The sequence below is a fragment of the Embleya sp. NPDC025285 genome, from assembly GCF_055558835.1.
Genome location: NZ_JBVHLU010000050.1, coordinates 1 through 55636, shown reverse-complemented (window position 1 = coordinate 55636; position 55636 = coordinate 1). Strand labels below are relative to the sequence as shown.

Genomic DNA, 55636 nt, shown 5'->3' with positions numbered 1-55636 from the left:
GCACGACCGGCATGGAGGCTGTGCGGACGTCGGACTTCAGGCGTTCGCACACCTCGAAACCGCTCGTGTCCGGCAGCCGCACATCGACGATGGCCACATCCACGGGATCGCCGTGGTCGGCCGCACCGAAGGCCACATCCAGCGCCTGGGCACCCGTCTCGGCTTCGAGGACACGGTGTCCGGCGCGCCGTAGCCAACTGCCGATGATGTAACGCTTGGTCTCGGTGTCGTCGACGACCAGGACGGTGGCGGGGCCGTCGTCGAGCATGGGGTCGTGCTCCGTCGCGGCGCCTGGTTCGAGGGCTCGGGTCACGTGCCGTCTCCGTCTCCGTCTCCGTCATCGGCCCGCGGCGCGGTGAGGGTGTCGGCGATTCGTTCGGCGGTCAGGTCACTCTTGGACAGGATGTTCGCGACGGCGGCCTGTGCCGGCAGTACCGACCGGTCGAGGGAGGTCACCACGACGACCGGTACCCGCGACAGCGTGTCGTGCGTCGCCAGTCGCCGCAGGACCTCGAATCCGTCCGGGTCGGGCATGTGGAGGTCGAGGAAGATCACGTCGGGCGGGTCCTCGGCGGCCAGCGCGAGTCCGCGGGTTCCGTCGGCCGCCTCGGTCAGTCGGGCGACAAGTCCCTGGGTCAAGCCGCGGAACAACTCCCGGAAGGCGGGGTCGTCGTCGATCAGGAGGGCATGTTCGGCTCGGGTCGGGGCGGTGGTGCCGTGCAGCGGAAGACGGATCACGGCGGTGGTTCCGACCTGCGGAGTGCTCTCCAGGGTCAGGGTGCCGCCGAGCAGGCGGGTGAGACTGCGGGCGTACGGCAGGCCGAGGCCGGTGCCGGCGGCCCGCGCCTGCAAGGGCCCGGGAATCTGGTAGAACTCCTCGAAGACTCGCGAGGCGTGCTCGGCGGTGATGCCGATGCCGGTGTCGCGGACGGTCAACACCAATCGGTTCGCAAGCGCGTCGTGCTCGGCGATGAGCACGACCTCGCCGCGCGGGGTGAACTTCAGGGCGTTGGACAGCAGATTGCGCAGGACACGTGTGAGGATGACCTCGTCGGTGACCACGGCGGGCGGTCGGCCGTCGGCGTCGACGCGGAACGTCACACCCGGCGCCGCCATCGGGCGCATCACGCCGTGCACGTGGGTGAGCAGTTCGACCAGGTCCACCGGGGCCAGTGAGGGCTCCATGCGACCCGACTCGGCCTTGGCGATGTCGAGCAGTTCGTTCACCAGGGTCAACAACGTGGCACCGGACGAGGCGATCAGCCGCGTCTGACGGTGTTGTTCCTCGGTGAGCGGGTCGCCGGCCGGATCCAGGAGCAGTCGGGCGAGGCCGATCACGGAGTTGACCGGGGTGCGCAGCTCGTGGCTGACGTTGGCCCAGAACCGGGTGCGGGTCTCCGCGATCTCGCGCAACTGGCGGGTCTTGTCCTCCAGTTCGGCGTACAGCGCGACCACGCCGGTATTGGTCTCCGCGAGTTCCTGGGACAGTTCCGCGTACAGCGCGAGCACGCCCTGGTTGGTCTCCTCCAGTTCGCCGTTGAGGCGCAGCAGGTCCTCCTGGCGGGCCTGGAGGTCGTCCAGCGCGCTCACCAATTCCTGGTTCTGCGAGCGCAGTTCCTCCAGCGCCCCGCGCGGACTCGCGGCGGCGACCGCAGCCCGTGCCCTCTCCACGTCACCGGGGCGGAAGTCGCCCAGGCGCTTGCGTACGACGATGCGACCGTCGAGGCGTTCGACGCGTTCCACCAGCCGTTCCGCGGCACCCGCCGTCGGCAACGGCGCGTTCGGGCTGTCGGGACTCGGCGTCTCCCAGGTGATCTCCACCACCAGCGAAGGGGCGACGCCGTCGAGTTCGACGCCGAAGTCCACAACGGCCGGACCGACGGCGTCGATGAGTTCGCGGCCGATCTCGCTGAGGGCGGTGGCCACCCGAACGCGATCCTGTCGCCCCAGGCCGACAGCCTCGGCGACATCGCGCGCGAGTTGGCGCACGACGAAGACGTCGTTGGCGTCGACGAGTGGACAGCGGATGAGCGTGGTCAACGTCGGCTGCCACTCGTACCGTGCGTCGTCCACCATCAGCCGGACCGGCGTGGTGCTCGCGCCACCACGACGCAGGCGTCGTCGGAACGGGTGCCCGCGTCCCGCAGGAGCGTCGCCGCCACCACGAGCGGGGTGTGCGACGTCAGGCCGGGGGCGTCGGGGACGCGTCCTCGGTCGGTCAGGCCGTCGGAGTGCAGGACGACCATCGCGCCGTCCGGCAGGTCGTACTCGAACACCCGCCGGGTGCGGGCGTGTTGGCCGGCGATGCCGGGCAGGGGCGTCATGCCTCTGCGGCCGAAGTCGCCGAGGATCGTGCCGGAGACGTTGCCGATGCCGCAGAAACGCACGACACCGGGTGCGAGTTGGGCGATCGAGACCGCGCCGCCTCGGGTGCCGGCCATCGCACGGTGCAGTCGATCGGCGTGCGCGTCCGGTCGCCCCGCGGGAGCGGCCACGAAGGCGTTCACCGCCACTTCCGAGGCACGCGCGGCCAGCGGACCGTGGCCCAGGCCGTCGCACAGCATGACGGTGGTCACCCCGTCGTCGACACGCACCGCGTACGCGTCGCCGCACACCGTCTCGCCGGCGATCGCCCGCGTCAGCCCGCTCACCTCGTCCAGCGGCACCCCGCGCGCCCCCTCGGCCCGAAACCGCAACGCCAGCGTGACTCCGCGACCGGGCACCGAGTACAGGTCGGCGTCGTCGGCCAGGCGCAGGATGCCGCCCAGGCCGATCCCCAGGGTTCCGCGGCTGGAGTTGCCGTCCAGGCTCGCCCACGCCACGTCGGAGATCCCGGGGCCGCTGTCGGCGGCCACCAACTCGACCGCGACGGACTCGCCCACGGATACCGACCGGAGCAGCAGCGCGCCGTCGTCGGCGTGTCTGTGCAGGTTCGTGGCGGTCTCCTGGGTGGCGATCCCGATCTCCTCGGAACGCACGGCTCCGAACCCCACTCGGAGCGCGAGCGCGACGGCGGCTCGCCGTACCGCCCCCGGCATGCTCGGCTCGCCGTGGCGGAACCAGGTCGGGTCCGTCGCGAACGCGGGCCTGAAGGACGCGGGGCCTTCGTTGCTCGTGGGTTCGCCGACGCCGGGCGTCATCGGGACCACTTGACGATCTCCACCTCGGTACCGGTCCCCACTTCGGTGTCGATCCGGAACTGGTCGACGAGGCGGCGTGAACCGCTGAGCCCCAGACCCATACCGTCACCACTGGTCCAGCCGTCCGTCAACGCCTGGTCGAGGTCGGGGATCCCGGGCCCCTCGTCGACGAAGCGCACGCGCACCCCGCGCCGCCGGCCCTCGGCCACGAGGTGCATGTGCGCTGTTCCTCCGCCGCCGTGGATGAGCGTGTTTCGGGCGATCTCACTGGCCGCCGTGACCAGTTTGGTCTGGTCGACCAGGGACAGGCCGATGCGTTGCGCCAAGTCCCGCACGGCCTGACGTGCCCGTACCACGTCGTCGTTGCCGCGGATGGGCAGGGACAGGACGTCCGAGTCCCCGCCCGCCGGGCCCGCGATCGGCGCGGTCATCCGCCGGACACGTCGAACGAGAGGTCACCGTGCCGGTCCGTCCGTCGACGGGCCAGGAGCGCCAAACCCTTCTCCAGGTCGAGCGCGGTGTGCACCCCGCCCATCGACAGCCCCAGTTCCACCAGCGTGATCGCGACCGCGGGTCGCATGCCCACCACCACGGTCTCCGCGTCGAGCATGCGCGAGACGGCCGCGATCGTGGCGAACATGCGGCCGATGAAGGAATCCACGATCTCGACGGCGGAGATGTCGATCGCCACTCCGTGCGCCCCGGTCCGCACGATGCGTTCCGAAAGGTCCTCCTGGAGCGCGAGCACGCTCTCGTCCTGCAGGTCGATCTGGATCGATACCAACAGGACGTCACCGATCTTCAGGATCGGCACACGTTCCATCACGACCTCCCCGCATGCGGCCGGGGCACCGCGATCCCGCTCCGGCGCAAGGCATGCGACAAAGCGTCCGCGAGGGTCGCCTTGGTCGTGATGTCCCCGAACTCGATACCGAGAGCGACGATGGTCTGCGCTATTTGCGGGCTGATGCCCGATATGGTGCATTCCGCGCCCATCAGGCGTGCGGCCACGATGGTCTTCAACAGGTGTTGGGCGACCTGGGTGTCGACGGCCGGAACACCGGTGATGTCGATGATCGCCTGTTCCGAACCGGTGTCCACCAGGGCCTGGAGCAGCTTCTCCATCACCACCTGGGTACGCGCGGAGTCGAGAGTGCCCACCAACGGCACCGCGACCACGCCGTCCCACAACTTCACGACCGGGGTGGACAGTTCCAACAATTGCTCGGTCTGATCGGCGATGACCTCCTCGCGCGCCCGCGAGTACGTCTCGAAGGTGTACAGGCCGAACCCGTCCAGCAGCCGCCCCAGCCGGTGCGCCGCCTGGTAGTTCGGCAGCGAGGCATCGTCCGTCGCGACGAGGTCGAAGACCACGTCCTTGAGCCCGAACACGCCGACGGCGGTCTCGGACGGCGTAAAGCCCTGCCGGGCCCGATTGCGGGACAACTCCGACAGCAGGGCCCGCAGTTCGCCGAACGACTCGCTCCCGGAGTCCTCCGGCTCGTCGTTGCGACCACCGGCCTCGAGTCCGGCGACCAGAGCCGAGAACAAGTCGCGCAACTCACCGGTCGCCTCGGTTGCGGAAACGCGTCCGCGCAGGGTTGCGACCACCTTCGCCGACCACCGCTCCGTCACGATGGCCTCGTTCGACTTCAACAACTCCAGAACCCGCAGGCGAACCCCGATGGCGCCGTCTTCCGCCACGCCGCGCTCCCATCACCGATTGATTGTCACAGGACAACAAAGACTAGGGCATCGGTCTCGCCCGCCCACAAGGCGCTCCCTCTTCCCCACCACGAATCGGGACCGGCCTCCCCCGACGGCCCACCCCACCGGTCGTGCACGAGGATTCGCGGCCCCGGCAGATCGCCGAAAGCCGGGGGACGACGTGCCCACCGCCCGGGCTTCCCTCGACGGATGACGATTGCCCCGAGAGTTGGGATACATACCTCGGGAGCCTGTCCCGCGCCGGGCGGGCGTCGGGACAGGCGGCGTGGGACGGGCCGGCGGAAACGGTGCCGGGTGCCGGAGAGGCCGGCGCGGGACGGGTGAGCGGCCAGGCGAGGGCCTGCGCCGGAGTGGCCGACGGGTTCGGTCCGTGTGCTCGCGGCGCCGGGTCCGTGTGCTCGCGGCGCCGGCGCCGGGACACAGCGCTGTCGGCTCGTGCGGGTGTGGCGAGGGCCGACCCGGCCGAGACGGTCGCAAGCCATCGAACCCGGCGGGCCGCCTCCCCGGTCCGGGGCCGACTCAGCGCCCCGTACAGGTCGGATCGTCGACGATCACCGCGTTCGCGGGGATGATCACCTCGTCCTCCCCGATCGACACGGACCCCTTCGTCGTCGCGTAGGCACGCTTGCCGGGCCCGACGCACTTGGTCGCGAGATTCCCGAAACCGTCGGGGAAGTTGAACACCTCCGCGGGGCCGTCCTCACCTCGACCGTCGAGCACCGGTCCGTCGGCCTTGCCGCGCTCGTCGTAGTACTCCTGCGAACAACCGGCGACGCCGCCGAGGGCCAGACACATCGCCACGATCAGCGCACACCGCATCGCGTTCAGCCCGCGCACGTGCCGTCGGGGACGATCTGCACATTGGAGGGACCGCTCGCGTTCGTGGTCACGTAGGCGCGAAACCCGTGGCCGACGCACTTGGTCGCGAGATTCCCGAAACCGTCGGGCATGTTGAACACCTGGGCCGGAGTGTCGTCACCGCGCTGGTTCGCCACCGGGGCGTCTCCCGTGCCGCGCTTGTCGTCCTCCTCGGCGCACCCCGACAACAGCAGTACGCCGGCCACCGCGAAAGGCACGACGCCCCATCCGACTCTTCCCATGATTTCCCCCGTCCCCCGCACCGCGCGTCCGAGGGATCAACGTCGCACCCGCACGGCCGGGCCACCACAGGGACTTCCCCACACACACCCGCGCAACGACAGGTGCTCGCGCCCGAGCTTCGGCCGCGGCGGTCGACGTCGTGGGTGGTACCGGGAGTCGACACGGGGTCGGCGGCGCGACGGAAACATCCACGATGCACTGGCGACACCGGCTCTACGCGAGTAGCGTTTCGGCGTTCGGTCGCGCATCCGGCCCGCCTGACGGGCCGTCAAGGAGGTTGTACGCCTGTGGACCGTCGTCGTTTCCTCGCCCGCGGCGCTGTGATCGCGGCCGGTACCGCCGTCGTCGGCGGCCCCTTCCAGGGTCTCGTCGCGGGCGCCGCGCACGCCGCCTCGGGAACCGCCTCGAACGCCGACCGGGGACGCCCCGGCTCCGGCGGATACGGTCCGCTGGGGCCGGTCCCCGACGAACGCGACGGCGCGGTACGGCTGCACCTGCCCGAGGGCTTTCACTACCGCTCCTTCACCCCGGCCGGGTCCCCGCTCACCGACGGCGGCCCGACCCCCGGCAAGCACGACGGCATGGCCGCCTTCCGCGGGCGCCGAGGCACGACCGTCCTCGTCCGCAACCACGAAGTCAACGGGCCGGTGGGCGCGTTCGGCGACGCGGCGCACGCCTACGACCCGGCGACGGGCGGCGGTACCACCACCGTGGTGGTGGACCGGTACGGCACCGTGCAGACGTCGTACGTCAGCCTCAACGGCACCCAGATGAACTGCTCGGGCGGTCCCATGCCGTGGGGGTCGTGGCTCTCCTGCGAGGAGACCGTCAACGGCCCCGATGTCGGCAACGACTTCACCGGCGCCGACAACAAGAAGCTCACGCAAAAGCACGGCTATCTGTTCGAGGTGCCGACCGACGGCGTCTCGACACGGGTGCCGATCCGCAGCGCCGGCCGGTTCGCCCACGAGTCGGCGGCATACGACCCGATCAGCGGCGCCGTGTACCTGACCGAGGACAATTTCGGCTTCGCGTCCGGCTTCTACCGCTACCTGCCGCCCGTCAGCCCCTGGGTCGGCGACCGGTTGCGCGACGGCGGCCGACTCCAGATGCTCGCGGTGCGCGGGCGTCCCGGGATCGACCTGTCGGCGGCGCAGCGTCCCGGCGCGGCGTACGACGTGACCTGGGTCGACATCGACGACCCCGACCCCGCATTCGCCCCGGGCACCACCAACGACCAGGCCATTCAGGCCGTCGGCAACCAGGGTCGGGCCCAGGGCGCGGCGCTCTTCTCGCGCCTCGAAGGCGCGTACCACCAGCGCGGCGTCGTCTATTTCGTGTCCACGCAGGGCGGCGCGACCGCGCCCGGCGAAGCGGCGCCGGACGGCTTCGGCGACGGGCGCGGCCAGGTGTGGGCGTACAACACCGTCACGCGGCGCCTTCGGCTCGTGTACGAATCGCCGTCCGCGACCAGGCTCGACCTCCCGGACAACGTCACCGTCAGCCCGCGCGGCACGCTCGTGCTGTGTGAGGACGGCGACGGGGACAACTTCCTGCGCGGCCTGACCGCGGACGGCCGCATCTTCGACCTGTCGAGGATGGAGCCGGTCACCGGCGACCCGGGCGCCGAGTTCGCGGGCGCGACCTTCGGTCCGGACGGGCACACCTTGTATGTCAACATCCAGTCGAAGCTGGGCATGAGCATCGCCATCTGGGGGCCCTGGCACCGGGGAGGCTTCTGAATCGCGAGAAGTCGAGCGGTTCGGCGGGGTTTTTGTCGGCGTGGCCCGCGACGCGGGGCGGCGGGGCGATCGGGATTGCCGCCGCCCCGCGCCCGCCCCACGAGGTGTTGCGCGGTCCTCGGGAGCGGGTCGGGTACCGGTGTTGCCCGTCTTCCCCAGCGCCCGCTCGTCGAATTCCACGACAGGGTCGTCGCGTTCGTGGGCGCCGGGGAATGACGGGACCGACACCCGAACGCGAAGCCGACCGTGCGGCGTTGATGTCCGGATCTCGCGGGATGCGGTGCGGCGACGCGGTGGGTTCTCCAATCCCTGTGCTGTGGGCGTCAAGCCCGGCGGCAGGCCGCGATCTTCGCAAGGATGGTGCCGCCGATCGGGGACAACATCTCCGGATCGAGGTCGGTTGTCGTGGAGGCGGGCGCTCCCAGGAATTCCCACGGGGCGGTCTGTTCGAAGACGTCGGCAGGCGGCCTCTTGCCCTTGGCCGCAACGACCCACGCGTCCGCGGCCATGGGCGTCGTCGGGCCGAGCAGCGGATCGATGACGAACGTACCCTCGGTACAGACGAGTTGCGGAGCCACGTGGTGCTTCCAGTTGTACGGCGGGTGCATGGTGCCGCCGGGCGCCACCACCCACCGCTTGCTCAGGTGCAACCGGGTCCAGTGCGGGTGCGTGCTCTCGATCCATTCACAGACGGCGTGCGCGAGGAACTCGCAACCGTCTTGCGACTGGCCCTTGGGCACGATCAACGCATCGGTGAGTTGCGTCCATACGCCGATCAGTTCGGCCGCACTCGGAGGCGGCTCGGCCGGCGACGCCAGATCGGCCTCCCGTTGATCACACATCACGATCAACTCGGGAACCAGATCGGCCTGCGTCGCGAGCCACGACCGAACCCGTCCGACACACCCGACACTCCTGGCCAAGGACAGGTTGGCGCACAGGCCGAGCGCGGACTGACGAAATATCAGGGCTCCCATATCCGGGGTCAGTCCGCCGAGGTTGTCATAGCGTTCCTCGATGGCGGCGGTGATCCGGTCGAGGGGCATGCCGGCGATCGAGGTTCGGCTCAGCTCTTCGAACTGCGCCGGCCCCTGCTCCTCATCGGATTCCTGGTCGACCCCGGTCCGTGTACCGGGGACCATCGACACCTTCGGCTCGGCCACGGCACCCGGACCACGGGGTTTGGCCGCGGCTGCGGCCTCCGCTTCGGCCTTGCGCCTCGCGCGCTCTTCCTCGGCCTTCTCGGCAGCGAGAAAGCCGGGGGCCCGTTGGAAGCGGTACGGCTGCGGCGCCGGCTGGGTTTCCGGCGTCGCGCCCGTCTGTCCGGTCTCCGGCGCGGGCGAGGTCGCCGGCACCGCCGTGTCGGTGTGCGCCGGTGTGTCGGCCGCTGCGGTCCCCGGCCCTGCCCCGGGCACGTGCGCCTGCTCGGGCACGATCACCGGTGCGTCCCCGACGGGTTCGGTGTCCGGCGCGGGATACGTGAGCTTCGCACGCTTGGTGTCGTCGTCCGGCCCCCGCTCGATCGGCTCCACGCCCTGGCTGCTCGGATTCTTGAGATCGCGATCGCGTTTCATGGATCCTCCCCTGGGAAGTCCCTCCACCCCGCAGCCCAGCCTACGGACCGAAATGCCCGCCGACGCGACAATCGCGATTTCGTGCGCGCCGCACATTCGGAACCAACTCGCTTGGAGTGCGAGACAGTTCGGAGCGGCACGGCTGCGTTCGGCCGACCCGGGTGGTGCGATGCCCCGGACATTCGACCTGCGCGAGCTACTTGCCCGCAACCATGTCCGCCGCGCGGTAGCCCGGTCCGACTCCCTCGACGATAGCCGCGCCGCCGTCCGAGTTGTTGATGCGGAAGTCGACGATCTCCTGGTAGCCGGCGGAGTGGTACCAGGCCTTGGCAGCTTCGGCGGAGGGGAACTCGATGAGGACCAACACGCCCTCGAACGAGCCGTCCATCACCTCGGGCACCTTGTTGTGCACGATGAACCGACCACCATGTGCGTCCAGGGTGGCGTCGATCTTCTCGACGTACTCGACGATCTCGGCGTTGAAGTCGACGGAGCGCAGGTGCGCGAACGCGTACGCGGTCATGAGGGCCTCCTCGGCCTTGTGTCGGCGGTGGGTTTCCTTACGGGTCGAAACGTTACGTGCCGACGGCGTACGCGGAATCTGTCACGTATAGGTATCGCTCTCGCCCGCTCCCCGCTCCGCATCGGCATGATCCGGCTCCGCCGACCGGCGCTGTGCTGCGGATCGATGCCGTGTGGCGGATCGAGACGACCTCATTCGGAGACCTCGACGTATCTCTTGCCGCCCCAGTCGTTCCGGGTGTCGGAGAGGTCCACGTCGACCCCCGCCAAGGCACTGCGCAGGCGCGATTGCGTTGCCTCGTCGAGGAAGTGGTGGCGTGCGTCGAGCCGGTCGAGGTGGGTGAGCGGCTGCCCGGCCATCAGCACCTCGGCGCCCGCGTTGCTCAACGTCCGCATGGAGAGGTCGAGTTCCTTGAGCCGCGCGACGATGGGGGCGCTCGCGAGGGCTGTTGCGATCTCGTCGGAGATCTCGCTGTCCATGAGGCCGAGGTGGTTGAGGGCGGGCAGCCCGGGATGCTCATGCCGGTTGCTCACCTGAGTAGGTCGGGCCGTGCCTGGGGGGCGCGGGGCATCGGGCTGGGAAGGGGCTGGGGAAGCGGGCCGGGGAAGCGGCGAGTACTACTCGGCCACCTCGACGTAACGTCCGGTCTCGCCGTCCGCCGATTCGTACGGTTCCTCTTCCTCGTCGAGATCGAGGCGGACCCCGGGCAGTGAGTCGCGCAGGCGCTGTTGCAGGGACTCGCTGATGAAGTGGTGACGCAGATTGAGGTGTGTGAGGTGGGCGTCCGGCAGCCCGACCAGCAGTGCTGCGGCACCCTCGTCGCCCAACGTGCCCATGGACAGGTCGAGTTCGGTAAGCCGGTCGAGGATGGGAGCCACCGCGACGGCAGCCGCGATCTCGTCCTGGATCTCGCTGTTCATCAGGCCCAGCCGGGTCAGCATCGGCAGACCCTCGCCGTTCAGGATGCCGGCGAGGTCTTCGATCGTGCTGTCGCCGTAGTAGCGCTCGACACCGAGCCACATGTCCAGTGCTCGGAGGGTCGGGAAGAGCGATGCGCCGACCGCGCGGACGAACTCGGCGGGCAGCCCCGCCGACAGGAACTCCAGGACACGCAGAGCGTCGTGACCGACGGGGTCCAGGTGCAGATCCTCGCCGCCGGCGACGATGAGTGTCTCCAGCGCCGGGAACGCGGTCAGGAGGGGCGTGATGTCGCTCTGCTGAATCCAGGAGAGCTCGTTCTCCTCGGCCACGATGTCGCCCAGGCACAGGTGCCGCAGCGCCGGAAGCCGATCCGCAGCCGCGGCAAGCAGTTCGATGGGCACGGCGGCCGACTCGTTGTGGTCACCCCACAGACCGATCACGATCGCGGAGACCTCGGTGGTGTCCACGGTTTCCAGGAAGCGCGCGAAGAGATCGGGAAAGGATTCGGTGATGCTGTGGCCGCGGTAGCTGTTGCCGACGCGCAGTGCCCACGCGGCGTCCCCGGCCCGAGGCCGCGGGTCCGGCGGCGTGGAGGGCGCGCTGTTCGCCTCCGTGGTCGTGGGACGCGGGATCTCGTGCAGTTCGGCGACGGGCAGCCCGCCGAATCGTTTCCGGTGGCCGTTCAAGGTCATGGTGGTGGTTCGTTCCTTCGCGGCGTCGGGAGCGCGGTGGGTACGGTGGCACGCGTGGATCGGTCGACTCACGGACGAGTCCTGCCTACCAGAGCACACCGACGCACGCGGCGCAGGGCGGTTCGCGCTTCCTCCGACGAAGTCGTCGTGTTCATGTCCTCGTTCCGTTCGTCGCGTGATCCGAGGGATCTCCACTCCCGCGTCGGGACTCCGTTCCCGCACCCTGAACAAGAGGGAGACCGACCACGGGAGGTGCGATGATCAGGCACGGGCGAGGCGACGCCGGGCAGGTATTCCTCGTGGGCCTGGCCTCCGTCGGGTTGGCATCGGCGACGGTCGGCATCGCGGTTGCCGCCGCGTTCCTCAACGCCTACGGACCCGCCACGTGGTGGCGGTCGGTGTGCGTCGTGGTGTTGGCGCTCGCCTCGATGGCGATGGTTCTCGCCACCACCACCGTGGTGTGGTCGTGTCCGTCGGGCGGCGCCGTCGTCGGTGGACTCGTCGTCTTCTTCGCCATGTTCGTCACGATCCAGCATGCGTCCAACGCGGTCGGCGACACCGCGCTGGCCAAGCGCGGCGTCTCCACGACCTGCCTGGTCCTCGACGTGCGCGCCCGGACCGAGACATCCACTTCCACCGACGCCAACGGCCACACCACGACCACGACGCGCACGTACAACGACCACCGACTGAACTGCCCCGAGGGCGGTCCGACCGACATGACCACGAGCCGCGCCGCCGCGAAGAAGGGCCAGTCGCTGCGTATCCGCTACGACCCGAAGGGCCGACTGGACACCGTGCCCGAGCGTGGAGTCGCCCGACCGGGCGCTTCGCTGCGGAAGGCCGAACGGTCCTTCACCGTGGTGGTGTTCGCGGCCCTGCTCATCCCTCAGATCGGCGCCCGGCACACCCGACCACGCCGCCCCTCCCCCCACTCGCAGTAACCCGGGCACCGGCTGCGACGGATCTCGACTACCGAAACCTGACGGACGGTCGGGTACCGGTCCGCGCGCGGCCGGACCGTCGGGTGCTCGGGTGCTCGGGTGCTCGGGTGTTCAGGGGCGGTACGCGGTCGTTGCGATTTCGACGAACGAGCGGATCAATGGATTGTTGTCGCCGGCGTTCCACACCGAGACCACTCGACTCGGTGCCATGTCGGCCAGCGGAACCACGGTCAGGTTCTCGGGCAGCAGGTTCTCCGGCAGGCCGTGTCCGAGCGGAGCCAGGCCGACCGTGCCGTTCCAGAGCACGGCCTGCAGGCATTCCTGGACGACGTGCACCACCGGGCCCTCGCGCGGCTCGCCGCCGTTCCAGTACGACTGCCAGATCGGGTCGGTTCCCCGCGGGAACTGGAACCAGCGGCGGTCGGCCAGATCGGCCAGGTCCAAGTGGTCGCGGCGGGCCAGCGGATCGTCGACGCGCAATACCGCACCGACCGGATCGGCGCGCAGTTCGCGCACCGTCAGGGCGGTCTCGTCGAACGGTGCACGCGTCAGGGCGACGTCGACCAGCCCGGCGCGCAGCCCACAGGTCGGGTCGGTCAGGTCCGCGTCGCGGATGCGGATGTCGACGCCGGGGTGGCTGCGGCGGAAGGCGGCGGCCAGCCTGGTGATGCCGGGATCGGTACTGTCGCCCAGGATGCCCACGGTGATGCCGGCCAGGCCGGCCGCCGCGGCCACGCGCGCGCGGAGGAGGTCGGCTTGGTCGAGCAGCGCACGCGCCTCGTCGAGCAGTATCGCCCCCACCGGAGTGAGCGTGACGCCGCCGGGCGAGCGGACGAACAGCACGGCACCGACCTCCGCCTCCAACTGCTTGATCGCCCGGCTCAGCGGCGGCTGGCTCATGTGCAGCCGGGCGGCGGCCCGGCCGAAGTGGAGTTCCTCGGCGACCGCCACGAAATAGCGCAGGGTACGTAGCTCCACGCTGCAACGATACCCGCGCGGTATCGGCGTGCCGGAATCGGTCTTGGACAGCGGCCGAGCCCCGGCGGTGCACTTGGAGCATGCCCGACAAGAGCACATCCGAGAGCGCACCCGATGAAGCGACAACCGGTGAATCGCCGGCCCTCCACCCCGGCGTATCGGTGGTCGGCCCCGACGACGGTGAGGTGATCGTCTTGGCCACCACGCGCATGCGAGTCCTCGAGGACGGCAGCCACACCGAGCACCGTCTCGGAGTCACCGAGTCCATCCTCGCCCCGCACACCTCCGGGCCGCCGCAACACCGCCATGCCCGGCACGACGAGGGTTTCTACATCGTCTCCGGCACGCTGCGGTTCACCATCGGGGACAGGGAGCACGACGCGACCGCGGGCACACTCGTGATGGTCCCGCGCGGAGCCCCGCACACCTTCGCCAACCGGAGCGACCAACCCGCCGTGATGCTCAGCATGTTCACCCCCGACCTCTACGTGCAGTACTTCCGAGACCTCCAAGGCATGACCGCGGACGGCCGACCGCCGACACCACGGGCCGGCCTCCACACGATGAGCCGCTACGCCACCGAGCCCGCCACCGACTTCGCCTGAAGCCTGCGGCGCCCGGCACCGCAGGGCTGCCCGGCGCCGCCCGGCCGCCCCGCACCCGGCAGCGTGCGGCACGACCCGGGCGCTGCCACCCCTCGGCCACCCTCGGCGTCCGGGTCACTCACACACGCCTATTGACACCTTCCGGGTCACCCCGGAACCGGCGGGTCATCCACGCTTGGTGACGCCGAACGGAGAGCATGAACATCGCCTATTGGATCGTTGCCGGACTGCTCGCCTCCTTCTACCTCTACGCGGGAGGGCTCAAGGTGGTCCGCAGCCCCGATCTGCTCCGGCCGATGATGGCTTGGGTGGACCGCATACCGCTGCCCGCCGTCAGGGCGCTGGGAACGGTCGAAGTGCTGGGCGCCGTCGGCCTGCTCCTGCCGCCGGCGACCGGCGTCGCCCTCTGGATGGCCCCGGCCGCGGCCATCGGGTTCACCCTGCTGCAGATCGGTGCGATCGCCGTCCACCTGACCGGCGAAGACCGCCGAGTCACGCTCAACATCGGGCTGATCACCGCTGGTGCGGCGACCATCTGGCTTGCCACCGCTTGGCTGTGATCGAGCAGAGCCCTCGACCGGTGGATGCGACCACCGAGAGCACGACCCGCCGGGTCCGACCGCCGGCCGGCCCGCGGCCTTCACGCCCTCCCGACCCGGCGCACGCCGGAGCCCGCACCACGAGGCATGGCCAGGATTTCGCGGCCGCGGGCCCCGGTGATCATCTCGGCCAGGACAGGTGCGGCGAACAGGGATATCGGGGCGATGTGGTCCTCGCACACCGGCCTCCACAGGCGCAGCGCCGCCCGGAGTTCGGGCCAGGCTTCGTCGCGCAGGGCCGCGCGGGCCGCCCGCGCCTTCATGGGATCGGCCCATGGGTCGACTTCGGGCGCCGGGTCGCCGCTCGCGTACGCAGTGATGACGATGGGGCCCGTACGCGGCGTCGGCTCGACAGGAACCTGGAAGGCCGGGTGTGCGGCAAGGAAGTCGGCGACGGCGTGCACGGCCGCGTCGAACTCGGGGCCGCCGCCGAAGGTGAGCCGGAAGCCCGGTGCATCGGCACGGGCCTCGTAGTCGGCGATGAGCTCCCGTATCGGTTCGGGCGCGTACTCCTTGAGCCGCGGCAGGGGCCGCAGGTCGTGAGCGTGGGCGAGCCGGTCGTGCCGGACCAGCAGCGGCAGGAGTTCCGCAGCGAACAGCGGGCCGGCAAGGAGATCGTCCTTGCTCGGGCCGTACCACAGCAGGCCGGCGAGGTGCCTGCGCCAATCGCCGAGCATCGCCTCCATCTGCGTGCTCAGCACATCGGCGCGCTCGCGTCCGTACTCGCGCGCCTGGGCGAACACCGCGAACGGCCCGCTCACCGCCCCGGCGAGCGCCTCACGGCGAGCCCGCTCGACCTCCGCGTCCCAGTGGTCCCGAGTGGCACCCGGCGGCTTGCGCAGGGCGTGGAAGGACACCCACTGCCGGTGCATGAGGTCGTGGAACGATTCGTACCGCTGGGGCCCTTCGCCGGACCAGGAGGCGAGCCAGTACCCCGCCCACTCGCCGTCCCCGTCCACGTCGTCCGGGTCGAGCAGCATGATCGCGGCGTCACCATCGAGGGACAGACGCAGCGAACGCGCGAGGACCTTCGCCTCCTGGACGCCGAACGCCTCCTCGTCGTCCTCGTCCTCGTCTTCCGCGAGTTCTTCCCAGACGTCGATCCAGCTACGGTCGTCGGTGTCCCTCAGCCATTCCAGTTCCGCGCTGCCCGCCAGCCGGTAGATGAAGTTCCCCGCATCCCGCCACCCGTCGGTGACGAGCAGGAACTCCCGTAGCGAAGGCGGTAGTCGGCGCCCGAGTCGGGCCTCGGCCTCGGCGACCTCGGCCTCGCTCGCCGGCGCGAACCCGAGCCAGGTGTCCCTTACCACTTCCTCCGCGAGCGGCCCGTCGCGCTCCGGATCGTGCCCCGCGACCCACTCCTCGCTCCACTGGTCCAAGAACGGCCGCCAGACCGTACGTTCACCCATCGTCCCCGCCCTCGCTGTCGACCGTCCGACAGCACCCCACCACAGGGGTGCGACAACGGCCCGCGCTCTCGGCCCGGGGCCCGCACGAAGCGGGCCCCGGAACCGTTCGGCGGCGCCCGGGCCTTGCGTCACGTCACCACCGGGGATGTTCGCGTCGACCATCCGCCGCCGGCTCCGCCGGTCCTCGGGACTCGCGTCGGGTGTCGATCAGGGCAGCATGCCTGGCCTGTCGACCACCGCGGTCTCCAATACCGCCGAGGTGTCGAGCACCTGCCCCGCCTCGATGCTGTCGGTCGCCTTCGTCGCGACACGGCGCGAACCGATGTACCGCAACGTGTCCTTGTCGAAGATCAGTTCGTCGCGGACACCGGGATTGTAGGAGTCGTATCGCACGATCGCGACGCCGTGTCGATCGGCGGCGGTGACGGCGTCCGGTACGACGAGCACGCCCGGGATCCTGGCGGCGGCCCGGTAGAGCGCGGCCCCCACCCTCGGCGGCATCAGGGATTCGCGGAGCAGGTCGCTCACCAGGACGAAGGCGTCCTGGTCCGGGTTCCGGTCGTCCGCCTCCTTGTCGCCTTGGGCCCGCAGCCAGCGGTACATCGCGTCCGGGTCGGTCGGCAGGGTCGAAAGGTGCCGGTAGTTGGTGGTCGACTCGTAGCCGAGTTCGCCGGGACGCGCCTCGGCCTCGAGCGGCTCCCCGTCGGCAAGGTGCGATTGACCCGGCTCTCGGACCAGTCCCGGGCGGGAGCCGTCCACGGCCCTCCATACCTCGCGCAGGTGCAAGGGGGTCATGGTGGTGGGGATGCCTTCGCCGACCGTCGCCGAGGCGACCCGGCTGCGCACGTAGACGTACTGGTCGTCCCGAATGCCCTCCGCCGCGTGCGACTCGGCCGCGACCATCGCGATGCGGTTGAGCAGGTCGGCGGCACCACCGGTGGTGTCGCCGTTGACCCGCGGGGCGAAGGCGGACGTCGCCGGCCCGGCCCGACCGATCGTCCTGCCGGGATTGTCCGTACCGTTCACGCTGACGCCCGCGAGGACCGCGAGGGCCAGGGCACCGGCCGCCGCCGGTCCGACGATGACGGGTCGCAGCCACGGGGTGCGTCGGGAAGGACTCCCGGTCGGAGCGTGGTCGTGCCGAATCTCGCGCATCAGATGCTCCTTGATCTGCTGATGGCGACCCGGCGGAAGGTCCTTCTCGGGGAGCGACGTCGTGGCGTTCATTCGTTTCCTTCCTGAATGGGCCTGCTCGCGCATGTGTGGGCACCTCTCACCTGTCCCGAGCGGCGAAGCGGTTCCCGTTTCTCCGCCGCGGCGGCGAGTTTGCGCCGGGCGCGGGAGAGCCGCGAGCGCACCGTGCCCACCGGAATGCCCAGCGTCCGGGCCGCCGTCGCGTAGTCGCAACCCGACCACACGCACAGCGCCAACACCTCCCGTTCGGTGCGGCGCAGCGTGTCCAGCGCGAGCCGTACCGCGTCCAGCAGTTCGGTGTCGTCGATCCGGCCCACGACCTCGTCGGAGAAGTCCGGCAGGACACCGCCCGGTGGCAACCGCGACATCGCGGCAGCGTGACGTCGGGCCGCGCGCCTGATGTTCCGCACGGTGTTGGTGGCGATCCCCAGCAGCCACGGCCGCAACGATCCGCCCTCGGTGTCCAACCGGCCACGCAGCCGCCACGCCTCGAAGAAGGTCAGGGACACGACGTCCTCGGCCGTCGACCAGTCCCCCGTCAATCGGAAGGCGTGGTTGTAGACGGACCGTGCGTACTGATCGAACAACTCCGCGAAAGCGTCGTCGTCCCCGTCGCGAATACGCGCGCGCAGTTTCGTCGTCATGTCCTTGGACCTGTCCGGCGGCATCGGCGGGTTCCTGTGACCGGCGCCACACACGATGCGACGCCGCGCAGGAACCGGGCCGCCGACGCGCGCCTGCGCGGGCGTCCTTGATCGGCACTGAAGCCGGTCGGGGCCACATCGTTCGCAAACGGCGTGGTACTTCTGCGCTACGAGATCGTGAAATAGCCGGATGGTCCGCAATCACGAAATATCGGCCACCGGCGAGGCCGCCCGCCTTGAACCACCGGGCTCCTCGCCATCCGGAGCCGGGACCCCGACGCGATCAGGGCCTCACCGCCGCTCCCGCCACGCACGGCTGTCACTCCCGCCACGCACGGTGGCACGCAAACCCTGACCGACCCACGCCCACCGCCGTGGATCGCGTACAGCCGCGAACCTCGGCGCACGGTTCGCGGCACGACGGTCACGTCGGGGCCGTGCCGTACATCATGCCGCTGCTCGGCACCAAGCACGACGCGGACTTCGTGGGCTCGATGCAGCAGTCACTACGGCATCAACGTCCCCCTCAACGAGGCACTCGCCGCCGCGGGCAACACCGGCCCGGCCAAGACCCGCGCCGTCCTCTCCACCGCCGCCGCGATGGCCGAGGCCATCCGCCGGCACCGCCGCAACCACGCCTGAAGGGTGGGGAGCGCAGAATCCACCGACCTCCGTCTCCCGGCGATCCGCAGCCCGGGAGCGGAGATCACCCGGTGCGGCGTGGCGGCGCTACTTTCCGGGCCAGTCGGCGCAGGGTACGACCTCGAATCCCCGGCTCGGGAAGACCGCGTCCATGAAGAAGTCGTGTATCGCCGCGTCACCGTCGGCGCAGCCGTCGCGGAGCACGGTCACTCCGTAGCCACGGTCCGCCGCGTCGTAGCACGTCGCGGCCACCATCGCGCTGGTCGCGACTCCGGCGATCGCGAGAGTGTCGACCCCCCTCGCGCGAAGCACCAGGTCGAGATCCGTACCGGCGAACGCGCTTGCGCGGCGTTTCACCACGACGACGTCCTCGTCGACCACCGGCAGCGCGATCTCGGTTCCGGCCGATCCCTCATGGAAGGTGTCCCCGGCTTCGTGGAACGTCCTGAACAGCTCGTTGCCCGGCGGCAGATCGGCCCCATTGCCCCGAACGGCGAAGTGCACGAACACCACGAGAGCACCGCTCTCGCGGGCACGGGGAAGCAGTTCGGTGAGCGTCGGCACGACACGCCCAGCGAACGGGTATCCGCTCGTGATGCCCTGCTGGATATCGCCGATGATCAGTGCGGAGGTCACGACAGCCCCACATCCAGTCTTGTATCCAACACCCGTGGCCGGCACGACAACCGCTCCGACCGCCACGATCATACGATCACCGACAGCCGGTAGCCGAGGCCGCCCTCCCGGCGAGCCCGAGGACGACGCTCGTCGCCCCGATGCCCCGACCCGCCCCCACCCATCGCCGGCGCACGTCCCAACGCGCCTACGCCATCGGGCCTTTCCGTCGAAGCTCGTGACCGTTCCGAGGTCGCCGAACGGCGCCATCGCCTCGACGTGAACACCGGACACCGCGAACCCGATGCCATGGCCCTCGCGCTCAACGAGATCGGCCGCGTCACCCCGCGCACCACCGCCCCGCTCGTCCACGACACCTACCGCCGCAACCGCGCGACCGGCAGCTTCATCCTCGTCGACGAGGCAACCGACAACACCGTCGCCGCCGGAATCCTCCCGGACGACGCGTGAACCGACACCGACCAACGCGGCGCCGTCACCCGACGTCCGCCGGCACACCGAAACACGCAGTGCGCGGCCGGCCCCCGACGACCCGGCAGCACGGCCCGCCGGGATTCGTGCGGCGGCTTCCATTGCACGGCGGCCCACATCCTCCGGCGATCGCCACTGAGCCAACCGGCCGCAAGGGACCCGGCTGCCGCGACGCGCCGGCTTCGGGAGTTCCGCGCCACACGACCCTGCGCGAACTCGTACCCGGTTCCTAGAGGGTGCGCGGGCGCAGCCGTTCACCCTGCGGCCCGAACATGATCAGGTATTCGACCGTTCCGTCAGCGGCGGCGTTGGCGACTCCGTGGGGTGTACGGGTGTCGAACTCGACGACTTCTCCGGCGGTGAGGACGAGGTCCTGTTCGCCGAGCGCCAGCCACAACCGCCCGTACAACACGCACAGCCATTCGTAGCCTTCGTGGGATACCTGTCGTGGGCGCAGCGGCGGCTCGCCGTCGGCGGGCAGGATGTGCTTGTGGGCGTGCAGGCCCCCGACGTATGGGGTCAGCGGCAACATCGTCTTGTCCTGCCCGGGGCGCCGCGGCCCGGCACTTCGCGGTCTCTCCGCCGTGGCGGACGCGGTGCCGGCGAGTTCGTCGAGCGTGACGCCGTACGTCTTGGCCAGGCTCAGCAGCGCCTCCAGGGTCGGCTTGCGCCGTCCGTTCTCGAAGCGCGACAGCGTGCTGAGGGAGATGCCGGTTGCTCGGCTCACGTCGGTGAGCGTGGCACCGTGCCGCTCGCGAACGGTCCGCAGCCGCGGGCCCATGGCCGCCAGTGCTTCGGCTGTGCCGTCGTCCGTCATTCTCGCCTCACCCCTTCCGGTCGGGCCGTGTCCACCGCCCTGGCCTCCCAGTTTGCCAGGATGGCAAGGGAAGTCGCGTCGGTCGACCGCGGCAGCGCATGATCGGTGCGTCGCCGCAGCCACCCGGGAACCCGAGGAGGGGCCATGTACCAGCCCGCACCAGCCGCAGACCTGCGCCACCGCACCATCGAGGCACCCGCCGGCCGGTTGCACCTGGTCGAACAGGGCACCGGGCCGCTGGTCCTGCTCGTCCACGGCTTCCCCGAGTCCTGGTTCTCCTGGCGGTACCAGCTCCCGGCACTCGCGGCGGCGGGATACCGGGCGGTCGCACTGGACGTACGCGGCTACGGCCGCTCCTCGAAGCCGGCCGCGACGCAGGACTACCGGATGCTCGCCCTGGTGGAGGACAACGTCGCCCTGGTGCACGCTCTGGGTGAGGACACGGCGGTGATCATCGGACACGACTGGGGCTCGAACATCGCGGCCGGGTCCGCCCTGCTCCACCCCGAGAGCTTCCGCGCGGTCGGACTGCTGAGCGTCCCCTACGCACCGCCCGGCGGCCCCCGCCCGACCGACGTGTTCACCCGGATGGGCGGGGAGGCGGAGTTCTACGTCTCCTACTTCCAAGAGCCCGGCCGCGCCGAGGCCGAGATGGAACCCGACGTCCGCGGCTGGCTCGCGGGCTTCTTCGCGGCCCTGTCCGCCGACACCATGCCGGCGCGGGGCGAACCCGACCCGCACTTCGTGAGCCGCGGCGGAGGGCTGCTGCGCGACCGCTTTCCGAGCGGTCGGCTGCCCTCCTGGCTGACCGAGGGCGACCTCGACGTGTACGCGGGAGAGTTCGAGCGCACCGGCATGACCGGGGCACTCAACCGCTATCGCAACATGGACCGCGACTGGGAGGACCTCGCCCCCTACGCCGGCGCGCCCATCAAGCAGCCGTCCCTGTTCATCGGCGGCGGCCTGGACGCCTCCACGACGTGGATGGCCGACGCGATCGACGCGTACCCGTCCACGCTGCCCGGCCTGGTCTCCTCGCACATCGTGGACGGCTGCGGCCACTGGATCCAGCAGGAACGCCCCGACGAAGTCAACCATCTCCTGACTGCCTGGCTCGACTCCCTGCCCCCGGCCGGATGACCGCTCCCTCGCCCAGGCGACCTCTCGACCCCACCGGCGACTTCCACCGCCGCGCGGTGCCCGGGGTCGAGGGCTCGACAACCTCGGGGCCCCACGGGGTCGAATCCCTGCTCCGGGAGGCGTTGTCGAAGCGGTCGAGGTCATCGCTCCACGCGGTGGCGCAGGTGCGTCACGCCGGGTGCCGGCGCTGCCCGACCGCGATCGGGATCGCCCGCGTGCCGGGCGGCCGACTGCACGCCGTGGTCGACGAGTTGCACGCACCCCTATCGGGACGCCGATCCCCCTGACGCCGCGTTTCCCGCAGCCAGGATCCGGCGGGCGTTGCGGACCACCGCCTCGTCGATCATCTTGCCGTCGTCGCCGACACAGACCGCCTGTCCTGCGGCAAGGCCGGCCTCGAAGCGGGCGACGAGTCGTCCGGCGCGCTCGACGGCCTCCGGCGAGGGAGTGAACACGTCGTGAACGACCCTCAGTTGATCGGGGTGGATGCATGCACGCGATCGGTAGCCGAGACGACGCAACCGTTCGGTGGAACGGCGCAGGGCGTCCAGGTCGCGGTAGTCGGTCGACACGGGGGCGACCGGAGGGGCGATGCCGGCAGCCGCCGAAGCGAGCACGATCCGGGACCGGATCGCGAGGAGTTCCGATTCGTCGTCACCGGGTTCGATGCCCAGGTCCGCACACAAGTCCGCCTCGCCGACCTGGAGTCGAGTCACGCGGGGCGCACGCGCGATGGCAGGTGCGGCGAGGATCGCCGCCGCGTCCTCCAGCAGCGGGGACACCTGGGTCCGGCCCGCGTCGATGCCCGTTTCGTGTTCCCGCTCGGTGAGGACGTCGTGCAGTGCGCGCAGTTCGTCGAGACCCGCGCACTTGGCCTGGACCAGACCGCGCAGGGCGGGCGCGACGACGGCACGGGCGTCGACGAGGCCCGGCGTACCGGAGTTGATGCGGACCCAGATCGCGCATTGTCCCTCGGGGTCCTGCCCGGTCAGCCACCGCGCGACCTCGGCGCGCACGGCGGACTTGGCCGAGGCGGGCACGGCGTCCTCGAGGTCGACGATGACGGCGTCCGCACCTCGGGACAGTGCCTTTTCGAGCATGGCGGGTCGGTCCCCGGGAACGTACAGCCATGAGCGGCCGGTCATCCGGTCCGCCTGTCCGCCTCGCGGTGGACTCGGCCACGCGGAGCGGGAGTCGGACCGGCGACCGGCTTCGGGGGGACGTGCTCGATGACGGTGATGATGTCTCCTCGCGGGCGCAAGGCACGGCTGTGGGCGAACTGCGCAGTCGTGCGGCGGGAGCGGGATGCTCCGCCACCCTAGGCGCGCTCGTTCCCAGGATCAAGGTTCCGTTTCGCTGCGTGTACCGATGCTCGATTCGATCGGATCGGCATCCGAGCCGACCGTGGTCGAAGGCGGCGGGAGCGAGGTGTCGGCGTCGGGTTCCCACGAGCGGCGCCGCGTGAGTCGGGGCCGCCGACGTACCGTGGGAGAACACCCGACGCCGTGGTTCCGGATCGAACGCGGCCGCCCGGGCGGGAAGGCCGCGTTCGATCCGATGCCGCCCGCGTGAGCGGCCGTCGTGCTCAGGGGCCGGTGTGGCCCACGGCCTCCGCGTAGAAGGAGCGGTCGACGAGCTTGTCCTCCGGCAACGCCGGTGCCTCGACCACCTTGCCCTCGATGTACATCTTCTGGACCCGGTCGGTCGTGCCGCCGCGGATCTCCCAGTCGACCACCTGCGCGGGCACGGACTTCAGCAGTTCGGGCTTGCTGCCCAGCGTCGTCGCCAATTCCTGGACGAACGCCGGGTCCTGCTTGTAGTCGCCCGCGAAGTACGTGTTCACGGTGCGGATCAGCGCGCGCAGGAACGCGACGCCGGCGTCCCGGTTCTTCGCCAGAAGGTTTTGCCCGTAGAGCATTCCGCCGAGCGGCTCACCGACCGGCTGACCGCCCAGGAATGTGTACTCGGGCTTGCCCTCGAAGTCCTTCCAGATCGGGTCGAGCAGCCAGGCCGCGTCGATGCCGCCGTTCTTGAACGCCTCAGGCACACCCGCGCCGTCCAGTTGCTGGAAGGAGACGTCGGTGGGCTTGGTCTTGTGCTGGGCGAGCACGCTCTCGATCGGGTACATGATCACCGACGTCTTGCCCACCAGCGTGCCGAAGCGCGCGTTCTTCAGGTCGACCGCGTCCCCGGTCTTGCCGTCCTTGACCCGGGCCCAGACCCCGGTCTTGGATTCGGGGGCCACCGAATAGTTGCCCGCGACCCACTTGATGTCGAAGCCCTGCTTGACCGCGTTGACCATGCCGGCCTCGGGCGCCGAATACAGCACGTCCACCTGGCCCTTGGCGAGCAGCGTGATCGCGTCGGTGGCCGGCATCTGCTTGAGCTCGACGTCCAGACCTTCCTTCGCGAACTCGCCCTTGGCGATCGCGGTGCGCAGCGGGCCGAGGTACTCGGCCGACAACGAGCCCGCCGTCACGGTGATCTTCGCCTTCTGCGCGAGCGGCTTGGCGGCGGGCGAACCCGCCGTGCAGCGCGCCGGCTTGCGGGTCGGGGCCAGGTCGGCCGGATCGGTCCAGGCGTGCTCGCATCCCGCGACCGCCTCGATCGGGCGCTTGGGCTGCGGGGTCTTGTCCCGGTCCGAACCGGAGTCGGCGGAACCGCCGCATCCGGCGAGCAGCGTGGTGCAGGCCAACAGTGCGGTGGTCGTCAGGAATCCGCGTCTCGCCATGATGTGCCTTTCGGGGTCGGTGCGCCGAGGTGTGGTCGGGAGGCCGCGCACGAGGCGGGCGGCCCGGCCGAGGTGGTGGCATCGCATCGGGCCTGCGCTGAGGTGGTGACGTCGCGTCGGGACCGCGTCGTGGTTGACGGCGCGTCAGGACTGCCCGGGACCGCGGTCGCGCGGTGCCCACGGAGTGCACAGTCGGCCCACGTGGCGGATCAACTCGGAGAAGAGCACGCCGACGATCGCGACCACGATGATCCCGACGAACATCGCGCGGTTGTCGAAGAGTTGGCGCGAATTGAAGATCACGTAGCCCAGGCCCTTGTTGTCGGGCGAGGCGATCCCCTCGGAGGCGATGATGACCAGGACCGCGACGCCCGCCGAGATCCGCAGGCCCACCATCACCTGCGGCAGCGACGCGGGCAGCAACACGTGTCGGAACATCTGCCACGGACCGGCGCCGAAGACCGCCCCGGCCTCGCGGTAGCCGTCGGGCACGGCGATGACCGCGGCCATTGTGGCGATCCAGACGAAGAAGAACACCGTCACCGCGACAAGCGCGATGTGCGGTGCCTCGCCGAGACCGAACATGGTCATGAAGATCGGCAGGAGCGCGAGCTTGGGCACCACGTACAGGGCGTCCAGGGTGGGTTCGAGCGCGGCCCGAACCAGCGCGTTGGTACCCATCAGGAGGCCGACGACGAATCCGCCGATGGCGCCGATCGCGTAGCCGGGCAGCACCCGGGCCAGCGTGGCCCACACGTCCGGCCACAGCTTGCCGTCGGTGGCGTCGGTCCAGCCGTCCGCGACGATGGTCGAGGGCGCGGGGTAGAGCCGGTCGTCGATCCACCCCTGGTTCGCGGCGAGTTGCCACCACAGCAGGAGGACCACGGGAACGGCGACGGCCAGGCCGATCTCCAGGAGTCGCCGTCGCGTCCGCGCCCGGCCGGGGTCGCGTTCGGCGGTGCCCGGTTCGCGGACCAGCACTCGGATCGACGCGTTGTCCTTCACGGTGACCGTCACGGCGCGACCTCCTCCTTGTCCTTCTCCTGCTCCCTCTTCGGGTCCTGCTTCTGCTTGCCGCCCTGCTTCGGGTCCCGGTCCTGCTCCCGGTCCGTCTCCTGCTCGCGGGTGGTCGTCGTCTCGACCTCCCCGCGCAGCAGTTCCCACAGTTCGGCCTGCATCGCGGCGAACTCCGGTGACCTGCGCACCTCTCCGGTCCGCGGGCGGGCGAACGGCGGTACCCGCTCGGCGATCAGTCGGCCGGGCCGTGCGGACATCACCAGGACGCGGTCGCCCAGCACCAGCGCCTCCTCCAGGCTGTGTGTGACGAACAGGACGGTGCGCTTGTCCGCTTGGCAGATCTCCAGGAGTTCGTCCTGCAGGATCGTCCGCAGCTGCGCGTCCAGGGCCGCGAACGGCTCGTCCATGAGCAGGATTTCCGGCTCGACCGCGAGCGCGCGGGCGATCGACACGCGCTGCTGCATCCCGCCGGACAGGGCCGCGGGGTAGCGGTCGGCGAAGTCCGCGAGGCCGAGTCGACCCAGCCAGTCGCGCGCTCGCGCGTTCGCCTCCTTGCGTGGCACCCGACGCAGGTCCAGGCCGAACCGAACGTTGGCCAACACCGTCTTCCACGGGCTGATGCCGTAGTTCTGGAACACCATCGCGGCGGGGTTCGCGGTCGCCGCCGTCACCTCGACCCGGCCGGCGGTCGGCTTGACCAGGCCGGCCACGATCCGCAGGAATGTGGACTTGCCGCACCCGGACGGGCCGACGATGCAGCAGAATTCCCCGGGTTCGACGTCCAGATCGAGTGGGCCGAGCGCGTGCACCCGGCTCGCGCCGCGACCGAATCGGCGCTCGACCCCCGCGGCTCGGATCCTGCCGGCCTGCGCGGCCGGTTCGGGCAGCTCCTGGCCCACGTGTCTCACCCCTGAAGTCCGTGCGGTCCGTGCGATCCGTCGATCCGTCGCGATCCGTCTGCGTCCGGTGCCCGTATGCGTCCGTGTTCGAGCACAGCCGGTGTCCCCACCGGAGTCGATCATTCCGTTCGACCGGCGTGACAATATGACGATGCGTCAGATTTCTCAATCGATCGAATCGACAAAATGACATTGACCCTGAGATGTGTCCACCACGAGACCTGACGGAGTCTCAGGCGTGCTCGACAGCGTCGTCTTCGCGCGGACTCGATGCCGAGAATCCCGGTCCTGGAACCGATATTCACGACCGACCACCTCCACCCCCACCAAACTCGCTATCGAAACGGTTGCGTTTCGATAGCGCCACCTCTAGCGTTGGCGAAACGACGTCGTTTCGCTATTTCAACCGACGAGGTACCCCCGCATGCACACCGACTCGACCGGGACCACCGACTCCGCGCCCTCCGGACGACGTTCGCGGCTGACCGCGGAGCGCGAGGCCGAGTTGTACGTGGCCACGCTGGACCTGCTCCGTGAGATGGGCTACGCCGCGTTGACCATGGAGGCCATCGCCACGCGAGCCAAGGCCGGCAAGGCGACCCTGTACCGCCAGTGGCGGAGCAAGCCGCGTCTGGTCGCGGCGGCACTGCGGCACAACAAGGGCGCGTCCCTGGTCGGCCTGGACACCGGTTCGCTGCGTGGCGACCTGTACGAGACCGTGCACCGGATCGCGTACGGCGCCGCCCCCGACACCGCGCTGCTCGCGAGTGTCGCGCACGCCATCCTGGGCGATCCCGAACTCGGCCTGGCGGTACGGGAAGCCATCGTCGATCCCGAGGCGGCGGTGCTCGACCGGGTGCTCGCGAACGCTGTCGCGCGCGGCGAAGTCGCCCCGGACAACCCCGCGGTGGGCCTGCTGGCACACCTGCTGATCGGCGCGGTGACCGGCCGACCCCTGATCGAAGGCTGCATCGCCGACGAGGAATACCTACAGCGCTACATCGACGCCGTCGTGCTCCCGGCGCTGCTCCGGCACTGAACCGCCGGCCGCAGGCCATTTCCCCAAGCGCGTCCTCTCCCACCCGACAGGAGCAGATTCGCCATGCCACAAAACACCGCCGCCCCGGCCGTGGCACCACCGGACCCGGCCGCTGCCGGCGCCGTGCCCCGCCGCTGGTGGATCCTCGCGGTGATCGCGCTGGCCCAGGTCACCGTCGTCCTGGACGCCACCATCGTCAACATCGCCCTGCCGTCCGCACAGCGCGACCTCGGCTTCTCCGACGGCAATCGCCAATGGGTGGTCACCGCCTACGCCCTCGCGTTCGGCAGCCTGCTGCTGCTCGGCGGCCGGATCGCCGACCTGTTCGGCCGCCGAAACGCCTTCCTGATCGGCCTGTTCGGCTTCGCCTTGGCCTCCGCCGCCGGCGGCGCCGCGCCGAACTTCGAGGTACTGGTGGCCGCCCGCGCCCTCCAGGGCGTCTTCGGCGCGCTCCTCGCCCCGGCCGCACTGTCGCTGCTCACCACCACGTTCACCGACCCGACCGAACGTGCCAAGGCCTTCGGCGTGTTCGGCGCCGTCGCCGGCGCGGGCGGCGGCGTGGGACTGCTCCTGGGCGGCGTACTGACCCAACACCTCGACTGGCGCTGGTGCCTGTACGTCAACCTGATCCTGGCCGGCCTCGCCATCGTCGGTGGAGTCCTGCTGCTGGGCAGGCACGAGCGCGCCGCCGACCGCCCCCGTCTGGACCTGCCGGGCACATTGGCCGTCTCCGCCGGTCTGTTCGCGCTCGTCTACGGCTTCTCGCACGCGGAGAGCGACGGTTGGCGCGACCCGATCACCTACGGCTGCCTGATCGCCGCCGTCGTACTGCTCGCCGTCTTCGCCCGCATCCAGACCGTCGTCGCCAACCCGCTCCTGCCGCCGCGCGTACTCCTGGACCGCGACCGGGGCGCCGCCCTGATCGGCATGCTCGTGGCCGGCGCCGGCATGTTCGGCATCTTCCTGTTCCTGACCTACTACATGCAGCAGACCCTGCACTACAGCCCGGTGAAGACCGGGCTGGCCTTCCTGCCCATGGTGTTCGGCATCATGCTCACCGCGACCAGCGCAACCGTCGTCCTGCTGCCGCGCTTCGGGCCCAAGCCGATCGTGCCGACCGGGATGGGCCTGGCAGCGCTCGCCCTGCTCCACATGACCCGCCTGGATCTGGACAGCGCGTACGCGACCGACCTGATGCCCGGCCTGATCGTGTTCGGCGCGGGCGTGGGACTGGTCATCGCGCCGTGCATGAGCGCGGCCACGTTCGGCGTACGCGCGCAGGACTCTGGGGTTGCCTCGGCCGCGGTCAACACCGTGCAGCAGGTCGGCGGTTCGGTCGGCATCGCGCTGCTGAGCACGCTGTCCGCGTCGGCCGGATCGCACTACCTGAAGGACCATCGGGCCGGCCCGGAGACCTTCGCCCGCGCCGCGCTGGAGAGTTACGCGACCGCCTACCGCTGGTCCGCCGCGTTCTTCGCCGTCGGCCTGGTCGCCACGGCGCTGCTCTTCCGTCGCGGCGCCCCCGTCGTCGACCCGAACACGGCCCCCACCGTGCACATGTAGTCGATGTCCCGGCCCGTCTTCTTGACCTCTCCCGGAACGGATGGCGTGGCCTTCACCGGGTAGGCACCCGCGACAACACGATCCGGGAGGACGGTTTTGGGCGAGGCGATGCGGGCCAAGGGATGGGCACGGGCGTTCCCCGTGGAGACGGGAGTCGGCGCCGGGCGGCGATGGGCCAGGGAACGCCTGGCCATGCTGGAGTGGACCGAGGACGCCCCCGAGACGGTGGACGCGATTCTGCTCGTGGTCACCGAACTGGTCACCAACACTCACCTGCACGCCCACACTCGCGCTCACGTGGTCATCTCCTGGGACGGCCACTGCCTGCACGTGCACGTGTGCGACGACGACCCCACTCTGCCGACACCACGAACCCCCGACAGCCTCACCCCCGGCGGACGGGGCCTGGCCCTGGTCGACGCGGTCACCGACGACTGGAACATCCACCCCCACCGCCACGGCAAAACCATCGACACTTGCTTCCGCCCTCCGACAACGAGCGAGTCGACGAAGCCCTGAAGCAACTCCCCAGCGCGGTTCGCGGGATGGCCACCCACCGGATGCCTGCGAGATCGCACATCCCCATCCCCGTACGGGACGACCACGACGGCGGGCGGCGGCGTTCGCGATGCGCCGCCGATTCCGTCAATCCCGCGGCGCGGCTTCGGGACCGACGTCCCCCGGCAGTATCGGCCGCATGAACGTGCGTTCGTAGCGCACGACACAACCGCTCTCGTCCCGGATACGGTCCGCTGCCACGAAGTCCGGATCCACTCCGAACAGGCCGCGGTACCGCTCGTAGGCGGCCAGGCTCGGGAAGGTGAACAGGGCCAGGGCCCGGTCGCTCGCCCCCTCGGCAGGCAGGAAGTAGCCATGATGGATTCCACCGTGGCGACCGACCAGTTCCATCCAACAACGCCCGAACCGTTCGAACGCCTCGATCTTGGCGGGATCGATCGTGTAGTCGACGACGCAAGTGATCACCCGAACATCCTTCCCTTCCGCAGAGCTTCCAGTCACGGTCGTCCGGCGGCGCGGCGGAGCGACCGAAGCGGAGGCTTTCGGCGCTTCCCTTCGCCGCCGCCGGCGACGGGCGACGGGCGACGGCCGACAGGCGACGGGCGATGGGCGACGGGAACGACGCCCGGTTCGGCGGCGAAGCCCCACATGACGACCGGGTAGCGGTCCTCGCCGTCGACAATCTCGAAAGCCGCCCAGGCGATCCGTTCGCAGCACATGCGTTACGGACCAGCCGTCTTCGCTGTGATCAGCCGTCTTGGCCGACTACGGCGCGACACAGCGCGCCCCGTCGATCGCTCACCCCGTGCCGGGAGCATCCGTGCCTCTCCCCGCGATCCGCGGGCAGCGCATGGGGTGTCGCCTTCTGGGCAGAGAAGGCGGTATGAGGGTGCTCACGGACCTGGGCGGGCCACGTCCGCCGCGCGGCGATCAAGCCCTGCTCCCGGTGAACGGCACGCGCCGCTACCGTGGACCGATGGCATCGATCAAGAAGTTCCAAGTCACCTTCGACTGCGCGGAGCCTGAGCGCGTCGCTCGTTTCTGGTGCGAGGTGTTGGGGTACGTCGTACCGCCGCCGCCGGAGGGCTTTGCCACCTGGGACGAATACCACCGCTCGCTGCCGCCCGAGCGCCGGGGCGCGGCGTTCGTCTGCATGGATCCCACCGGTGTGGGCCCACGCATGTACTTCCAGCGTGTTCCGGAAGGCAAGGTCGTCAAGAATCGGGTGCACCTCGATGTACGGGCCGGCACCGGGCTCGTGGGTGAAGAGCGCCTCGCCACACTCGAGGCCGAGTCCGCACGACTGGTCGCGCTCGGAGCGGTACAGGTGCGGGTATTGCATGCCGATGCCGTGAACGAATCCTGCATCCTGATGCAGGACATCGAGGGCAACGAGTTCTGTCTCGACTGAGCGGTCGTGAACGCGTCGCCACCTGCCGGTCCTGCCGCCTGACGACGAGCAGGGGCGCCGCCGTTCAGGTCGCCGTGCTCGGCCTGTCCGCGGGCCGGCGTGTGCCGAGGCGGGCGCGGTAGGCGGCCACCGCGTTGCGGTTGGCACACGCGGTGCTGCAGTAGCGGCGCGAACGGTTCCGGGTGAGGTCCAGGACGATGCCCGCACAGCCTTCGTCCGCGCACAGGAACAGGCGGGACAGCTCGTCGACGCGCACCACGTCGGTCATGGCCATCGCGGTCTCCACGATGACGCGGGTTGCCAGGGGCGCGTCGGAGGACACGGCGTGCAGATGCCAGTCCTGGTCGTCGTGACGAACGAGCTGCGGGAGCGCACGAGCGTCGATGAGCATCGTGTTCACCAGGCTCGCGGCGCGGTCGCGGTCGGCGGTCAACAGCTCGCGCAGAACCGGCCGCAGCTCGCGCATGCTCGCGAGTTCCTCGGCATCGCGGTCCCGGCGTCCGGTGTAGCGATGTTCGGCGCACCACGCGTCCAACTCCTGGACGGTGGTGAGGGTGTCCGACCCCTCCGCGCTGTTGACCAGCGCCACGGCCGCCTGCAGGTCGGACTCGGTGTCATGACCAAAAATCATTTTGACATCTTACATCTTCTCTCTTAGCGTCATGGTCTATGACCCAGGTAGTCGATGACACGCTGCGTGTACGCGCCTCCTCCGGCGCCCTCGGCGGCGGCCTGTTCCTCGCCCTCGTCTCCGCGATGTCCTTCGGCATGTCGGGATCGTTGGCTCGAGGACTGCTCTCGTCCGGGTGGAGCCCGGGAGCCATCGTGCTGGCCCGGGTCGGCATCGCCGCGCTCGTCGTGGCGCCGTTCGCGGTCGCGTCCCTGCGCGGGCGCCTGCGGCAACTGCGCGCGCAGCTGCCGACCGTGCTGGTGTACGGCGTACTGGGGCTCGCCGGCGCGCAGTTCTGCTTCTTCTCCGCGGTCGCCACGATGGACGTCGCGCCCGCGTTGCTCATCGAGTACACCGCTCCGGCGGCCGTCGTGGTGTGGTTGTGGGTGCGTCGCGGTCAGCGCCCGCGGCCGTACACCCTGGCCGGCGCCGGCATGGCAGCCGCCGGCCTGGTACTGGCCGTCGACCTGCTCTCCGGCGCCGACCTGGCATGGTCGGGCGTCGCCTGGGCGCTCGCCGCGATGGTGGGCCTGACGGCGTACTTCCTCATCGCGGCGGACACCGACACCGGGCTGCCGCCGGTGGCCCTGACCGGTGCCGGTCTCGTGATCGGCACGGTCACCCTCGCCGCCCTCGCGGCCGTCGGCCTGTTGCCGATGCGCGCCACCCTCGAACCGGCTTCCTACACGACCGGCAGCACACCGTGGTGGGTGCCGGTGCTCCTGCTCGGCCTGGTCACCGCCGCCTTGGCCTACACGACGGGAACCGCGGCGAGCCGCCGCCTCGGCTCACGCACCGCCTCCTTCATCGCCCTGCTGGAAGTCGTCGCCAGTGTGGGCTTCGCCTGGCTGCTGATCGACGAGGCACCGACGACGTCCCAGACCGTCGGCGGCCTCCTGATCATCGGCGGCGTCGTCCTGGCCAAGCTCGACGACCGCTGATCCCCCCGGAGCACAGGAACGACCGCTGCCGAAACGCGCTCGGGAAACGCCGGAGCCGGGCAACGGGCAACCGGCTCCGGTGAAGTCCCGCATCGATCCGTCGCGAGAACGAGTGGCCCGGTTCCCCGCACCGCGAGCGCGGCGTCACATACCCCGCGTCGACCCCAGCCGCAGACGGTTCGACCGCTCACCAACCGACGGTGGTTATGCGAGTGGTTTGGCGCCGAAGACGAAGATGCCGTCCCTGGTGCTCACCAGACCGTGGCCGTCGGCGGTCATCCTGGGGAACAGCTCGCCCGGCACCCCTTCGGGCAGCACGACCTTCCTGGTTCGAGCGTCGACCACGAGCGGATCGCCGGCGCGCGGGTTGTCGCCGTTCATGCTCCCACTGGGGCTGTAGCCGCGCTTGCTCGCGTACAGGGCGCCGTTGACCACCACGAACGACTCGATCGGCAACTCACCCTCCTTGGGCTGCTGCCATACGATCCGACCGGTCCTCAGGTCCCATGCCGTGGTTCGCACTTCGCCGCCGGTGCCGGCCGCGACGAACATCAGCGACTCCTCGCGGTCGACGATCGCGCGGTAGTAGCCGCTGGTGATGCGCGGTCCGTCGTGGACGAGGTTTCCGGTCGCCAGGTCGTACAGTCCCCACTGCGTCGCGAAGCTGAAGCTGCCCTTCGAGCCCGCGTCCCAGGCGATGACGATCTTGTCGCCGCCGATCATCCGTACGATCGCCGGAGCATGACCGCTGGTCGTCGATGCCTCGGGAGTGCCGGCGGGCTTGCGTACGCTCGCGGTCGTCCACTTGCGCTGACCGGTGGCGATGTCGGTGGCGACCAAGTGCTTCACACCGTCCTTGTCCGCCTTGTCGTAGGAGAACAGCAGGCCGCCGAAGATTTGCCGGTCCTTGCCGCCGTCGAAGTCGGCGATGTTGTGCTCGACCGTCACACCCGCCGAACCTCCTTGCGCGGGGCGCACGTTCACCGTGGCCTTGGAGCCGTCGTGCACGGTACGCACCACCCACCCGTCGACGACGGTCTCCGTGGTGTCGGCGTCGCTGTCCTCGGGAAGCGCGGCCCTTCCCGCTTCACGACCGTTCTCGTCCAGTGCCAACCACACGGTGGCGCGTTTCGCGGTGCTCAACCCGTCGGACGCGGTCTTTTCGGTGTAGACGGCGTACAGCACCGGCTTGCCGGCCCACGTTCCGGCGACGATGCGGCCACGCAGGTTCACGGTCGCGCGGACCGCGCCGCTCTCGGCGTCGCGCAGTTCCACGGTGTTCCAGTCACCGACGATGGTGTCGGCACCGGGCGCGGGTGTCGATTTGGGCACGTTCGCGGCCAGTTCGGTACGCACGAGCGCCACCGTGTTGCCGACGATCCGCGGTTCGGCCGGCCCGGTGACCTTGCCCGTCGAGGTGTCGACCTTGGCGCCTTCCTTGCCACCGGCCACGGACCAGAGCGGCTTGTCGGTCAGACCCGGCAGCGCGGGCCCGGCGTACGCGGGGCCGTTGCGGATCGCCGAGCCGCCGCCCGGTGCGCCGTCCCCGGCAGTCGGGGCATCGCTGTTGGCGCCGGCCGGGCGGCGCTCGTCCGCGCTGTCCCCGTCGCCCGAACACCCGCCCAGGGTGAGCGTGAAGGCGACGGCACCGGCGAGGGCCACGTTCCTGGACATCAACCGCACGGCTTCTCCGAGTTCATCAAGGGCCGCGAAAGCACGCGAACAGAACAGGTGTCGGCACAGGACCGGCACGACAGTGAGAGGAGGAAGTGGGAGTGGCGCCGCACGCCGCGACGCCCCGTCCGCAGTCCCCACCGATGTGGAGCTTTCCACGATCGAGTGATGGAGAGACCGTTCATCGCGCCCATGACGTGTCTGTGACCTGGCGCGATGTGTCTTCCGCGACGGATCGAAACAGATGAGGCGCATAGCTGCGGCAGAATCGGTGCTCGCCTACGCGATGGGACGGGGACTCGAGCATGAGCGACACCACCGGTACGGGCAGTTCCGCGGACGCGGACGTCGCCGGGGACACGAGCGGTACGAACGCCGACGACGAAGGGTCCGCCCACGCCGCGGCCGTGGCGGCGGAACAGCACGTCGCCCGTCTGCTGCGGGAGGCCCAGAATCGCGCCGTCGCGCACGGCGCGGTCCCCGAGCCGCGCAAGGGCAGCGCCAAGCCCCGACGTCCCGGGTCGCTGCGTCATATCGCGGCGGTCGTCATCGAGTTACGCCTGTACGACCTGGCGGTGTCACCGACGGACGGTCCGGACCACAACCCGATCGACCAGGCTCTGAAGGGCAGGCCCGGCCGCGTCGCCAACGTCGACCTGGTGCTCGCCGTCGCCCGCGCCTGCCATCACATCGCCGGACAGGAGTTCGGTGACGCCCAGGCCCGGACCTACACAGCGGCGGCCCGGCAGGCCGACGCGCTCCGCAGGAGGGCGGAGATCGCGGCCAAGGCCCGCCCGCTCGACCCGGTCGGCAGCCCGCCGGAACGCCCGCTCGCGGGTGCGACGGCGGACGCGGTCACCGAGCCGGGCGCCGGCGGCGCCGAGGCACCGGACACTGCTTCGGGCGGATCGCCGGGTGCCTCGCCGGACGGATCGCCGGGTACATCGCCGGACGGTGGGTCGGCCACGTCGCCGGCAGCATCGTCCGAAGGCTCTCCGACCACCGCGTCGAGGCGACGTCAACCGCCCCGACTCACCGCTGTCGCCGCGTTGGCCGCCGTCGCGGCGGCATCCGCGGGGATCACGTGGTGGGCGACCTCGGGAGACTCGGACGCGCGGCCGTCGGATTCCGCCGACGCGCGGCCCATGGCCACACAGCACATCGACCCGGTTTCCGAGTCGGCGCCGACCGTGCTCAGTTGCCGCGACGGTGTCGTCGACGCCGGCATCATCGAATCCCCCGCGACGATCTTCGTCGACAGCCAGGCCACGATGGTCCTGCCCACTCTGGACTTCGACACCATGAACGGCTCGGCCCGCTACCTGAGTCACCAGGGCCGCAAGTACTACTGGGGCAGGGCCGGGTCCGACGACCACGACCCGCACTCCGGCGGCGTACGCCTGTTGTGGCGGCTCGACGGCGAAACCGCGTGGCACGAGTGCCGCAAGGCGCTTCCCACGGAGGAACGCGACTACGTGCGTACTCCGGCTGTTCCGACCGTCATCAACAACCGTGCCGTCACCGTCAAGATCTGCCTCTGGCGAGACGACCCGTACCTGGAGAACTGCACCCGAGAGCAGTAGCCCGGGTCGCGCGTGGGCAAGACACCTGTGCACACCGCCGCACAGGCATGGGGACCCTGGCGGCCGACCGGCGAACCGGAAATACCGAGCGGTCTCAGCGAGAGGTCGCCGAGTCGCGTACGCGCCGGCCCGTCCACGACCGCACTCGGGATCGCCGGTCGCCGCTCGGGGTTCGGTGTGCGTCCCCTGCGCGGAAACCGGACGCTCGCGACGCCCCGGCCGAAGAGCCCGGCCGGGCACCTGCCGTCGACCTCGGTCACAACGACATGCCGGCCGGCTCCCGGAGGGCACGCTTAGACTCGAAGGTGCGGCGTAGCACGGGGCTCGCCGGGCAAAGAACAAGGGTGGAACCGGATGGACTCCCAACCGGCCGACGGGTGGACGCAGAATGACGAATACCTCTGGTACACCTGCGACATCGTGGCCGATGTCGTCACCGGCCAGGCGCACCGCCGCCCGCTCGTAGCGAGCACGGCCCGGATCGAGGCGGGGGAACGCGTACTCGCGACCGGGCCGGGGGATCAGTTCAGGCTGCGCGCGGTGGGCAATGGCAGTTACCGCAGCACCGGCGTGGCCGCAATCGGCAAGCCGGGGTTCGTGGTGGGCGCGCTGGCCCTGAACGCCCTGGGCAACGCGGCGCGCCGCAAGCGTGCGCAGCAGGACACCGTCCCACGTTGGGTGCACGACGGCGGCGGCGAACTGACCATCACCCAACTGTCGGCGTACCTCGCTCATCCCCGCAATCCGCTGAGCCTCGGCTTCACCGGTCTCGACCAGATCGACCTGCCCGAGCCCGGCGTCTTCGAGGCCCGCTACCACGACATGTACGGCAAGGGCTACATGTGCGTGCGCGTCACCACCCCGTGGGCGTCGCTGATGTTCGCCCTGGCAGCCCTGGCGGCGTTCCCGGCACACCCCCGGCTCCTCGGCGGCACCTGGCTCCCTCCCGGTTTCGAGGCGCGCTGCGCCCACTTCGGCCGAGCGGTACGCCCCGTGCAGCAACTGGTGCTGACCCAGGGCCAGGGCTAGCGCCGTATCAGGCAACGTTCGCTCTGTGTTCGAGGCGGGAAACGGTCCTCAGCCATCGGCGAACGGGCAGTGATCAGGCACGGCGAGACCGCATGGAGCCGGACCGGCCGGCATGCCGGCCGCAACGCGTGGCCGACCAGCAGGTGGTCGACGAGTTCGCCTTGTCCTTCGAAGACGCGGGAGAACCGCTGCTGGATGCAAATACCGAACCTACCCACGCTTTTACCGGCGACCGGCACTACGACGTGTACGCGTAGCCGCTGACGTCCCGAGGCCGGCCGACATCCGATCCCCGGGAGGGTCGGGGATTTCGCCTGCGTTCGTCGCGCCTCGAAGGGCCCGCCGTCCCGCTCCTTCGGCGGCCACCGAAGGAGCGGGAGGAACCCGGCGCGGGAAGGAACCGGCGCGGGAGGATCAGTGCGTGTAGAGGTAGAACCAGCCCTGGGAACCCGACGTGCAGAAGAAGTTCGGGCCCCAGAGTTGAATGCCCGCCTGGCCGGCCGCGTTGCATTCGGCATACGTGGTGTAGACGCCACTCACATGGAACTCGCCGCCGGCGCTCGCGGAGGTCGCGGCGCAGATGGGGAACAGAACCGCCGCAACGACGGCGACAAGCAACCCGATGCGTTGTCTCACGTGCCAACTCCTTTTGCCTGGACGCGATCCGCCTGCTCGTCGGCTCGTGTCGGAGATGGTGCGATGCCACCCGCATACTACGGACGCAACACCGGAAAGGTCTAGACCAACCAAGGTCCAGACCTTCCGGGGTACGGCCCCGACCACGGCAACCCACCCGAGCGGAGCCGTTCTCGGCGTCACACGGACGATCGATCGGGCGAGGGAACGACCCTCGGTGTCCGTGCACCTGTGGTTCGGCGATCGCCCGCCTCGTCAGGCCGCCAGGTGTCGTGCCGGCAGGTTCCAACTGGAGTCGAATGGAGTCGAAGCCCAAGTGGGCACCCTCGCCGCGGAATTGCTCGGGGACGCCGGTCTGGCGCAGGGTCGGACGGGTACGTCCACCGCCCAGGTGGCTCCTCAAATCCTCGTGGTGTCCCGTGCTTTCGAAACGTGGACCCGCGCACCGACACGAACTCATCGCGACCCGCGGCGGCTCGCCCCGCCGGTTCCGCGACAGGCGGGCGTGGACGGTGACACCACGCTCAGCCCCACGGCAGGTGGGCGCGTACCTCGAAACCGCCGTCCGGGGTGGGGCCGCAGGCGAGGGTTCCGCCGGCCAGGGTGGCGCGTTCGGTCAAGCCGATCAGGCCCTGACCGGAGCCCGGCACGTGCGGCACCTCACCCGGCGGCGCCGGGTTTCGCACGCACACGGTCAGGCCCTCGCCGGGTGCGCCCGCGACCGTGACCGTGGTCTCGGCTCCGGGGGCGTGCTTGCGGGCGTTGGTCAGTGCCTCCTGGGCGATGCGGTAGGCGGTGCGGCCGACGGAGGCGGGTACGGTCGCCGCGTCGGTGACCTCGTGGGTCAGAGTGATCCTCATGCCGGCCTCGCGCGACTCGGCGACCAGACCGTCCAGCGCGGCGAGCGTCGGCTGGGGCCGGCCACCGGGGTCGTCGGCATCGCCCGTGCGCAGCACACCGATGATCTCCCTGAGATCCTGCAGGGCCTCGTGGGCGCTCTCCCGGATGACCCCGGCCGCGCGCGCGACCTGCTCGCGTGGCGCGTCCGGCCGGAACTCCAGCGCGCCGGCGTGCACGCTCAACAGGGTCAGCCGGTGCGCGAGGACGTCGTGCATCTCGCGGGCGATGGCCTCGCGGGCAAGGCGCTGCGCCTGCTCGGCCCGCAACCGCGCCTCCGCCTCGGCGCGGCGGGCCCGGTCCCGCAGGCTGAGCATGAGTTGCCGCTTGGCGCGTACGAACATGCCCCAGCCGATGACCGACAGAGTCAACAGCACGGCGAACACCACGACGCCGAGGTACGACAGATCGGGATCCGGGCGCAGCCGGTAGAACACCGGGACCAGCGCGAGTTGCAGACCGCCCACCCACGCCACGTACCGGAAGGGACGGTGCACCGTGAGGGTGAACAGCGCGATGAGGGCGGCGCCGCCCGCGGCGGTGGAGACAAGACCGACCGGGATCATGGCGACGGCCAGTCCCAATGGCCACCGGCGGCGAAACCAGACCGCGCCACAGGCCAGAACACCCAGTGCCAGGTCGGCGACCACGAGGCCGCGTGGCAGATCCGACTCCTGCAGAGCGTCGACGGCGGCGAGGCCGATACCGACGGCCACCAGGAAACCGCAGGTGTCGACGATCCAGTCGCGGGCCGTGCGGCGGGATCGACCGTGCCCGCTCCTGTCGGGATCGAGCTGGTCCACCACCGCGGATGGCAGCCACCACCGCCGCTCGCCGAACGCCCGTGGCTCCGGCACCGTCGTGTCATCTTTCATGGTCGACAAAAGTACGCAATGGTCCTGCGCACAACGGCTCGACCTCCCGAAGTCTCCGCCCGACGACATTCACGGCGAGACACGGTCCGGACCGTGCAAGCCCGGCCGGCGACGCACAGCGCCGAATGCCGTGTCCCGGAGGACCCTTCGCGCAAAGTCGCGCGAGCACGGCCGCACGCGGTCGGGGGTGGGTCCGCGGTGGTGGCGTGGCGCACCGAGCGCCGTTCTCTCGAACGGATGTGACGCTCTCGTTCGAGTGAATCTCTCGTCGGTGCCGGTGATGTCGATCCAGGCCCGGGCGCCCGGATGCGCACCGGCTCGAGGTGTTCGCAGAGGTTGTCCGGGCGCGTCTCCGCACGGGGAGTCGCCCGTTCGGTCACTTCTCCCCGTCGCCTCATCCATGTCACAGTTCCTCCGGTTTCTCTCGTCTCGTGAGAGCCGGTTCCCAAGTCCGGAGGGTGAACGGGGTCATGCGGGTGTTCGCGGCAAGTCGTGCCAGGGGCCTCGGGCGGCCGACGCCCCGGCCGTGGCGCGAGGGCCACCGGGTGAGCGCCGGCACGGCGAGCACGACCGGCCGTGGCTGTGGTCGCAGCCGGGCACGGCGGTTCCGGACCCGGCGAGGGGGGCAGTGGTGAGACCGGCACCGGCCGCACCCGAAGACGGCCTTTCGCCGCCGGAGATCGACGTCGTCCGCCACCTGCTGGGCATGGCGGTCAACGACTCGCCTGCCGATTTCCCGTATGGCGAAGGCCTTCCCACTTCGTACGCGGAGGTGCTCACCGACGCGTACGAGAGTGCGGGGCTGGGAAATTTCCCGCTTTCGGGCAGGCCCCCCGTCCGCGGGGCCTTCAGCACCGGGGTCGTGGCGCTGACCACGAAGGGCTATGTGGTCGGGCAACGGACCAGCGAGAACTACCGCCCCACACATCCCGTCCTGCAGGCGGAACCGATCGTGACGACGCCGCAGGCACTGCGTATCGCCAACGGGCAACGACCGGGACTCACCCCTCGGTTGTTCCACCACGAGGACGAGAAGCTGATCGTGACCAGCTTCGAGTTCGGGACACACCCGCGGAGGGACCGCGACCCGTCCGGCACCGTCGTTCGTCGACTGCTCCTCCAGGGACTGCCCCAGGCGTTGACCGACTTCACGACGATACGGATCCCGCGAGAGGTACGACGCCACCAGAACGTGGACTCGACCGTGGCCATGATCGACCGCGCGCGAACCGTGCGCCGCAGTCGCTTCAGCGAGGAACAACTGCGTGGGACGGCCACCTTCGGAATCGACGACGCCCTCCTGGACGACCTGGGCGATCGAGCCGCCGCGTTCACCCCGCGTACCCCCGGCATCCTGCACAACGACCTGCACTACGACAACATGCTGGTGCGGCCGGTGCCGCGAGACGGTCGGATGCCGAGCAGGGCGGTCTGCCTGCTGGACCTGCAGTTCGTGACCGAAGGCGACCCGGTACAGGACCTCGCGTGTGCCGCGGTCAAGCTCGACTGCACGAGGGACGAGGTCGCCGATCTGGCCGTCGGCTGGGCCCGTCGGCTGGATGCCGGCAGAACGTCCGGGATCGAGCACGACCTTCCCGCCGCCATGGCGGCGGTCTCCGCGACGCAGTCGACGGTGCTCATCCCCAACGTGATCAAGGCCGTGCGAGAGGCCGCCGAACGTGATCGGTCGAGTCTTGAACACACCCTCGACGAGGCCGCCCGAAAGATCCAGGCCTGCGTGGCACCGGCCATGGAGTACGGTCGCGACGCACGGGTCACCACCGCCTGGGTCCGCGACCGCCTCGGCGGCACGCTCCCCCGGAACCCCGCGATGATCCCGGTCGTGGGATTTTGGCCGGTCACCAGTCCACACCGTGCGTCGCCGGCGCCCGTCCTGCCCGGTTCAACGGAACACGCTTCCCACACCCCTCGACTCGCCCCGGAGCAGCGAGCGCGGAACACCCGAAGCGACCCCATCTCGGGGTGGCAGGCGTAACCGACGTCTTCATCGCGGCGGACGCCGACGGCTCTCCACCCGAGGAGGTCGGGGGCGCCGCGTCCGGGCCCGTCGCGGAAATGTATTGCGTGGGGTACGCGTTCCACAGCGCCGGGCGCGAGCGTGGTCTGCCCGAGGGGTGCGGAGCCGCCGATGAGCGATCGCCATCATCGAAGAACGCACGGGAATTCGGCTGTCCCGACTGTCCGAAAGCACCTGCCCCGACCGCTGCGTGAGCTCCGTTCACCGGCCTGGATAGGGTGGCCGGCGAGGCACGGCGATGAAGCCGTAGGACCACCGGCATCACGTCACCCGGACCGACGGGCGCGCAGCCGACGACAGTAGGAGCAAACATGACTGCGATTGGCCGTGTCGTGGGACGCGAAGTCATCGACAGCAGGGGCAACCCCACGGTGGAGGTCGACGTCCTGCTGGAGGACGGTTCGCTGGGCCGTGCGGCTGTTCCCTCCGGTGCCTCCACCGGCGCGAACGAAGCCGTCGAACTCCGCGACGGCGACGAGGCCCGGTTCCACGGCAAGGGTGTACGCCAAGCCGTCGACGCGGTCAACGGTGCCATCGCCGAAGCACTTGTCGGGCTCGAGGCCGAGGACCAGGCCTTGGTCGACGAGGCCATGATCGCCCTCGACGGCACGCCCAACAAGGGCAGGTTCGGAGCCAACGCGATCCTCGGTGCGTCGTTGGCGACCGTGAAGGCCGCCGCCGCCGCGCATCGGCTGCCGCTGTACCGCTATGTCGGAGGCGCCGGCGCACGGCTGCTGCCGGTGCCGATGATGAACATCATCAACGGTGGCGCGCACGCCAACAACGCGCTGGACTTCCAGGAGTTCATGATCGCCCCGATCGGCGCGGAGAACTTCTTCGACGCGGTGCGGATGGGCTCCGAGGTCTTCCACACCCTGCGCAAGTCCCTGTCCGACGCCGGTCACAGCACCGGGGTGGGCGACGAAGGCGGCTTCGCCCCCTCGCTGAGCACCGCGGACGAGGCGCTGCAGTTCGTCGTGGACGCCATCGAGAAGTCCGGCTACACGCCCGGGGATGACATCACGCTGGTGATGGACCCGGCCTCTTCGGAGTTCTTCCGGGACAACGTCTACGACTATGCCGGGGAGGGCGTCAAGCGCTCCATCGAGGAACACGCCGAGTACCTCGCCGGTCTGGTCTCCCGCTACCCGATCGCCTCGATCGAGGACCCGATGGCGGAGGACGACCTCAAGGGCTGGAAGCTGCTCATGGACGTGCTGGGCAGCAAGTGCCAGCTCACCGGTGACGATGTCTTCTGCACCAACGTCGACCGGCTCCGCGACGGCATCCGTGACGGGGTGGCCAACTCCATCCTGGTCAAGGTCAACCAGATCGGCTCCCTCACCGAGACGCTGACCACCGTCGACGCCGCGCACAAGGCCGGCTACACGGTGGTGATGTCGCACCGTTCCGGCGAGACCGAGGACACCACGATCGCCGACCTCGCCGTGGCCACCGGCTGCGGCCAGATCAAAACCGGTTCGCTGTCGCGTTCGGACCGCACGGCCAAGTACAACCAGCTGATCCGGATCGAGGAGGAACTCGGCTCCCAGGCCCGGTACGCCGGCCGTTCTGCGCTGTACGTGCGCGGCTGACGATTCCTCGAACAACGCCCCACGTGGCCCGGCCGCCGGTCGCACCGGTGGCCGGGCGGTGAAGACCGGTCACCCCCTTGGGGCGTGGCGGGCGAGCGAGGCGCGGATGGCGTTCGCGCGTGGGCCCTCCCACCAGGGCACGGTCTTGACCAGGACCGGAGGGGTGCCACTCATCAGCACGAGCGCGCGACCGCGCGGCAGCGCGGCGAGGTCGGCGATGTCGAGTACCGATTCCGGGCGGGATGCCCGGGTGGTCGACTGGGTCCACAGAGCCGGGGACGTACTCGACGTACTGGTGGTGGCCGGCTCGAACATGCCCGCCGCGGCGGAGAGTTCGCCGAGGAGGCGGGTATCGGCGACGCCGCCGCCGTAGACCCGGACGTTCGCCGCGCCCCACAGCTTGGCCATGCCGTGCTCACCCCAGACCGCCACGCCCTGTGCCCAGGACTGGAGGATCGTCATCATCAGGATGCCACGCGACCCGTAGTGGCTGTACATGGTGGGGAGTTCCTTCCAGGGGCAGACGTTCGCCGCCTCGTCCAGGACGAACACCGCGGGCACCGGCAGTCGGCCGCCGGGACTCTCGATCGCCACGCCCTCCGACGCGTAGGCGATCGCCGTGGTCAGCGCCAGGACCAGTGGGGCGGCCATCTTGTTCGTTTCCTCGGACAGCAGGTAGATGGTGCCGCCCACGGTCGACGCGAAGGCGTTGTGCGAGAACTGTGGGCGCGAGGCGTCCTCGTTCGGCGTCACCCATTGGGTGACCTCGGCCGCGGACAGGAACGACGCCATTTGCAGAGCCGTGCCGTACACGCCCGCGCGTTGCGCGGATGGAGCCTGATGGACACTTTCGACGGCGTTCGCCACCGTGTGGTGGCCGTGGTGGCGCAGGATCCGGCTGGGCGTGTCGTCGTTGGGGCGGGTCAGCCACCCGTACACGTCGGTGATGGGCCGGTCGTCGATCGAGGCGGCGAGCATGAGGTGGCCGAAGAGATCCTGTCCGGCGGGTTCGAAGTAGCCGTCGCTGCGGACGTGCGAGCCCCGATTGACGCTCGCGAAGATGGAGGCGAGGACGACCGCCTTCACCACGTTGTCGCCGATGAAGGTCAGGGGGTTCCACCACCATGACGCCGGTTCCCCGGCCTGTCCTTGCGGGTCGAACACCCAGACCGGGCCACCGCGGGCCCGTACGCCCCGGGTCGCGTCCAGGATGTCGCGCTTGTTCGAGGTGACGACCACGCTCCCGGGCGCGGCGACGACGGCGGGGATCGCCCTGGTGGCGGTCTTGCCCGTGCGCGGTCCCCAGATGTCGACGTGCATGTCCTCCCACGATCCCCACAGTTCCCGGTTGCCGCGCACCGTACGTCCCACGAGCAGGCCGGGGCCGGCATCGCGGGCCACGCCCATGCGCAGCGCCCTCGCGCGGGCGGCACGTCCCGTCGTGTGCCGCAGGTCGCCGGCTCGCGCCAGGTACCGGGCGGCGCGATCGACCCTCGGCCGGTCGGCCCGAGCGCGGATCAGGGCGGTCGCACCCGCGCCCAGCAGACCCAACTCCCCCACGGCGACGAGCGTCGCCGGTACGCCGGGCCATGAGTAGGTGCCGGCGAGCCACTCGAGGACGAACCTCGGGGGGAAGGCGGCGGGACGCGGCCGGGTGCCGTCCGCCCACGTGATGACGAATGCCGCCGACCAGAGCCAGCAGCAGACCAGCAGGGCGGCTGCCGGCAGCGCGGCCAGCATGATCATCTCGGTGTGCGGCGAGGGGCCACGTCTGGTGGTGGTAGCGCTCATTGCGGAGTGATCCGATCGGTGAAGCGGCTGACGGCGCCCGGACGCGCGGCAGCACGGGAAGTCGGTGCACGATGGCTTCGCCCGCACGCCGGCACGAAGGCCCCTCGACCGCGAGGGAGGCGGCGAGCGCGTCGTGTCGAGCGGGCGGAAGTCGACAAGGAAGGCGGCTACGCGTCGAAGCGACGACAGCTGTGGCTACGGCTACGGCGACAGCGCGTAGCGGATACGAGAAAACGACACCAGGGCCGGGAACGCCGAGGCCGATCCTCCGCGCCCGCGCCCGATCCGGGCCTGCCCGCCACCGTCGTCACCAGCCCGTCGCGTTCTCGATGGTGGTCAGGGTGAGCCGGTTGCCGACCCGCAGATAGTGGCGCATCGAGGGAAGCGCGGGACTGTACACGTGGACCGAGATCGCGTGTTCGACATCGGAACGGTTGCGTACGTCGTGCACGTGCGATGCGCCGAAGGCCCGCCCTCGGCCCGCGCGCAGAAGCCGCGCTTCCGGTTGCCGGGGCTCCAACTCGACCGCGCCTCCCACAACGATGGGCAGGCTCCGTACCCGCAGGACCTGCTCGGTGAGTTCACCACGCGCCACCGCGAACGCGCCCCGTGCCCCGCCGTGGTCGTGAAAGCCGGTCGAGGAACCCGGTGGCCATCCGATCAACCACGCCTCGCCACCGCCCGGCACAGGGAGCCGCGACCAGGTGCGTTGCTCGGGGTCCAACCGCAGGGTGGAGACAAGTTCCCGGTCTCTCACCGCGGTCAGCACGAAATCCAGGGACGATCGCGTCGACGGATGCGATGGAGCCGCGGCGGCCACGGCGGCCGAGGTCTGCGAGCCCAACCCGTCGACGTCGGGTCCGGGTAGTCCGGGAAGTCCGGACGATCGGGGCGTGAAGCTGTCGGAGGCAACGGAGTCTGTACGCATGCAACGTCCTCGAAAGGGGTGCTGCGCGCTGTTGCTGCCGCATGCCCTCCACCCTTCCGCCCACGCACACGCGTCGCGTGTCGGGGTCGGGCGTGGGCGGACGTCTCGTCGCACCGAAGGGCGGCCCGGATACCGGGTCGGCCGGACGGCGTCAGGAGGTGCGTGAGGGCACGTCGCTTGCACTTCGCGGCGAGGCGAATCCTCGTTGCGGATCGTTCGGTCCAGGCAATGGACCGCGGCGAGATGCGAAGTGCGCGCGTCGGCAAGTGGGGCGCGCGAAAGGGCCGGGGCTCAGGTCAGCGCGAAGCGCGACACAGACACCCGGCGTACCTGAGAAGATCCAGGTGGATGCGCCCAACGAGGATTTCGTGACTGCTCACGCTCACGGACACAATCACGCAGGTTCAGCACAGTCAAATCGGCTTGCTCCAACTGCCTGCCTTCGAAGCAGAGTTGGCGATTTCCGGCTGCTCCGCGGCAGGCGAGTCCGCATGCAGGCCCACTCGTCCTCCTCCTGAGGGCGACCGACTCGCTCCCTGCGACGGGCCCGCCCGCCGGGGCCGGCCGCAGCCGCGCGAGCCGGGGAATCTGTCGCTCACCCACATCGGTGTGCGTGGTGTTTGTTTTGTACTGAGCGATCCAATATGGTGTCGGCACGTGCTCGTGCGGCACGAACCCTGTTGTGGCAGGTGCCTACTTCGGCACGTGCCTTTTCGAAGGAAGGTTGGGCCATGAGCGAGACCAGGGCAGTCGTCGAGGAGTTCTTCCGTCGCGCCGGGGCCGGTGACTTCGCGCGGATGCCGGAGTTGTTCGCCGAGGAGGTCGACTGGGACGTCTACGGCGCCGAGGAGGTGCCATGGATCGGTCGTCGCACCACGCGGGCCGAGGTCGCCGACTTCTTCGACATCCTTCCCCGGCACCTCAAGGCCGAGGAGTTCGCCATCCACCAGGTCGTCGTGGACGGCGAGGACGCGGTCGCCCTCGGCTACATGCGACAGGTGGTCGTGACCACCGGCGACCTGTTCGTCTCCCCGTTCGCCTTCCGCTTCACGGTGCAAAACGGCCTGATCACTCGCTACGTCACCTACGAGGACAGTCTGAACCTGGCCCGCGCGTTCGGCGTGGTCTGACCGGCCGGGCCGCATCCGGCCGGGGATCGGTGCGGGATCACCGGCGCGGGCCGTCAAACCCGGGCCCGCGTCGCGCGGCGGCTTTCAGCGCCACAGCCAGGCGGCCACTCCGGATACGGCGATGAGCAGGCACACGCCGAGGTTGACGACCTTGTAGGTCAGGAACACCGCGACGAACTCGCGGATCGTCGCGCTGGGGCGGAAGTACGAAGCCGTCGGCGCGCCGACCACTTGGCCGCGCACCCCGGTGCGGCGCGCGAGCAGGGCGGCGCGGAAGGCGTGGAAGTTGTTGGTGACGATGACGCACCGGTAACCGGGGTCGGCGGCCGTCATGATCGCCTTGCTGAAAAGCAGGTTCTCCTCGGTGTTCCGCGAACGGTCCTCGCGCACGATGCGTTCCGCGGGGAACCCGCCTGCGACCAGGTAGTCGGCCATCGCGTGTGACTCCGGTAGGTCCTCGTCGGGGCCCCGGCCGCCCGACGTGATGAGCACGGGCTGGTTCCCGCGTGCGACTTGGGCCTCGAAGAGGGTTCGCGCGCGATCGAGCCGACTGGCCAGCAGGGGTGGCACCTTCTCGCCGCCGACGAGGCCGGAGCCGAGTACGACCACGAAGTCGACCGAGCGGCGCACCCGCAATCGCTCGTAGAGGAAGGCGTATCCGACGAAGCACAGAAGCAGGAAGGACACGTAGCCGACCACCAGAACGACGGTGCCCGAGACCACGATCAGCGTACGCGAGCGGGTGACCGTGGCCGTCACGAGAAGTGCGATCACGGCGACGATGGCCAGCCCCGTCAACAGCGAGAGCAGGTTGGCGGGACGGACGCCCTCCCGGCGCACCATCGTCACGCCGTTGGACACCAGCGCGCCGGCGAGCACGAGCACACCCACGGCCGGAGCGAGCAGGAGGAGCACGGTCAGCACCGCCACGAGCGGCCGTGGTATCCGGCTCAATTCACCGATCAGCCCGACGATGAGGGCGACGAGGGCCAGGCCGAGATACACGGCGTTGCCGAACCGGCGGCGGTCCCTCAGGACTCCGACGAGGAAGAGCACAAAGAACAGCGCGGCAAAGGCGTAGGCGAACACCGCCGAATCCTATGCAGCGCGACCCACCCCGCTCGCAGGGCACACCCGGGGCGCCGACCGGCGACGGCAACCGGCCGACCGTCACGTCCACCAATCCGGGAGGCGGGTCCCTGCGGCCCCACCCTCCCGGGCCCGCGGAGCGCCGGGCGAAGGCGACGAGCCTTCCTCCGATATCGGTCGGATCACAGTGCCGGGACCGAGGGCTCGGCACCTCCCCGTCGGCCCGCGCTGCCCGCGCGGTCACGCCCCCGGGATCGGGAAGATCATGCAGCTACTCGTCGCGTGCGCGAGGAGACGGTCGTTCGCGTCCAACAGCTCGGCCTCCGCGAGCGCGGTGCGCCGGCCTTGGCTGCGCACCCGGCCCACGGCGCGAATCCGGCCGGTGTCGAAGGTGATCGGACGCAGGAACTTCGTGGACAGGTCGAGCGAGGTGTACGCCATGCCCGCGGGCAGCGTCGTGTGCACCGCGCAACCGGCCGCCGAGTCCAGCAGGGTCGCGTACACGCCGCCGTGCACGCTCCCGATCGGGTTGTAGTGCTCCTCGCCCGGCGTCATGGAGAACACGGCGCGCCCGTGCTCGACCTCATCGAGGGTGAAGTCGAGGGTGGCGGCTATCGGCGGCCCCGGATACCTGCCGGCGATCATCGCCTTGAGGAAATCGAGGCCGGCCATGGAGGCGGCGGCGCCTGCCGTGATCGCCGGGTCGTCCCACGTATACGTCCGCGACCTGCCCATGCCCGTCCTCCGTTTCCTTCCCGGCCGTGCCGTGGCGCGACGGGCTGTCCTGTGCCGTGACCGGCGCCGCGGCCGGCACCGACTGACTGCGGTTTCCGAAGTCAGGTGTCACACTACTCCCATGGACCTGGAGTGGCTGGACATCGACCCCGCGCAGTGCCCGGTCCGGCGCACGCTCGACCTGGTGGGAGAGAAGTGGTCGCTGTTGATCCTGCGGGACGCCGTCAACGGTGTGCGCAGGTTCGACGACTTCCGACGCCACGTCGGCTTGTCGGAGGCCGTGCTCACCGACCGACTGCGCAAACTGGTCGCCGGTGGTGTGCTCGCGACCCGGCCCTACCGCGAGCCCGGAGCGCGCACGCGCAACGAGTACCGGGTCACCGCCAAGGGCTGGGACCTGTGGCCGGTGCTGCTGGCCCTCAAGGAGTTCGGCGAGAAGCACTGGGCCGATCCGGCGGGGCCGATGCTCGACGTAGGGCACCGCGACTGCGGAGCGCCGGTCCGCGTCGTCGTCGAATGCGCCGAGGGGCACCCGCATCTGACGCATCGTGATGTGACGGCACGACCGGGACCGGCCGCCCGTCCGCTCACCAGACCCACCCGCTGAGCGCCCGTCCGCACCCTCCACCGACGCACCACACGCTTCCCCACGCAGGGCGGCTCGCCGGAACAGCCCCGAGGGGGAACCCACCTCGGCCGAGTCACGCTGTCGAGTCCCCGACCCGATGCGGGGGCTGCTCGGAGTCGTCCCCCGCGATCGCGCCCGGTTCACCTGTCGCCGAAGGCGGCCAGGAGGTCGTCCTCGGACGGCGCGGCGGTCGGCGGCGCGGGGGTGGTCGGTAGTTCGGTCCAGATGGTCTTGCCGGTGCGGTGGTAGCGGCTGCCCCAGCGGGCGGTGAGCTGGGCGACGAGGAACAGGCCGCGCCCGCCCTCGTCGGTGTCGCGGGCTCGGCGCAGCCGGGGTTGGGTGTTGCTGGGGTCGGAGACCTCGCACACCAGCATGCCGTCGTGGATGAGCCGCACACCGACGGGCCCGCCCGCGTACCGGATGGCGTTGGTGACCAACTCGCTGACGACGAGTTCGCAGGTGTACGCGAGTTCCCCGAGGCCCCAGTCCGCGAGCTTGCTCGTGACCAACTCCCGGGCGCGGGAGACCTGGGCGAGGTCGGCCGGCAGTTCCCAGCGGGCCACCGCGTCGTCGGGGACGCCGCGAGTACGCGCGAGCAGCAACGCGACGTCGTCGTCACGCCGCGGATCGAGGCGGGCCAGCACGGCGGCGCCGATGGCCTCCAGCGGCCGGTCCCGGTTCTCGGCCGCGACCGCCGCGAATTCGTCCAGACTCGCGGAGGGGTCGGTGTCCCGTCGCTCGACGAGCCCGTCGGTGTAGAAGGCGAGCAGCGAGTCGGGCGGCAGCTCGATCTCGACGGCCTCGAACGGCAGTCCACCGACGCCGAGCGGAGGCCCCGGCGGCACCTCGGCGAACCGCGGGTCCATGCCTGGGCGCATCACCAGCGGCGGCGGGTGTCCGGCACTGGCGATGGCGAGGGTACGGCCGATCGGATCGTAGACCGCGTACTGGAACGTGGCGCCGAGTGCGGCGAGTTCCGCGGTCGCGTCGTCGGGATCGTGCTCGGGCCAGTAGCTGAGCACCAGGTCGTCCAGGTGTCCGATCAGCTCGTCGGGCTCCAGATCCAGGTCGGCGAGGGTCTGCACGGCGGTACGCAGGCGCCCCATCGCGGCGGTTGCGCCCAGCCCGTGGCCGACGACGTCCCCGACCACGAACGCGGTGCGCATCGAGGACAGCGGGATCACGTCGAACCAGTCGCCGCCCACCCCCGCGTCACCCTCGGCGGGACGGTAGGTGCCGGCGGTTTCCGCGGCCGCGGTGCGGTTGACCAGCCGGGGCAGCAACGATCGCTGCAGGGCCACGGCGGTGCGGTGCTCGCGCGTGTAGCGGCGCGCGTTGTCCACGCTGAGCGCGGCGCGCGAGGCGATCTCCGCGAGCAGGGTCGCGTCGCGGTCGTCGAAGGCGGGTCGGTCGCCGGTGCGCCAGACGGTGATACTGCCCAGGATCAGCCCGCGGACCAGCAGCGTGGCGACCATGGACGAGGACGCCACCGCCGGAATGATCGTGTCCAGCGTCTCCGGATCCAGGTTGAGGGACGCGCGCAGTTGTGCCATGTCGGTGGCGCGGACCGGGACGCCCTCGGCGAGCGGACCGAGCATCGGGCTTTCCGGAAACTGCGGCAGTCGGTCGCCGACGCCCAGCATCGGGGCGGGCCAGCGGGTGCCCGGCCGGGCGGCGACCGCGACCCGCAGCAGGGCGAGCTGATTTTCACCGGTCGGGCGGGGCTCGTCCCCGTGCAGGACGGGCTCGGTCAGATCCACGGAGGCCAGGTCCGCGAAGTCCGGCACCAGCACGTCGACGAACGCCCGGGCCGCCGCGTCCAGGTCCAGGCTCGCGCCGATGTCGACCGCCGCCGTGTGCGCCAACTCGTGGTGTTCGCGGGCCCGAGCCTCCGGGTCCCGCGCATCGCCGGCGGCGCGCCGAACCGGCAGCAGCAGGACCAGTCGGGCGCTGGGGACGAGGTTCGACCTGTCCGGGCCGTGGTCGGAGAGCGGCGTCGTCAGGGAACGAGCGTGCACCGGCCCCAGGGCGCCCGGGATCGTCACCCGCGCGCCCGGCCCGCGCCCGGGCACCGCGCGCAGCGCCGCGGCAGCGGCCGGCGGCAACGGATCACCCAACTGTCTCCGCGCGGACGGGCTGCACATGAGGACGTTGCCGTCCGCGTCCAACAGCACCGCCGCGAGGTCAGGGGGGATCCCCTCGTCCGCTTCGACGGCACGCGACGCCCGCATCCTCGGCCCGCCCTGCCTCCCCGAGCCACGGAATCCTTCGTGACGTTCCATTCTCACGCCACCCGACCATCGCCTGCCACCAGAGCCCCGGACCCGCCCGCCCCACCCCGCCTCGGCCGTGCGGGCTCCCGGCCGCCGGGCGCGTCGTTCGATGCCGCCGATGCCGCTGCGCGAGGCGGCGTTCGGCGTCGAGGACGGTGAACGGGCCCGCCGCAGGGGCCGAAGGCGGCGTGCCGTGGCGTCGGCCGAGCCCTGTCGCCCCGATCACGAAACCGTCCGCCGTCGACTGCGGGAACGGCGGTGACGCCCGACGGCGGGCCCCGGACGCCGGACCTACTTGCCGTCCTTGTCGGGATCCGCGGCGAGGGTGATCACGCCCAGATAGCCGTCGCCGTCCTGGACGACCTTGAGGAGCATGGTGGGCTTGTAAATGTTGTCGCCATCGTTGAACGTGTCCCGGCCGGTGTGCTTGGCATACGGCTGTTCGGCGAAGACGGCACTGTTGAGCGCCTCGTCCATCATCAGCTGGGTGGTGAGTGTGCGTGCGTTGTCGACGTGCACCATGGCGTGGACGTGGACGGTACGGCCCCGGTACCAGCCGGGCCAGATGGTGGTGAACTGCACAATCCCCTGGTTGTCGGTCACCTGAGCGCCGCGCAGGTAGCGCTTGTCGTCCTGCGGCGTGAGGTCCCCCTGTGCCCCGCCACCGCCTGCGCCCCCGCCCGGCGCTCCCGAGGGGGGTGCGCCGCCGGGCGCTCCGGACGGGGGCGGGCCACCACCCGGACCGCCGCTCCCCCCGCTCCCCCCGCTCCCGCCGCTGGGACCGCCTCCGCCGCCGCCCCCGCCGGAGAGGCTTTCGGCCCCGGAGTAGAGACCGGCCGCGTCGCAGTGCCAGATCTCCACCACCGCGTTCGGGATCGCTTGGCACGTCTCACTGTCCTGGACCCGGACGGCCAGCCGCAGCCGGGCGCCCGCGCGGTCCTCGCGGATGTCGCTGCGGATCTTGTCGGCGTCGAAGTAGTACGGGCCCTGGGTGGTCTGCGGGGTCAGAGCGCAGGTGCCCGCCCCCTCGAACAGTTTCGCGATGTCCTGGGTGCTGCCGGTCTGGGGCGAGACCGTGGCAGTGGCGCCCGTCGTCGTGGTGGCCTGGGCGCTGCCGCCGTTCTTTGCTCCCGAGCAGGCGCTGAGGAGCGCGCCCAGGCCGATGCTGCCGATGCCCGCCAGCGCGGTGCGCCGACTGACGCGTTGACCTTCGTGGTGGTCATGGCTCATGGTCCGTCGACTCCTTCCGAGTCACTCTCGGTCATCGGCAGCGTAGGAACGCAGCATGAGAGCCGTCTGTGAGCCGGATGAGAAACGGATCGTCCGTCGGCGAGCCCTTCGCCGATCCCGACCTCGCCGCGCCCGCCCCGCACACCACGCGTGCGAGCGGACACCGCAACGGGCCACCGTCGCCGTCCTTGTAGGCGAGGCACCCGAACCGCACGCGCGGCCGGGTCCGCCGCCGGCGGGACCGGGCGGTTCGACGCACACTCGAATGGTGGAGATCATGTCGGCGCGCGGCTACCTCATCCTCCCCGACCTCGGGGATGTCGAGGTCACCCTCGACCTGTTCGACTGGCCGATCAACGGCGAGACCCTCGCGCGTACGTGGAGCGCGGTCATCGACAACGGCCCCGTCCTGGAGCCCGACACCGAGGGCTTCCTGCGCCTGGACACCGAGCCCGCCGGAATCGGACACCCGTTCGTCGTCATCGCCGCCGGGCACCACGTGACACGAATCAGCGGACGCAGGACCGTGTGACCGGGGCCGCCCCCTCCCGGACCGGGTCGCCCGACCGGATCTGAGTATCCGTACTCTGCCGGGTGCTCGCGTAGGCCGGAAAACTGGCGCCATGGACGAAGGACCACGAAAAGCAGTGCCCACGTTCCTGGCGACCCCGGTCCTGGCCGCGATCGCGGCGGCGGCATGGGCCGCATGGCTGGGCTGGGATCAGCACCGCGACGTGCATCCCGACGGTTCGACGACCGGCCCCTACCAGGCCTGGCAGGTGGTCGGGCTCGTACTGACCCTGTTCGCGGCGGTCTGCCGGGCGGCCTCCCGCGGCCATGTCGCGGCGGCGACGATCGGCACCACCACGGGCCTGACCCTCGCCGCCTATCTCGACTGGTCGGACGACTCGAGCGGACTGTACATGGTGGGCGTGACCATGGTCGGACTCGCGAGCGTGGGCGCGACGGGCATCCTCTCCCACCTGGTCGCCTCCGCGAGGCACCAAGCGGGAAGCCGCCGACCGAGGCACTGACCCTTCCCCACGCCGCCGCCCCGACGCCCGCCGGCCCCATTCACGAGGCGGGCGACGCGGGGCCTCGGACCGGGCATCCCGGTCGGGCGTCTCCTCCCCCTCGGTCGGGAGGAGACGCCCACCCACCGCCGGCGATCCCCCGGAGCCCCCGAAGGGGAGGAACCGCCCGCGCCCCACGCCTGCCCCGCCCGCGGCGACCCGCGCCCACCCGAACGGGTGAACCACTTCGCCGCGGCGCGTGTCCACCGACGGCCGGCCGGGTTCCCGCACCGAGCAGCGGCACTTCCGCCGCGTCCGGGTCCTCCCTCGGGCGCGGCAGACGGCCGGCCCGGCGCCACTTCCCGTCCCCGGACACGGAGCGGAGTCGAGCGCGATCTCCCCGACGAGTTCGGGAACGACGGCATCGCAGGTTGTCCGTAAGGGAGTTCGGGCGGCCTCGCGAGCGCTCTCAGGACATGAACCCCAGGACTCCGCGGCCCTCGCTCGCCCGTGCCGCGTTCAGCCATTCCGCGCAGTCCTCGATGGCCTCGCGCACCTCCCCGTCGAGTGCGGCCAGTTGCTCGCCAGTGGCGGCGGCGTACTGTTCCAGCGCCTTGGCGCAGTCCGCCGGCGACCAGACTCCGTGCCCCGGAAGGTCGGTGTACGGGAGCGGCGAGGGAAGTCCGTAGCCGAACTCCGAGACCCGAACGGCGTCCACGCCGAGCGACGCGAGCCCTTCGTCGACGCGCTCGAGCCACCCGAACCGGAACGGCGAGAAGTTGTTGCTGTAGATCCGCCGCCCGTGGAAGGCGCAGATCATCCGGTACGCGTAGCCGTACTGGAACGCGTGCCCGTCCGCGAACGGCCCGCCGTCCACCACCGCGGTCAGCGCCTCGTACAGCGTCGGCGCGCCGGCCGCGATCTCGCTCGAGAAATAGTCGTCGTCCCGGGCCATCTCCTGCTTGAAGCGTCCGCCGATGGCCCGGCGCACGCGTACGTCCCCCGACCCCACCACCGCACGCACGGCCTCGGGGTCCGCAATGAACAAAGACAGCGAAAGACTCATGCCGCCAAACCTATCGACCTCGCCCGACACGGCCGCGCCCCTGTGCGGTCGCGAACGGCGCACCCCGAACGCCCGCGTGGACAAGCGGACATGGCCCCGCCTGTCCGGGGTGGGCACGGGACTCGGCGTCTGCGCGGACGGCGTGGGAGGTGGTGGCGCGCCCGTGTCGACTCGGGCTTCCGGGGAAGGCGTCGACGGTGAGCACCCACGACCCGTCCCGGGATGGCCTGTCTCGGTCCGATTCACGATTCGGCCTCAGGTTGGTCCTGGTCGCGGGCGCCTTCCTGGTCGGGGTTGTGCCTTTCACGCTCTTGGCGCTGCTGGTGCGCAACTCCTGGTCGCCATTGCAGGCGTTGGACGTCGACATCGCTCGGACGATGGAGGCGTGGATGTCGGCGCGACCGCGTTGGCGCCGACTGGCGCACACGCTCAGCGACTGGGTCTGGGACCCTTTCGCCTTTCGAATTCTGGTGCTTGTGCTCTGTGTGTGGTTGTGGCGGCGCGGTGCCCGCCGGCTCGTCCTGTGGGCGGTCACGGCGATGGTGATCGCGGCGGCGCTCAGCGGCCTGACCAAGGTGGTGATCGCGCGTGCCCGCCCCGAGGACGCCGTCACGAGCGCCCCGGGCGGATCGTTTCCCTCCGGGCATACGTTGACCGCGACCGTCGGCGCGGGCGTGCTGTTGCTGATCCTGCTGCCCGTCGTTCCCCGTCGGTCCCGCCCGGTGGTGTGGTGCGCGACAGTCGTCTCGGCGTTCGGGGTCGGGTGCACCCGTGTGGCCCTGGGCGCTCACTACCTCTCCGATGTGGTCGGCGGCTGGATCCTGGGCATCGCCGTCTTGGCCGCCACCTCCGGCGCCTTCGCGTGGTGGCGGCACGACACCGGCCCGCCGGCCCCGGACACGGACGCCGGACTCGAACCGGGAATCCACTCGGCGAAACCCGGGCACTGACGACCGAACGTGGCATCGTGACCGCGCATCGGGAGCGCCGACGAGACGGGGACGGCGGACAACGGGGACGACGGACAACGGGGACGACGGCCCCGGGGGGGGGGGGGGGGGGGGGGGGGGGGGGGGGGGGGGGGGGGGGGGGGGGGGGGGGGGGGGGGGGGGGGGGGGGGGGGGGGGGGGGGGGGG

General features: G+C 70.5%; 56 protein-coding genes (1 of these 56 cut by a window edge). 21 read left to right on the top strand and 35 right to left on the bottom strand.

Annotated features, from left to right (window positions below; translation table 11 throughout):
- The 8 genes from ACZ4FV_RS29420 to ACZ4FV_RS29385 all read right to left on the bottom strand — a co-directional run.
- Window positions 1-313: the 5' end (the start) of a SpoIIE family protein phosphatase gene (locus tag ACZ4FV_RS29420; RefSeq protein WP_402233355.1), read on the bottom strand. Its footprint begins 1346 nt before the window's first position; only the first 313 of its 1659 coding nucleotides appear in the window; the start codon lies at window positions 311-313; its stop codon lies off the left edge, out of view.
- Window positions 310-2076 carry an ATP-binding response regulator gene (locus ACZ4FV_RS29415; RefSeq protein ID WP_402233357.1) on the bottom strand — a complete coding sequence of 589 codons (1767 nt, stop codon included), beginning with the start codon at window positions 2074-2076 and terminating at the stop codon, window positions 310-312. Before ACZ4FV_RS29415 ends, ACZ4FV_RS29420 begins: the two co-directional genes overlap by 4 nt.
- Window positions 2076-3140, bottom strand: a complete 1065-nt coding sequence (locus ACZ4FV_RS29410; protein ID WP_395860154.1) for an ATP-binding protein — start codon at window positions 3138-3140, stop codon at window positions 2076-2078. The genes ACZ4FV_RS29415 and ACZ4FV_RS29410 overlap by 1 nt, the downstream gene beginning before the upstream one ends.
- Window positions 3137-3571 carry an anti-sigma regulatory factor gene (locus tag ACZ4FV_RS29405; protein ID WP_395860156.1) on the bottom strand — a complete coding sequence of 145 codons (435 nt, stop codon included), beginning with the start codon at window positions 3569-3571 and terminating at the stop codon, window positions 3137-3139. The genes ACZ4FV_RS29410 and ACZ4FV_RS29405 overlap by 4 nt, the downstream gene beginning before the upstream one ends.
- Window positions 3568-3966: an STAS domain-containing protein gene (locus tag ACZ4FV_RS29400; RefSeq protein WP_395860158.1), complete on the bottom strand. Its 399-nt coding sequence runs from the start codon at window positions 3964-3966 to the stop codon at window positions 3568-3570. The genes ACZ4FV_RS29405 and ACZ4FV_RS29400 overlap by 4 nt, the downstream gene beginning before the upstream one ends.
- Complete coding sequence (locus ACZ4FV_RS29395) at window positions 3963-4844, bottom strand: STAS domain-containing protein (protein ID WP_395860160.1); 882 nt, start codon at window positions 4842-4844, stop codon at window positions 3963-3965. The genes ACZ4FV_RS29400 and ACZ4FV_RS29395 overlap by 4 nt, the downstream gene beginning before the upstream one ends.
- A 543-nt stretch (window positions 4845-5387) precedes the next feature.
- Window positions 5388-5705, bottom strand: coding sequence for a hypothetical protein (locus tag ACZ4FV_RS29390; RefSeq protein WP_465323666.1), 318 nt, complete (start codon window positions 5703-5705; stop codon window positions 5388-5390).
- Complete coding sequence (locus ACZ4FV_RS29385; RefSeq protein WP_395860164.1) at window positions 5693-5968, bottom strand: hypothetical protein; 276 nt, start codon at window positions 5966-5968, stop codon at window positions 5693-5695. The genes ACZ4FV_RS29390 and ACZ4FV_RS29385 overlap by 13 nt, the downstream gene beginning before the upstream one ends.
- A 288-nt stretch (window positions 5969-6256) precedes the next feature.
- On the opposite strand from ACZ4FV_RS29385, the gene ACZ4FV_RS29380 reads away from it, so the two are divergent.
- Window positions 6257-7711: a PhoX family protein gene (locus ACZ4FV_RS29380; RefSeq protein ID WP_465323665.1), complete on the top strand. Its 1455-nt coding sequence runs from the start codon at window positions 6257-6259 to the stop codon at window positions 7709-7711.
- A 323-nt stretch (window positions 7712-8034) separates the two neighbouring features.
- Here the strand turns inward: ACZ4FV_RS29380 and ACZ4FV_RS29375 are convergent, their stop codons facing one another.
- The 4 genes from ACZ4FV_RS29375 to ACZ4FV_RS29360 form a co-directional block, all read right to left on the bottom strand.
- Entirely contained in the window at window positions 8035-9285 is a 1251-nt protein-coding gene (locus tag ACZ4FV_RS29375; protein ID WP_465323664.1) for a protein-glutamine glutaminase family protein, read from the bottom strand.
- A gap of 196 nt (window positions 9286-9481) precedes the next feature.
- Window positions 9482-9808 (bottom strand): DUF1330 domain-containing protein, encoded by a 327-nt coding sequence (locus ACZ4FV_RS29370; RefSeq protein WP_395860170.1) that lies wholly within the window; start codon window positions 9806-9808, stop codon window positions 9482-9484.
- Window positions 9809-9999: 191 nt separating this feature from the next.
- Entirely contained in the window at window positions 10000-10341 is a 342-nt protein-coding gene (locus ACZ4FV_RS29365) for a hypothetical protein (RefSeq protein WP_465323663.1), read from the bottom strand.
- A gap of 84 nt (window positions 10342-10425) precedes the next feature.
- Window positions 10426-11421 (bottom strand): STM4015 family protein, encoded by a 996-nt coding sequence (locus ACZ4FV_RS29360; RefSeq protein WP_402233370.1) that lies wholly within the window; start codon window positions 11419-11421, stop codon window positions 10426-10428.
- 257 nt (window positions 11422-11678) lie between these two features.
- Between ACZ4FV_RS29360 and ACZ4FV_RS29355 the strand changes: the two genes are divergently transcribed.
- Window positions 11679-12365 (top strand): hypothetical protein, encoded by a 687-nt coding sequence (locus ACZ4FV_RS29355; RefSeq protein ID WP_465323662.1) that lies wholly within the window; start codon window positions 11679-11681, stop codon window positions 12363-12365.
- A gap of 111 nt (window positions 12366-12476) precedes the next feature.
- On the opposite strand, the gene ACZ4FV_RS29350 is transcribed toward ACZ4FV_RS29355, so the two are convergent.
- A complete protein-coding gene (locus ACZ4FV_RS29350) occupies window positions 12477-13328 on the bottom strand; it encodes a LysR family transcriptional regulator (protein ID WP_395860948.1) in 852 nt (283 codons plus the stop codon).
- A gap of 95 nt (window positions 13329-13423) precedes the next feature.
- Here ACZ4FV_RS29350 and ACZ4FV_RS29345 point away from each other — a divergent pair, with 95 nt between their 5' ends.
- Complete coding sequence (locus ACZ4FV_RS29345) at window positions 13424-13948, top strand: cupin domain-containing protein (protein WP_395860178.1); 525 nt, start codon at window positions 13424-13426, stop codon at window positions 13946-13948.
- A 197-nt stretch (window positions 13949-14145) separates the two neighbouring features.
- The gene (locus ACZ4FV_RS29340; protein WP_395860180.1) at window positions 14146-14508 is read left to right on the top strand and encodes a DoxX family protein; all 363 of its coding nucleotides are present in this window, start codon (window positions 14146-14148) and stop codon (window positions 14506-14508) included.
- Window positions 14509-14588: 80 nt separating this feature from the next.
- Here ACZ4FV_RS29340 and ACZ4FV_RS29335 read toward each other — a convergent pair whose 3' ends face one another.
- The 4 genes from ACZ4FV_RS29335 to ACZ4FV_RS29320 form a co-directional block, all read right to left on the bottom strand.
- Window positions 14589-15956 (bottom strand): SMI1/KNR4 family protein, encoded by a 1368-nt coding sequence (locus ACZ4FV_RS29335; RefSeq protein WP_465323661.1) that lies wholly within the window; start codon window positions 15954-15956, stop codon window positions 14589-14591.
- A gap of 207 nt (window positions 15957-16163) precedes the next feature.
- Complete coding sequence (locus tag ACZ4FV_RS29330; protein ID WP_402233383.1) at window positions 16164-17183, bottom strand: CU044_5270 family protein; 1020 nt, start codon at window positions 17181-17183, stop codon at window positions 16164-16166.
- Window positions 17180-17794, bottom strand: coding sequence for an RNA polymerase sigma factor (locus ACZ4FV_RS29325; protein WP_402233778.1), 615 nt, complete (start codon window positions 17792-17794; stop codon window positions 17180-17182). Before ACZ4FV_RS29325 ends, ACZ4FV_RS29330 begins: the two co-directional genes overlap by 4 nt.
- Window positions 17795-18523: 729 nt before the next feature.
- A complete protein-coding gene (locus tag ACZ4FV_RS29320) occupies window positions 18524-19072 on the bottom strand; it encodes a cysteine hydrolase family protein (RefSeq protein ID WP_395860187.1) in 549 nt (182 codons plus the stop codon).
- Between the two features lie 162 nt (window positions 19073-19234).
- Here ACZ4FV_RS29320 and ACZ4FV_RS29315 point away from each other — a divergent pair, with 162 nt between their 5' ends.
- Window positions 19235-19522, top strand: a complete 288-nt coding sequence (locus ACZ4FV_RS29315) for an elongation factor 1-alpha C-terminal domain-related protein (RefSeq protein WP_395860951.1) — start codon at window positions 19235-19237, stop codon at window positions 19520-19522.
- 250 nt (window positions 19523-19772) lie between these two features.
- Here the strand turns inward: ACZ4FV_RS29315 and ACZ4FV_RS29310 are convergent, their stop codons facing one another.
- On the bottom strand, window positions 19773-20360 hold the full coding sequence (locus tag ACZ4FV_RS29310) for a helix-turn-helix domain-containing protein (protein WP_465323660.1): 588 nt from the start codon (window positions 20358-20360) through the stop codon (window positions 19773-19775).
- Between the two features lie 144 nt (window positions 20361-20504).
- On the opposite strand from ACZ4FV_RS29310, the gene ACZ4FV_RS29305 reads away from it, so the two are divergent.
- Complete coding sequence (locus ACZ4FV_RS29305; RefSeq protein WP_465323659.1) at window positions 20505-21500, top strand: alpha/beta fold hydrolase; 996 nt, start codon at window positions 20505-20507, stop codon at window positions 21498-21500.
- Between the two features lie 263 nt (window positions 21501-21763).
- Here the strand turns inward: ACZ4FV_RS29305 and ACZ4FV_RS29300 are convergent, their stop codons facing one another.
- The 4 genes from ACZ4FV_RS29300 to ACZ4FV_RS29285 form a co-directional block, all read right to left on the bottom strand.
- Window positions 21764-22645, bottom strand: a complete 882-nt coding sequence (locus ACZ4FV_RS29300; protein WP_402233390.1) for an HpcH/HpaI aldolase/citrate lyase family protein — start codon at window positions 22643-22645, stop codon at window positions 21764-21766.
- A 440-nt stretch (window positions 22646-23085) separates the two neighbouring features.
- A complete protein-coding gene (locus ACZ4FV_RS29295) occupies window positions 23086-24231 on the bottom strand; it encodes an ABC transporter substrate-binding protein (protein WP_402233392.1) in 1146 nt (381 codons plus the stop codon).
- Between the two features lie 144 nt (window positions 24232-24375).
- Window positions 24376-25248, bottom strand: coding sequence for an ABC transporter permease (locus tag ACZ4FV_RS29290; RefSeq protein ID WP_395860197.1), 873 nt, complete (start codon window positions 25246-25248; stop codon window positions 24376-24378).
- A complete protein-coding gene (locus ACZ4FV_RS29285) occupies window positions 25245-26135 on the bottom strand; it encodes an ABC transporter ATP-binding protein (protein WP_395860953.1) in 891 nt (296 codons plus the stop codon). Before ACZ4FV_RS29285 ends, ACZ4FV_RS29290 begins: the two co-directional genes overlap by 4 nt.
- A gap of 436 nt (window positions 26136-26571) precedes the next feature.
- Here ACZ4FV_RS29285 and ACZ4FV_RS29280 point away from each other — a divergent pair, with 436 nt between their 5' ends.
- The 3 genes from ACZ4FV_RS29280 to ACZ4FV_RS29270 all read left to right on the top strand — a co-directional run bounded on the left by ACZ4FV_RS29280 (window position 26572) and on the right by ACZ4FV_RS29270 (window position 29268).
- Complete coding sequence (locus tag ACZ4FV_RS29280) at window positions 26572-27186, top strand: TetR/AcrR family transcriptional regulator (protein WP_402233396.1); 615 nt, start codon at window positions 26572-26574, stop codon at window positions 27184-27186.
- A gap of 63 nt (window positions 27187-27249) precedes the next feature.
- The gene (locus tag ACZ4FV_RS29275) at window positions 27250-28749 is read left to right on the top strand and encodes an MFS transporter (protein ID WP_395860200.1); all 1500 of its coding nucleotides are present in this window, start codon (window positions 27250-27252) and stop codon (window positions 28747-28749) included.
- A 96-nt stretch (window positions 28750-28845) separates the two neighbouring features.
- Window positions 28846-29268 carry an ATP-binding protein gene (locus ACZ4FV_RS29270; protein WP_395860202.1) on the top strand — a complete coding sequence of 141 codons (423 nt, stop codon included), beginning with the start codon at window positions 28846-28848 and terminating at the stop codon, window positions 29266-29268.
- 126 nt (window positions 29269-29394) lie between these two features.
- Here the strand turns inward: ACZ4FV_RS29270 and ACZ4FV_RS29265 are convergent, their stop codons facing one another.
- Window positions 29395-29733, bottom strand: a complete 339-nt coding sequence (locus ACZ4FV_RS29265; protein ID WP_395860204.1) for an NIPSNAP family protein — start codon at window positions 29731-29733, stop codon at window positions 29395-29397.
- Between the two features lie 511 nt (window positions 29734-30244).
- Here ACZ4FV_RS29265 and ACZ4FV_RS29260 point away from each other — a divergent pair.
- Window positions 30245-30679: a VOC family protein gene (locus tag ACZ4FV_RS29260; RefSeq protein ID WP_402233401.1), complete on the top strand. Its 435-nt coding sequence runs from the start codon at window positions 30245-30247 to the stop codon at window positions 30677-30679.
- 64 nt (window positions 30680-30743) lie between these two features.
- On the opposite strand, the gene ACZ4FV_RS29255 is transcribed toward ACZ4FV_RS29260, so the two are convergent.
- On the bottom strand, window positions 30744-31310 hold the full coding sequence (locus tag ACZ4FV_RS29255; RefSeq protein ID WP_395860206.1) for a CGNR zinc finger domain-containing protein: 567 nt from the start codon (window positions 31308-31310) through the stop codon (window positions 30744-30746).
- A 38-nt stretch (window positions 31311-31348) separates the two neighbouring features.
- On the opposite strand from ACZ4FV_RS29255, the gene ACZ4FV_RS29250 reads away from it, so the two are divergent.
- Window positions 31349-32290 (top strand): EamA family transporter, encoded by a 942-nt coding sequence (locus tag ACZ4FV_RS29250; RefSeq protein ID WP_465323658.1) that lies wholly within the window; start codon window positions 31349-31351, stop codon window positions 32288-32290.
- Between the two features lie 204 nt (window positions 32291-32494).
- Here the strand turns inward: ACZ4FV_RS29250 and ACZ4FV_RS29245 are convergent, their stop codons facing one another.
- Window positions 32495-33964, bottom strand: a complete 1470-nt coding sequence (locus ACZ4FV_RS29245) for a hypothetical protein (protein ID WP_465323657.1) — start codon at window positions 33962-33964, stop codon at window positions 32495-32497.
- Window positions 33965-34269: 305 nt separating this feature from the next.
- Between ACZ4FV_RS29245 and ACZ4FV_RS29240 the strand changes: the two genes are divergently transcribed.
- The 3 genes from ACZ4FV_RS29240 to ACZ4FV_RS29230 all read left to right on the top strand — a co-directional run bounded on the left by ACZ4FV_RS29240 (window position 34270) and on the right by ACZ4FV_RS29230 (window position 36833).
- Complete coding sequence (locus ACZ4FV_RS29240; RefSeq protein ID WP_465323656.1) at window positions 34270-35547, top strand: hypothetical protein; 1278 nt, start codon at window positions 34270-34272, stop codon at window positions 35545-35547.
- A 354-nt stretch (window positions 35548-35901) separates the two neighbouring features.
- The gene (locus ACZ4FV_RS29235; protein ID WP_395860213.1) at window positions 35902-36576 is read left to right on the top strand and encodes a hypothetical protein; all 675 of its coding nucleotides are present in this window, start codon (window positions 35902-35904) and stop codon (window positions 36574-36576) included.
- Window positions 36577-36668: 92 nt separating this feature from the next.
- A complete protein-coding gene (locus ACZ4FV_RS29230) occupies window positions 36669-36833 on the top strand; it encodes a hypothetical protein (protein ID WP_395860215.1) in 165 nt (54 codons plus the stop codon).
- A 157-nt stretch (window positions 36834-36990) separates the two neighbouring features.
- Here the strand turns inward: ACZ4FV_RS29230 and ACZ4FV_RS29225 are convergent, their stop codons facing one another.
- Both ACZ4FV_RS29225 and ACZ4FV_RS29220 read right to left on the bottom strand, forming a co-directional pair.
- Window positions 36991-37212 (bottom strand): hypothetical protein, encoded by a 222-nt coding sequence (locus ACZ4FV_RS29225; protein WP_395860217.1) that lies wholly within the window; start codon window positions 37210-37212, stop codon window positions 36991-36993.
- A gap of 524 nt (window positions 37213-37736) precedes the next feature.
- A complete protein-coding gene (locus ACZ4FV_RS29220) occupies window positions 37737-38984 on the bottom strand; it encodes a sensor histidine kinase (protein ID WP_395860219.1) in 1248 nt (415 codons plus the stop codon).
- 631 nt (window positions 38985-39615) lie between these two features.
- Between ACZ4FV_RS29220 and ACZ4FV_RS29215 the strand changes: the two genes are divergently transcribed.
- Both ACZ4FV_RS29215 and eno read left to right on the top strand, forming a co-directional pair.
- Entirely contained in the window at window positions 39616-40980 is a 1365-nt protein-coding gene (locus ACZ4FV_RS29215) for a phosphotransferase (protein WP_465323655.1), read from the top strand.
- Window positions 40981-41333: 353 nt separating this feature from the next.
- Window positions 41334-42617, top strand: coding sequence for a phosphopyruvate hydratase (eno, locus tag ACZ4FV_RS29210; RefSeq protein ID WP_395860223.1), 1284 nt, complete (start codon window positions 41334-41336; stop codon window positions 42615-42617).
- A gap of 69 nt (window positions 42618-42686) precedes the next feature.
- Here eno and ACZ4FV_RS29205 read toward each other — a convergent pair whose 3' ends face one another.
- The 3 genes from ACZ4FV_RS29205 to ACZ4FV_RS29195 all read right to left on the bottom strand — a co-directional run bounded on the left by ACZ4FV_RS29205 (window position 42687) and on the right by ACZ4FV_RS29195 (window position 45716).
- Window positions 42687-44408 (bottom strand): type IV secretory system conjugative DNA transfer family protein, encoded by a 1722-nt coding sequence (locus ACZ4FV_RS29205; RefSeq protein WP_395860225.1) that lies wholly within the window; start codon window positions 44406-44408, stop codon window positions 42687-42689.
- 307 nt (window positions 44409-44715) lie between these two features.
- On the bottom strand, window positions 44716-45336 hold the full coding sequence (locus ACZ4FV_RS29200; RefSeq protein WP_465323654.1) for a cupin domain-containing protein: 621 nt from the start codon (window positions 45334-45336) through the stop codon (window positions 44716-44718).
- A gap of 296 nt (window positions 45337-45632) precedes the next feature.
- Window positions 45633-45716 (bottom strand): putative leader peptide, encoded by an 84-nt coding sequence (locus tag ACZ4FV_RS29195; RefSeq protein ID WP_465323674.1) that lies wholly within the window; start codon window positions 45714-45716, stop codon window positions 45633-45635.
- A gap of 351 nt (window positions 45717-46067) precedes the next feature.
- On the opposite strand from ACZ4FV_RS29195, the gene ACZ4FV_RS29190 reads away from it, so the two are divergent.
- A complete protein-coding gene (locus ACZ4FV_RS29190; RefSeq protein ID WP_395860231.1) occupies window positions 46068-46466 on the top strand; it encodes a nuclear transport factor 2 family protein in 399 nt (132 codons plus the stop codon).
- 84 nt (window positions 46467-46550) lie between these two features.
- Here ACZ4FV_RS29190 and ACZ4FV_RS29185 read toward each other — a convergent pair whose 3' ends face one another.
- Both ACZ4FV_RS29185 and ACZ4FV_RS29180 read right to left on the bottom strand, forming a co-directional pair.
- Complete coding sequence (locus ACZ4FV_RS29185) at window positions 46551-47555, bottom strand: YdcF family protein (protein WP_402233421.1); 1005 nt, start codon at window positions 47553-47555, stop codon at window positions 46551-46553.
- Between the two features lie 240 nt (window positions 47556-47795).
- Entirely contained in the window at window positions 47796-48290 is a 495-nt protein-coding gene (locus tag ACZ4FV_RS29180) for a PaaI family thioesterase (RefSeq protein ID WP_331770049.1), read from the bottom strand.
- Window positions 48291-48417: 127 nt separating this feature from the next.
- Here ACZ4FV_RS29180 and ACZ4FV_RS29175 point away from each other — a divergent pair, with 127 nt between their 5' ends.
- Window positions 48418-48897, top strand: coding sequence for a winged helix-turn-helix transcriptional regulator (locus tag ACZ4FV_RS29175; protein ID WP_395860957.1), 480 nt, complete (start codon window positions 48418-48420; stop codon window positions 48895-48897).
- Window positions 48898-49058: 161 nt separating this feature from the next.
- Here the strand turns inward: ACZ4FV_RS29175 and ACZ4FV_RS29170 are convergent, their stop codons facing one another.
- Together ACZ4FV_RS29170 and ACZ4FV_RS29165 are read right to left on the bottom strand one after the other, a co-directional pair.
- Window positions 49059-51149 carry an ATP-binding SpoIIE family protein phosphatase gene (locus ACZ4FV_RS29170; protein WP_465323653.1) on the bottom strand — a complete coding sequence of 697 codons (2091 nt, stop codon included), beginning with the start codon at window positions 51147-51149 and terminating at the stop codon, window positions 49059-49061.
- A gap of 333 nt (window positions 51150-51482) precedes the next feature.
- Complete coding sequence (locus ACZ4FV_RS29165; protein ID WP_465323652.1) at window positions 51483-52421, bottom strand: peptidase associated/transthyretin-like domain-containing protein; 939 nt, start codon at window positions 52419-52421, stop codon at window positions 51483-51485.
- A gap of 265 nt (window positions 52422-52686) precedes the next feature.
- Here ACZ4FV_RS29165 and ACZ4FV_RS29160 point away from each other — a divergent pair, with 265 nt between their 5' ends.
- Both ACZ4FV_RS29160 and ACZ4FV_RS29155 read left to right on the top strand, forming a co-directional pair.
- Window positions 52687-52953 carry a hypothetical protein gene (locus ACZ4FV_RS29160; RefSeq protein WP_465323651.1) on the top strand — a complete coding sequence of 89 codons (267 nt, stop codon included), beginning with the start codon at window positions 52687-52689 and terminating at the stop codon, window positions 52951-52953.
- A gap of 91 nt (window positions 52954-53044) precedes the next feature.
- Window positions 53045-53455: a hypothetical protein gene (locus ACZ4FV_RS29155; RefSeq protein ID WP_395860243.1), complete on the top strand. Its 411-nt coding sequence runs from the start codon at window positions 53045-53047 to the stop codon at window positions 53453-53455.
- 448 nt (window positions 53456-53903) lie between these two features.
- On the opposite strand, the gene ACZ4FV_RS29150 is transcribed toward ACZ4FV_RS29155, so the two are convergent.
- The gene (locus ACZ4FV_RS29150) at window positions 53904-54500 is read right to left on the bottom strand and encodes a DUF7691 family protein (protein ID WP_402233430.1); all 597 of its coding nucleotides are present in this window, start codon (window positions 54498-54500) and stop codon (window positions 53904-53906) included.
- Window positions 54501-54697: 197 nt separating this feature from the next.
- Here ACZ4FV_RS29150 and ACZ4FV_RS29145 point away from each other — a divergent pair, with 197 nt between their 5' ends.
- Window positions 54698-55450, top strand: a complete 753-nt coding sequence (locus ACZ4FV_RS29145) for a phosphatase PAP2 family protein (protein ID WP_465323649.1) — start codon at window positions 54698-54700, stop codon at window positions 55448-55450.
- The last annotated feature ends 186 nt before the right edge of the window (window positions 55451-55636 follow it).

Bases quoted from the DNA above. Each gene is read 5' to 3' on its own strand.
- ACZ4FV_RS29165 (WP_465323652.1), bottom strand. From the start codon at position 52,421: ATGAGCCATGACCACCACGAAGGTCAACGCGTCAGTCGGCGCACCGCG.
- ACZ4FV_RS29325 (WP_402233778.1), bottom strand. From the start codon at position 17,794: ATGACGACGAAACTGCGCGCGCGTATTCGCGACGGGGACGACGACGCT.
- ACZ4FV_RS29200 (WP_465323654.1), bottom strand. From the start codon at position 45,336: ATGCGTACAGACTCCGTTGCCTCCGACAGCTTCACGCCCCGATCGTCC.
- ACZ4FV_RS29310 (WP_465323660.1), bottom strand. From the start codon at position 20,360: ATGACGGACGACGGCACAGCCGAAGCACTGGCGGCCATGGGCCCGCGG.
- ACZ4FV_RS29260 (WP_402233401.1), top strand. From the start codon at position 30,245: ATGGCATCGATCAAGAAGTTCCAAGTCACCTTCGACTGCGCGGAGCCT.
- ACZ4FV_RS29410 (WP_395860154.1), bottom strand. From the start codon at position 3,140: ATGACGCCCGGCGTCGGCGAACCCACGAGCAACGAAGGCCCCGCGTCC.
- eno (WP_395860223.1), top strand. From the start codon at position 41,334: ATGACTGCGATTGGCCGTGTCGTGGGACGCGAAGTCATCGACAGCAGG.
- ACZ4FV_RS29245 (WP_465323657.1), bottom strand. From the start codon at position 33,964: ATGTCCAGGAACGTGGCCCTCGCCGGTGCCGTCGCCTTCACGCTCACC.
- ACZ4FV_RS29280 (WP_402233396.1), top strand. From the start codon at position 26,572: ATGCACACCGACTCGACCGGGACCACCGACTCCGCGCCCTCCGGACGA.
- ACZ4FV_RS29190 (WP_395860231.1), top strand. From the start codon at position 46,068: ATGAGCGAGACCAGGGCAGTCGTCGAGGAGTTCTTCCGTCGCGCCGGG.
- ACZ4FV_RS29360 (WP_402233370.1), bottom strand. From the start codon at position 11,421: ATGACCTTGAACGGCCACCGGAAACGATTCGGCGGGCTGCCCGTCGCC.
- ACZ4FV_RS29250 (WP_465323658.1), top strand. From the start codon at position 31,349: ATGACCCAGGTAGTCGATGACACGCTGCGTGTACGCGCCTCCTCCGGC.
- ACZ4FV_RS29255 (WP_395860206.1), bottom strand. From the start codon at position 31,310: ATGATTTTTGGTCATGACACCGAGTCCGACCTGCAGGCGGCCGTGGCG.
- ACZ4FV_RS29180 (WP_331770049.1), bottom strand. From the start codon at position 48,290: ATGGGCAGGTCGCGGACGTATACGTGGGACGACCCGGCGATCACGGCA.
- ACZ4FV_RS29300 (WP_402233390.1), bottom strand. From the start codon at position 22,645: ATGACCGGCCGCTCATGGCTGTACGTTCCCGGGGACCGACCCGCCATG.
- ACZ4FV_RS29170 (WP_465323653.1), bottom strand. From the start codon at position 51,149: ATGCGGGCGTCGCGTGCCGTCGAAGCGGACGAGGGGATCCCCCCTGAC.
- ACZ4FV_RS29330 (WP_402233383.1), bottom strand. From the start codon at position 17,183: ATGAACGCCACGACGTCGCTCCCCGAGAAGGACCTTCCGCCGGGTCGC.
- ACZ4FV_RS29220 (WP_395860219.1), bottom strand. From the start codon at position 38,984: ATGAAAGATGACACGACGGTGCCGGAGCCACGGGCGTTCGGCGAGCGG.
- ACZ4FV_RS29415 (WP_402233357.1), bottom strand. From the start codon at position 2,076: ATGGTGGACGACGCACGGTACGAGTGGCAGCCGACGTTGACCACGCTC.
- ACZ4FV_RS29340 (WP_395860180.1), top strand. From the start codon at position 14,146: ATGAACATCGCCTATTGGATCGTTGCCGGACTGCTCGCCTCCTTCTAC.
- ACZ4FV_RS29240 (WP_465323656.1), top strand. From the start codon at position 34,270: ATGAGCGACACCACCGGTACGGGCAGTTCCGCGGACGCGGACGTCGCC.
- ACZ4FV_RS29160 (WP_465323651.1), top strand. From the start codon at position 52,687: ATGGTGGAGATCATGTCGGCGCGCGGCTACCTCATCCTCCCCGACCTC.
- ACZ4FV_RS29230 (WP_395860215.1), top strand. From the start codon at position 36,669: ATGGAGCCGGACCGGCCGGCATGCCGGCCGCAACGCGTGGCCGACCAG.
- ACZ4FV_RS29335 (WP_465323661.1), bottom strand. From the start codon at position 15,956: ATGGGTGAACGTACGGTCTGGCGGCCGTTCTTGGACCAGTGGAGCGAG.
- ACZ4FV_RS29275 (WP_395860200.1), top strand. From the start codon at position 27,250: ATGCCACAAAACACCGCCGCCCCGGCCGTGGCACCACCGGACCCGGCC.
- ACZ4FV_RS29345 (WP_395860178.1), top strand. From the start codon at position 13,424: ATGCCCGACAAGAGCACATCCGAGAGCGCACCCGATGAAGCGACAACC.
- ACZ4FV_RS29375 (WP_465323664.1), bottom strand. From the start codon at position 9,285: ATGAAACGCGATCGCGATCTCAAGAATCCGAGCAGCCAGGGCGTGGAG.
- ACZ4FV_RS29155 (WP_395860243.1), top strand. From the start codon at position 53,045: ATGGACGAAGGACCACGAAAAGCAGTGCCCACGTTCCTGGCGACCCCG.
- ACZ4FV_RS29305 (WP_465323659.1), top strand. From the start codon at position 20,505: ATGTACCAGCCCGCACCAGCCGCAGACCTGCGCCACCGCACCATCGAG.
- ACZ4FV_RS29370 (WP_395860170.1), bottom strand. From the start codon at position 9,808: ATGACCGCGTACGCGTTCGCGCACCTGCGCTCCGTCGACTTCAACGCC.
- ACZ4FV_RS29385 (WP_395860164.1), bottom strand. From the start codon at position 5,968: ATGGGAAGAGTCGGATGGGGCGTCGTGCCTTTCGCGGTGGCCGGCGTA.
- ACZ4FV_RS29295 (WP_402233392.1), bottom strand. From the start codon at position 24,231: ATGGCGAGACGCGGATTCCTGACGACCACCGCACTGTTGGCCTGCACC.
- ACZ4FV_RS29405 (WP_395860156.1), bottom strand. From the start codon at position 3,571: ATGACCGCGCCGATCGCGGGCCCGGCGGGCGGGGACTCGGACGTCCTG.
- ACZ4FV_RS29150 (WP_402233430.1), bottom strand. From the start codon at position 54,500: ATGAGTCTTTCGCTGTCTTTGTTCATTGCGGACCCCGAGGCCGTGCGT.
- ACZ4FV_RS29235 (WP_395860213.1), top strand. From the start codon at position 35,902: ATGGACTCCCAACCGGCCGACGGGTGGACGCAGAATGACGAATACCTC.
- ACZ4FV_RS29355 (WP_465323662.1), top strand. From the start codon at position 11,679: ATGATCAGGCACGGGCGAGGCGACGCCGGGCAGGTATTCCTCGTGGGC.
- ACZ4FV_RS29205 (WP_395860225.1), bottom strand. From the start codon at position 44,408: ATGAGCGCTACCACCACCAGACGTGGCCCCTCGCCGCACACCGAGATG.